We start from the raw sequence: 54,997 nt of genomic DNA, 5'->3' as shown, positions 1-54,997 counted from the left end.
CGCCGACCACCAGCACGGCGGGATCGCGATCGGCGTAGTCGCGCGAGCCGTTGCGCAAGTCCAGCCAGTTCGGTCCACGGAAGTCGCGCGAATAGGCCTGACCGCGCGGCCGCGAGGTGCCGAGCTGCTCCTCGAAGCCCTTGAGCTCGTCGAGCGCGGTGAGGAGCGTCCACGCTTTCAGGCGGTCGCCGTCGGTGGCGTCGGGCACAAGCCTGACGATGCCGCTGCCGCGCCCCAGTGCGGTTTCGAAATTGAAGATCACCTCGATAGTGTTGGTCCCGGCACGCGTCACCCAGCGCGGTGGCGCTCGGTTCGGCGCAATCTTGAAGCTGCCCGGCGCAGCCTTTGCCGCGAGCGTTGTCAGCTCCCGCTTGATCGAGTCGCCGCCGCCGATCGTTTGCAGGTTCCAGCTTAGTGCCAGCACATCGCGCCAATAGCTGTCGGCGAGGAAAAGACGATCCAGCGCAGCGCTATCGGCTGCGCCCAGCGTTAGCTCGACCTCATCGAGCCAGGCTTGCGCGGATGCGACAATGTCCTTGGTCCTGTCCAGCATGCGCGACCTCGTGCCGTCTCCGCGGCGTTTCCTCTACGGTCGAAAGCTATACTGTTTCGCACACGGCCAATAGCCGATTACCCGAGCAGTGAGAACATGTGGCCCTGCTTCAGCGGAATGCGTTCGTTGAGAGAGACCTGCGGCACCCTCGTGGTGTTCGAGGAGGGGCACGCGAAAAAGGCTCCACCTTGGTGGAGCCTCCCTCGCGCTCTTGGGATTCACAGCCGCTGGCGTGGCAGCGAGCGGAACATCCCTACCTCACCCGCGTGCCGGCGCCGTACAGCTCACGCTCACGGCCGACATCGTCGGGTGACAACGGCGGGCTTGCGGCATCGAAGCCGTTCCAGCCGGATTTTTGCCAGGCGGCGCTCCGTTCCTGCAGGTTCACGGCCTTCTCGTGCAGAAGGGCATCGAGACGTGTGCTGTCCTGGTCGGGTACCCGCGCCGATACCAGCGTTCCGCCGCGACGGACGCCCTCCGCGTAGCGCGACGCATCATCCTTGGAGACGCCGGCTTCGGTCAGCGCGCCAACGATGCCGCCCGTCGCGGCGCCGGCCGCGGCACCAACTGCGGTCGAAGCCAGCCATCCGGCGGCAACCACCGGTCCGAGTCCCGGAATGGCCAGCAGGCCGAGTCCGGCAAGCAGGCCGGCCGCGCTTCCGAGGCCTGCGCCGATGCCGGCACCCGTGCCGGCACCTTCGGCGCGATCGTCGACGCCGTCGCGATCACGGTCAACCTTGCCGGTGGAGGAGCCGTACCAGTTATCGGAATTGTTCGCGACGATGCTGATGTCGGAGTGCGGCACGCCCGCGGCCTCCAGACGCCTGACCGCACGTTCCGCATCCGAATAGGTGTCATAGAGTCGAGAAATAGTGGTCGTCATGTTTCATCCTCCTTACTTGGCGGGGTTCACGTTGCCTTGGAAATCGACGCTCACGTCCGCCTTGGTCCCGGCCTTGTCGGCCTTGCCGCGCCAGACGCCGTTGTCGTCCTTTTGCAGTCCGGAAACATTGGAATAACCCGCGCCCTCGATCTTCGACTTCGCCTGGCCCTCGGTGAAGCTGTTGCGGCCCGCGACCGGTGCGTTGGAGTTGTTGTGATCAGAGCTGTTGACGGCGTGGTTGCCCGGCCCGCTCTGCGCAGGCTGTGACTGTGCACTGACAGGCGCTGATCCGAGCAGCAGCAGAGCTGCGGCGAGCATGGTGAGACGAGACATTTTTTATTCTCCGGCTGTTGATTGTGCCGGTCGACAACAGGCGAGATTCGAATTGGTTGCTCTTCCATTTGCGACGGAAGCGCGCGTCTTCAATCTGCCGAATATTGGAGAGGCGCAGGAACGATTGCCACTCGTTCCCGTTTATGCGGTCCGGCACTCTCGGACGGCGTTGCCTGTCCTCACATCGTCCAATAGGGCTCCCGCAGCTTGCGCTTGAAAATCTTTCCCGTGGCCTCGCGCGGCAGCGCGTCACGGAATTCGACGTCCTTTGGCACCTTGAAATTGGCAAGCCGCCCGCGCAGGAACGATCGGACGGCGTCGGCCGAGAGCTCGGCATCCGATTCAGGCTCGACAAAGGCGCACAGCCGTTCGCCGAATTCCGCGTCGGGGATGCCGAACACGGCACAGTCGCGCACGCCGGGCATTCCGATCAGCACGTTCTCGATCTCGGCGGGATAGATGTTGACGCCGCCGGAGATCACCATGTCGCGCTTGCGATCGCACAGGAACAGATAGCCGTCCGCGTCGAGGTAACCGACGTCGCCGACGCTGACCAGGCCGTCACGGCCGGCTTCGGCCCTTGCCTGCGACCTGCCGTGATAGTCGAAATCGGGCACTGACGTCTGGCGCATGTAGATTTCGCCGACTTCGTTTGCACCGCACGGGCTGCCGTCATCGCGGAAGATCCTGACGATGCCGCCTTCGATGGGGCGGCCGACCGTGCCAGGCTTCTTCAGTGCTTCCTCGGCCGAGTGCCACACCGGGATCCCGGTCTCGGTGGAGCCGAAATATTCGTTGATGACCGGTCCCCACCAGTCGATCATGGCGCGCTTGACGTCCGGCGGGCAGGGGGCGGCGCCGTGCACGACGAAACGCAGCGACGACAGGTCGTAGCGCTGCCTGACCGCTTCGGGCAACCGCAGCAGCCGGACGAACATGGTCGGTACCATGTGAATGTGCGTGACGCGGTGGCGCTCGATCAGCGCCAGCAGCTCCTCGGCATCGAACCGCGCCTGGAGGATGATGGTGCAAGCGCTGCGGAACGCCAGCATGCCGTAGGAATGCGGCGCCGAGTGATACATCGGGCCGTTGATCAGCACGATTTGGTCTTCCCGCGGCTTGATGCCATAGGCGATCCCGCCCACGCGTTCGGAGGCGGCCGCCTGTTCGGGCTGCATCGGCATGCGCCGCACGCCCTTCGGCATGCCCGTGGTGCCGGATGTATAAATCATCGCTGCGGCCCGCCGCGGCGGCTCCTGCGCTTGCGGATGGTCGTCGCGCCAGCGGTCCCAATCGGTCAGTCCCACCGGGATCTCGGTCAGTTCCCCAGGGATCGAAAAGGTCGCTGCGAGTTCGGGCGGCGTCGCGACGACCAGGAGAAGGACATCCGCCGGTACGCCGTCACGGATCTGCGGCAGCAAATCCGCGTGGCAGACCAGGATCTTCGCCCCGCTGTCGGCCAGGATGTAACGGACCTCCTCGGCCTTCAAATGCCAGTTGATCGGCACCACCGGACTGCCCAGCGCGGCCGAGGCCGCAACCACCTCGAACAGAGCGAAATCGTTGCGCAGCATCATCGCGACCGGCGCGGCCTCGGCAAGCCCCAGGGCGCGGAAGCCGCTCATCGCCCGCCTGATCCGAGCCCGGATGTCGTCATAGCTGATCTGGCGTTCGCCGCTGATGATCATGGCGTCTCCTCATCCCGCTCGTCTAGCGATCATCCAGCACGTCGCCGAAGCCGACCCAGCTCTTGCCATTGAAGCGCCGGAGCTGAAGCTGCTGGAACGGCAGATAGTCGTCGGGGCCGGTCGTAACCGCCATTCCCGGCAGCAGCAGCGGCAGCTTCACATCCTTCAACGAGGCCGCCTGGCGCATGATGTTGTCGCGGCTGATATCATCCTTGCACCCCTTCAGCACCGTCATCAGCAGCGTGGCATAGTGATAGCCCGCGGCGTAGTTGGAGTTGGAGAGGTCCGCGGCCGGCATGTAGCGCTTCATGAAGGCGAAGTATTCCTTCACGCCGGGATCGTCGACCCATTGCGGGTCCATCGTGTCCTTCTGATTGCTCGACGAGATCAGGCCGACCGCGTTGTCGAGCCCTGCCGGTTCCAGGAAAGAGATCGACGACGCCGAGGTCGGCACGAAGAACAGCTCCGGCTTCCAGCCGATCTCGGCCACGCCCTTGACCATTTGCGAGGTGAACTTGCCGAGCACGACGCCGAACAGCACGTTGGCGCCCGAGGCCTTCAAGGTCGAGAGTTGCGAGCTGATCGTCGGCGCGCTGGTCTCGTAGCTCGCTTCCGCGATGATCATGCTTGCCGCCTTAGGCCCGAGCGCTCGCTTGAAGCCGGCGACATAGTCGCGGCCGAAATCGTCGTTCTGCGAGAGGATCGCGATCCTGGCGTCGGGCTTGGCCTGCAAAATGTATTTGGCATAGACCACGCCCTCGGATTCGTAGGCCGCCATGCCCGGCATGGTCCACGGGTTCTTCTGCGGATCGGCCCATTTGGTGGCGCCGGAGAGCACGAACAGCTGCGGCACTCTCTTGGCGTTGAGATAGCGCTGCACGGCGCTGTTGGTGGCGGTGCCGAGCGAGCCGAACATCATCAGCACCTCTTCTTGCTCCACCAGCTTGCGGGTCTGCTCGACGGTCTTCGGCGGCGAATAGGCGTCGTCCAGCGTGATGAACTTGACCTTGCGGCCGTTGATGCCGCCTTCGGCATTGACCTTCTCGAAGAACGCTTCCTGCGTCCGTCCGATCGCGCCGAAGCCGGAGGCCGGGCCGCTGTAGGGCAGGGTCTGCCCGATGCGGATCTCGTCGCTGCCTTCGGCATGGGCGCTGCCGCCGGCGAGCATCAGCAACGACATCCCGATCAGTGCGGCTGCCAGCTTCATGGTGTCCTCCCGTTTTATTGTCGGTCCGAGACGTCAGGCGCTGACGCGCATCAGGAAATCCTGTCGGGCCTGGTCGAATTCCCGTTTCATCCGGTCGACGAGCTCGGCGACCGGCGGCGCGTCGGCGATCTGGCCGATACCCTGGCCCGAGCCCCAGATGTCGCGCCACGCCTTGGACTTCATGTTGCCGCCGGAGCCGAAATTCATCTTCGTCTTGTCGGCCGCCGGCAGATTGTCCGGATCGAGCCCGGCCGCGGCGATCGAAGGCCCGAGATAGTTGCCGTGCACGCCGGTGAAGAGGTTGGTGTAGACGATGTCATGCGCGGTGTGCTGCGTCAGCGCCGACTTGTAGGCTTCGTCAGCGTTGGCTTCCTTCGTCGCGATGAAGCGCGTGCCCATATAGGCGAGGTCGGCGCCCAGCGTCAGCGCGGAGGCGATCGCGAAGCCGTCGCTGATTGCGCCCGACAGCAGGATCGCACCGTCGAACCATTGTTTGACCTCGCGTACCAGTGCGAAAGGCGAGAGCGTTCCTGCATGTCCTCCAGCGCCGGCGCAGACCAGGATCAGACCGTCGACGCCCTGCTCGGCGGCCTTGCGCGCGTGCTTGACGTTGATGACGTCGTGGAACACGAGGCCGCCGTACGAGTGTGCGGCCTCGACGAGCTCGGCGGGCGGTCGCAGCGAGGTGATGATGATGGGCGCCCTGTGCTTCACACAGGTCTCCATGTCCTTCATCAGCCGGTCGTTGGAGGCGTGGCAGATCTGGTTGACGGCGTAGGGTGCGACCTTCTTGCCGGGATTGCGCGACTTGTATTCGCCGAGTTCGTCCTCGATGCGGCTCAGCCATTCGTCGAGCTTTTCCACCGGACGGGCATTGAGTGCCGGAAACGAGCCGACCACGCCGGCCTTGCACTGGGCGATCACCAGCTCAGGGCCGGAGACGAGGAAGAGCGGCGAGCCGACCACGGGCAGCTCGAGCGAATCCTTCAAGAGAGCGGGCAGCGCCATGATGTCCTCCCGGAAACGCAGCCCGCGGGCAGGCGGATGACGAGGCGTTTCCTTCTTTGATTGTCGCGGGCGAGTTGCCGCCCATGTTTCATTTGACGTCATTATAGGGGTTGGAGTGGGGCCTCTTATCGTTCAATATTGAACGGACGACTATTCAGATTTGAACAGAGGCCGCTCATGGACTGGGACCTTTGCAAGACCTTCCTCGCGGTCGCCGATACCGGCAGCTTCACCGGCGCGGCGCGCCGGCTGCACAGCAGCCATCCCACCGTCAGCCGCAAGATTGCGGCGCTGGAAGCCCAGCTCGGCACCAGGCTGGTGGCGCGTGCCGCCGACGGCCTTGCGCTGACGGCGGATGGACGGACGCTGCGCGAGCACGCCGAGGTAATGGCGGCGGCCGCGCTGCGGGCGGAGACGGCAGTCTCGGCCGGAGGGCATAAGGCGCGCGGGACCGTCAAGCTATCGATCGGCGCAACGCTGGCCTCGCATTGGCTGATGCCGCGCCTGCCTGCGTTCCTGCGCGCGCACGATCACGTCCAGCTCGAGATCATCACCCATCCGTTTCCGGCGAGCGTGCGCCGGCGCGAGGCGGACGTGGTGTTGCGCCCCTTCGACAGCGGCGAGGAAAATCTGGTCGGCCGCAAGATCGGCCGTCTCGGCACGGGATTCTACGCCTCGCGCGGCTACGCCGGCGGGCGGTCCTTGCCGGAACGGCGCGGCGAGTGGAAGGGGCACAGCGTCATCGGTTTCGCCGATCAGACCTCCAATCTCCAGCTTGCGCGCTGGAGCGACGTCGTCACGCGTCAGGCCTGGGTGGTGATGCGCTGCTCGTCCCAGGGCGACATGCTGGCGGCGGTCCGCGCCGGACTCGGAATCTCCGCCCTGTCGTGCTTTGTCGCCGAAAGCTATCCCGATCTTGTGCGTGTCGCGCCGCAGAAGCTCGCCAGCGTGGCGGACCTGTGGCTGCTCGCCCATCCCGACCTCGTCGAACTGCCGGCGGTGCGGGCCGTCATCGACTTCGTCGCCGATTGCGCCCGGACCGATCGCGTCAGGCTGCGGGGCTAGAGCGTTTTCGAGCGAAGTGGACACCGGTTCGCGTCAAGAAAACGCGTCAAAACAAAACACTAGAGCCCCGTTCCGATTCCATCGGAACGGAACTAGCTCTAGGCTGATCCCGCGATGACGCCTTCGCGTTTTTTCACCGCGCGATAATAGCTCCACCACAGATGTGCCGCCGCTCCGCGCAGGGGGCGCCAGGGTTCGGCGAGCGGCGCCATCTGCTTCTCCGTTGGCCGCGCCTGCAAGCCGAGCCCGATGCGGATGCCTTCCTGCACGGCGAGGTCGCCGGCCGGCCAGGCGTCGCCATGGCCGAGGCAGAACAGCAGATAGACGTCCGCGGTCCAGGGTCCGATGCCGGGCAGTGCGATCAACGTGTGATGCGCGGCATCGGCGTCTTCTTCCGCGAGCACGTCGAGGTTCAGCCGTTCTGCGGTGATCTCGCGCGCGAGATGTTTCAGCGTCTTGATCTTGGCGGCGGACAGGCCGAGCCGCCCCAGCCGGTCGGTGCGGGCGCGGCGGACAGCCTCGTGGTCGAACGGATCGAACGCGGCGGACAACCGTCCCCAGATCGCCGCGGCGCTCGCAGTCGAGAGCTGTTGCCCGCAGACGATGTGGGCAAGCCCCGCAAAACCCGGCTCGCGCCGCCGCAACGCCGGCATGCCGGCAGTCGCCAGCACTGGCTTCAGGCGCGGATCGCGCTTGACCAGCGCGTGGACGGCCTCTTCGAGATCGGATTGGGTTTCGAGGTGGATGGTCATGGCAATCGTCAACTCTCTCCGGCGTCATGGCCGGGCTTTCACCCGGCCATCCACGTCTTTCCAACGTGCATCATTGTTAGCACGGCTGGTGATCATCGCATTCTCGGGGACCTTGACACGATCGGTGCGCCGCTCCGAAGAACGTGGATGGCCGGGACACAGGCGAGCGGAAGCGACGCCATCCGTCTAGACGGCTATGCCCGGCCATGATGAGTTCCGAAGCATGTCGCCACCCGTTTTCCGATTTGCCCCCAGCCCGAATGGCTACCTGCATCTCGGCCACGCTTATTCCGCGCTGCTCAATTCCGACCGCGCGCGCGAGACCGGTGGGCGGCTGTTGCTGCGGATCGAGGACATCGACGCGACGCGTTGCCGGCCGGAATATGAGACAGCGATCTACGAAGACCTCGCCTGGCTCGGCATCGCCTGGGAGACGCCGGTGCGGCGGCAGTCGGAGCATCTCGATGCGTATCGGACGGCGCTGGACAGGCTCTCGGCGCTCGGCCTGGTCTATCCAGCCTTCGAAAGCCGCGCCGAGATCGCAAGGCTGGTTACGGCGCGTGAAGCGGATGGGCCGTGGCCGCGCGATCCCGACGGCGTGCCGCTCTATCCCGGCGCCGCCAGATCGCTGTCCGCGGACGAGCGCGACCGCCTCATCGACACCGGTGCGCCTTATGCGCTTCGGCTCGACATGGCAGCCGCCTGCCGCCGCGCTGTGGGCCTGAGCTGGAACGAACTGGGCGAGGGGCCGGATGGTGAGCGTGGCGTCGTCCCGGCGCGGCCAGAAGCCTGGGGCGACGTCATTGTGGCCCGCAAGAAGACGCCGACGAGCTACCATCTGTCCGTTGTTGTCGACGATGCGCTCCAGGACATCAGCGAGATCGTGCGGGGCCAGGACCTGTTCCACGCCACTTCGGTCCACCGTCTGCTTCAGGTTCTGCTCCACCTGCCCGAACCCGTCTACCGCCACCATGGGCTACTTCGCGACGAGCGCGGCCGGAAGCTGTCGAAATCAACCAGCTCGACCGGCCTTCGTGAACTGCGCGCCGGCGGCGCCACGCCGGCCGGTATCCGCCGGTTGGTGGGATTAGGTTAAGTTTCTCTGGGGGTTAGCCAAACGGCGCCGTGACTCCGGGTGTTCCGCCGTGCCATGCTCGCCTGACAGCGCGGGGTTCGAAGGGGATACTTCGAAGGGGAGTTATGGCGGCGAAAACGCGCGCAGCGCGCACTACGCGGACGTCCAAGCGAGTGGCTCGGAAGCGCTCCGGGCCGACCGCCCGGTTGCGCAAGCGCAGCACCAAGCGGGTCGAGCCGGACGTCGTCCAGGCCGCGCTTGCCGCCTTTGCCCATGAGGTCCGCACCCCCCTGACCGGCATTCTCGCGATCAGCGACTTGCTCGCGACTTCGGATCTCGGCGAACGGGAAAGACGCTGGGCCGACACGATCAAGGCCGGTGCCGAGCATCTGGCGAACCTTGCCACCCTGTTCGTCGATGCCGCCAGAACCGGCAAGGGGACCGGCAAGGGCATCGGAGGTGGAAGCTCGCTGCGGCAGGATTTGTTCGACCTGCGGACCCTCGCCCGCAACGCCGGCGATTCGCTGGCCGGTCGCGCCGCGGCCAAGGGTCTCCAGGCCGAGGTCGATATCTCGGAGAAGCTGCCGGGGCTGGTGGTCGGTGATCCCGTCCGCCTGCGCGCCGCGCTCGAGAACCTGATCGACAATGCCGTGAAATTCACCGAGCACGGCGGCGTGGCGCTCACGGTCGCGCCTTGGCGTTCCGTCAAGAGCAAGGACAAGACCAAGAGCAAAGGCAAAGCAAAGGGCAAAGGCAGCGTCGGTGTCGCCTTCGCGGTGTCCGACAGCGGCATCGGCCTCACCATGGCCGAGATCAAACGGCTGTTCCGGCCGTTTACCCAAGCCAATGTCACCATTGCCTCGCGCTTCGGCGGCGCCGGACTGGGCCTGTCGTCGGTGAAGCAACTGGCGCGCGCGATGGGCGGCGACATCACGGTCGCGCCTCGGCCCGGCGGTGGCGCCACCTTCACATTGACGGTGTCGGTGTGTGCCACGGGATCGGGCAAGTCCCGCAAGTCGAAGGGCGAAGCCGAGATGGATGCGGTTCCGGCGCTGCGCTTGCTCAGCGTCGAGGACAATCCGTTCGGCCGCGTTGTGCTCAACACCATCCTGACCGAACTCGGTCATCATGCCGAGTTCATCGGGCGCGGCGAGGACGCGGTGAACCGGCTCGCGCAGGGCGCCTTCGACGCGGTGCTGATGGATATGGTGCTGCCGGGCATCAATGGCGTCGAGGCGATCAGGCGGATCCGCACCATGGCGACGCCGCTGGCTCAGATCCCCATCATCGGGGTGTCAGGTCGGGGCGAAGATGAAGTCGCCTCACGCGAGGCCGGCGCCGACGCCTTTCTGGTCAAGCCTGTGTCTCCGCGGGCGCTAGCGACTGCGCTGCTTGCAGCGACACGCCGTGAGGAAGCCGCGACTTGATGATCGCGGCGTTGAGCTCGCCGCCGTAAACGAAGATCGCGGCGATGAAATACAGGAACACCAGCGCGATGATCACCGAGGCGAGCCCCGCATACATCGTCACGTAATTATTGGCGAAGCGCGCCAGATATTGCCCGAACACGATGCCCGAGATCAGCGACGCCACGATGGTGAAGACGATGCCGGGCAGGATCTGGAGGAACCGGCGCCGTCCCGCCGGCAGCCAGGTATGCAGGATCATCAGCGCCACCACCAACGCGCCAACGGTGATGCCGTAGCGCAGCCAGGTGAGGATCCTCTCGTTGGATTCAACGAACAGCGGGATGTGCGCACGCGCGGCCTCGATGAGCAGCGGCCCGAGCACGATCAGGAATGCCATGGCGAGCGCGGTGAAGGCCGCAATCAGCGTGTAGGCGATCGATTCCAGCCGTAGCCAGTACCAGGGCCGCATCTCCACGACCGCATAGGCGCGGTTCAGTGCGACCCGCAGCGCCTCGACGCCGTTGGAGGCGAAGTAGACCGACAGCACCGCGCCGATGGTGAATAGGCCGGTGCGGGTCGTGGTCAGCACGTCGTGGACTTCCCCCGAGATCGAATCCGCGACCTGCTTGGGCCAGACCTGGAGCATGAGGCTCGCAGCCTGATCGGCGAGTTCCTTGGAGCCGAAGAAGCCGGCGAGCGATGTCAGGACGATCAGGAACGGGAATAGCGCCATCAGCGTCGACAGCGCGATGTGGCTCGCGATCGCCCAGCCGTCATCGGCGAGGAACGTGTAGAACGCGTCCATTACGACAAGGTAGATGGTGCGGATTGCCTTCACGCACCACCTGCACTGCTGTTGCTGCTTCCGCTTCCCGCGCGCGGGAAACGCATTCCGACCTCTCCCCGCAGGCGGGGATAGGTCAAGAGGATAGGCAATTGGCGCAAATCCAGATTCATCCAGCTAGCTTCTGATATTATTGGCTTAAAAGCCAGATCGGGAACGCCATGGCGGACCGGCGCGGAGGGTGTTATTTACCCTCGAATGGCATCTCTCCTGAGTACTTTCATCCTGCCGATTGCGGTCGGCGCCGTGGCGTTGGTGCTGCTGCTCGGTCTCATCAACATGATGCGCGGCGGCTCGCCCAACACCTCGCAGAAGCTGATGCGCTGGCGCGTGCTGCTTCAGTTCGTGGCGATCGTCATCGCGATGGCCGCCGTGTGGGCGATGGGGCGTTAACATGGTCGTGCTCAACCGCATCTATACGAAAACCGGTGACGACGGCACGACAGCGCTCGGCTCGGGCGAGCGCCGGCCGAAATACGATCTGCGCATCGAGGCCTATGGGACGGTCGACGAGACCAATGCTGCGATCGGCGTGGTCCGGCTTCACACCGGGGATGCGCCCGAGCTCGACGCGATGCTTGGCCGCATCCAGAACGATCTGTTCGACCTCGGCGCGGACCTCGCGGTGCCCGAACGTGAGGGCAAGGCGGAGCGGCTGCGGGTGGTGGCAAGCCAGGTCGAGCGGCTCGAGCGCGACATCGACGCGCTCAACGACAAGCTGGCACCCCTGACCTCCTTCGTGCTGCCGGGCGGCACGCCAGCCGCCGCCTACCTCCATGTCGCCCGTACGATTTGCCGCAGGGCGGAACGCGTGATGGTGGAACTGGCGGCCCGGCCGGACGAACCTGTTGGTGCCGCTGGCATCCAGTATATGAACCGCCTGTCGGACTTCCTGTTCGTGGCCAGTCGCGCGGCCAACGATGACGGCGCCGGCGACGTGCTCTGGGTTCCGGGCCAGAATCGCTGACCCATTGCCGCGCATTTCTGGGCGCCAAAATTAGACCCCTTCGCGCGTTGACCGGGCCGGATCAGGCCTTTAGGTTCCGCGCCAGTTGATAACCCCCCTCCCAGATTGAGTGAAAGAGGATCGATGAAGGTCTTGGTGCCGGTAAAGCGGGTGGTCGATTACAACGTCAAGGTCCGCGTCAAGAGCGATGGATCGGGTGTTGAACTCGCCAACGTCAAAATGTCGATGAACCCGTTCGACGAAATTGCGGTCGAAGAAGCGCTGCGCCTGAAGGAAGCCGGCAAGGCGACCGAAGTCGTGGTGGTCTCGATCGGACCGGCGCAGGCGTCGGAAACGATCCGCACCGGTCTCGCCATGGGTGCCGATCGCGGCATCCTGGTGAAGGCCGAGGGTGCGGTCGAGCCGCTCGCGGTCGCCAAGATCCTGAAGAAGATTGCGGACGAAGAGCAGCCGGGCCTCATCATTCTCGGCAAGCAGGCGATCGACGACGACAGCAATCAGACCGGCCAGATGCTGGCCGCGCTGCTCGGCTGGTCGCAGGCGACCTTCGCCTCGAAGCTCGAGGTCGAAGGCAGCGACTTCAAGGTCACCCGCGAAGTCGACGGCGGCTTGCAGACCGTGAAGCTGAAGGGACCGGCGATCGTCACCACCGATCTCCGTCTCAACGAGCCGCGCTACGCCTCGCTGCCGAACATCATGAAGGCCAAAAAGAAGCCGATTGCGGACAAGACTGCCGCCGATTATGGCATCGATCTCACCGCGCGCCTCGAGGTTCTCAAGACGACCGAGCCGGCGGGCCGCAAGGCGGGCGTCAAGGTCAAGGACGTCGCCGAGCTGGTGTCGAAACTCAAGAACGAAGCCGGGGTGCTCTGATGACGACGCTTCTGATTGCCGAACACGACAATGCGTCGCTCAAGGATGCGACCAACAAGGCCCTGACCGCGGCGGCCGCGCTCGGCGCGGACGTCGAGGTTCTGGTGGCCGGCGAGAACGCCAAGGCCGCGGCGGACGCCGCCGCAAAGCTTGCCGGTGTGAAGAAGGTGCTGCTCGCCGACGGCGCGCTTTACGCGCACGATCTGGCCGAGCCACTGGCCGCGCTGATCGTCTCGCTGGCGCCGTCCTATGACGCCATCGTCGCGCCCGCGACCTCGCGCTTCAAGAACGTGATGCCGCGCGTCGCGGCCCTGCTCGACGTCATGCAGGTCTCGGAGATCACCAAGGTGATCGCCCCCGACACCTATGAGCGCCCGATCTACGCCGGCAACGCCATCCAGACGGTGAAGTCGAAGGACGCCAAGAAGGTCATCACGGTGCGCACCTCCACCTTCGCCGCAGCGGGTGAAGGCGGCAGCGCGTCGGTCGAGAGCGTCGCGGCGGCGGCCGATCCGGGCCTGTCGTCCTTTGTCGGCGAGGAGGTCGCGAAGAGTGACCGTCCCGAGCTGACCTCGGCCAAGATCATCGTCTCCGGTGGCCGCGCCATGCAGAGCCGCGAGAACTTCGCAAAGTACATCGAGCCGCTCGCCGATAAACTTGGCGCCGGTGTCGGCGCTTCGCGTGCGGCGGTGGATGCGGGCTATGCGCCGAACGACTGGCAGGTCGGCCAGACCGGCAAGGTCGTGGCCCCCGAGCTCTATGTCGCGGTCGGCATTTCCGGCGCGATCCAGCATCTGGCCGGCATGAAGGACTCCAAAGTGATCGTCGCGATCAACAAGGACGAGGACGCGCCGATCTTCCAGGTCGCTGATTACGGCCTGGTCGCCGACCTCTACCAAGCGGTTCCGGAGCTGACGGCCGAACTCGGCAAGCTCGGCAAGTAAAACGCGCTAAACACCGGCCGGAGCTATAAACTCCGGCCGGTGTTGCTTTTTGAGGCGTTTTCTTTGGCGCGGGACACGCCTTCGAAGCGATCCAATCTAGGTTTCGAGGCCGGGTTCTGATTAAATCAGACCTCCCGGCTCAGGGGGATAGGCAGGCGCGGTAGATAGCGCGCCGTTCCGGTGGATGACATTATGGCGGCAGTAATCAAGAAGGTCGGCGTGATCGGCGCGGGGCAGATGGGCAATGGCATCGCGCATGTCGCTGCGTTGGCCGGCTTCGACGTGGTGCTCAACGATATTTCGACCGACCGCCTCAAGTCAGGCATGGCCACGATCAACGGCAATTTGACGCGCCAGGTCTCCAAGAAGGCCGTCAGCGAGGACGACAAAGCCAAGGCGATGGCGCGTATCGTAGCCGGCGAGAAGCTGGACGATCTCGCGGACTGCGATCTCGTGATCGAGACCGCCGTCGAGAAGGAAGAGGTCAAGCGCAAGATTTTTCACGATCTCTGCGCTGTGTTGAAGCCCGAGGCGATCGTCGCTTCCGATACTTCCTCGATCTCGATCACGCGGCTGGCCGCCGCCACTGACCGGCCCGAACGCTTCATCGGCATTCACTTTATGAATCCGGTGCCGTTGATGGAACTGGTGGAGCTGATCCGCGGCATCGCCACCGACGACCAGACCTTCGAGGCGTCAAAGGAATTCGTAGGCAAGCTCGGCAAACAGGTCGCGGTCTCCGAGGATTTCCCGGCCTTCATCGTCAACCGCATCCTGCTGCCGATGATCAACGAGGCGATTTACACGCTGTACGAAGGCGTGGGCAACGTCGAGGCGATCGACGCGGCGATGAAGCTCGGCGCGCACCATCCGATGGGCCCGCTGGAGCTCGCTGATTTCATCGGCCTCGATACCTGCCTGTCGATCATGCAGGTGCTGCATGAGGGCCTCGCCGACTCCAAGTACCGCCCGTGCCCGCTGCTGGTGAAATACGTCGAGGCGGGGTGGCTTGGTCGCAAGACCCAGCGCGGCTTCTACGACTATCGCGGCGCCAAGCCGGTTCCGACGCGATAAAGCTGTTTTGTGCCCCGGAGGCAGCGCGAAGCGCTGCAGAGCCGGGGCCCAAAGGCCGCGCGCACGCTGAAGCATGGGTCCCGGCTCTGCCGTGCGTCACTTCGTGCCGCGCCGCGTCCTGGACACGGACGAAGCCTACCCTGCGGCGCTTCGTGACAATTCATGTCGCGTTAACCGCTCGCCTCTAGGTTACGCGCGGTACGAGGGTTTGCGTAATGGACATGATGGCGATGGTCAGCAGCATGCTGGCCTCTCAGCAAGGCGCGCTGCAGTCGAATATCTCGGCGACGCTGATGAAGCAGAACGCGGATGCGGAGAAATCCACCGTCCTGACGCTGCTCGGCGCCGGACAGCCATCGCTCGCCAATGTCGGCGCCGGCGTCGGCGGCAATATCAACGTCACCGCCTAAACATCATCGCTTAGAACGACGCGGCGGCTTTGCCCGTCGCAGCCCGGATCAGCTTGAGCGCATCCTCGCTCGCCCATTCCGCCGGCCCCGCGATCGTCGCGATCTCGCAGCCTTGAGGATCGACCAGCACCGAGGTGGGCATGCCCAAGGCCCGGCCTATCGCCTTAAGATCCTGAAAAACCTTGGCTTTCTGATCGCTGAAATAGCCGAGCCTGATGAGATTGGCCTCTTTCAGAAACGTCTTGGGCTTCTCGGGGTCGCGGGTGTCGATATTGATCGCCACCACCTCGAAATTCGGGCCCGAAAGTTTGCCCTGGAGCTCGTCCAACGCCGGCATTTCCTTGCGGCAGGGCACGCACCAGGTGGCCCAGAGGTTCACCAGCAGCGTCTTGCCGCGGAAATCCGACAGCTTCTTCGGCCTGCCGTCGGCGTCCTCGAAGGCCAGGTCCGGCAGCTTTAGCGGTGCGGTCGCCATGGTCAGCGCCGCCACCTCGCCATGGGCAAGCGGCGCGATCTTCTGTGCGGTGTTCACCGCGGCCCGGCAGGCGGGATCGCCGGAGGGGGCCCGGCCCAGGCCCAGCCCGTACAGCGCGGCAAAGCCAGCCAGGCCCCCGACCACCACGGTGGCGATGACCACGGGGATACGGCGCGTGGCCGACCGTGCTGTCCTTTGGTCGAGCCTGTCGTTGGGGTCGAGCATATCGTTTGTCATCCGGTCGCAGATATGGCTATCAGAGGCCTCTTAATACGGCTGGCAGCCGTCAGCAAACGTGCGGCGGCCACAGGCAAGGCGTGAGCAGGGGATCATGAGCAACAAGATGTGGGGCGGCCGGTTCTCGGAACGTCCCGACGAGATCATGGAAGAGATCAACGTCTCCATCGACGTCGATCGTCACCTCTTTGCCCAGGACATTGCCGCGTCCAAGGCCCACGCCGCGATGCTGGCCGCGCAGGGCATCATCACGGACTCTGATGCGAAAAATATCGGCAAGGGTCTAGACACGATTTTGTCAGAGATCGGCAAGGGCGCCTTCGAATTCAAGCGCGCGCTCGAGGACATTCACATGAATGTCGAGAGCCGCCTGTCCGAGCTGATCGGCCCTGCCGCCGGCCGCTTGCACACCGCGCGCTCGCGTAACGACCAGGTCGCGACCGATTTCCGTCTCTATGTCCGCGATGTCCTCGATGAGACCGACGCCTCGCTCGCCGCGTTCCAGCAGGCGCTGGTCGAGCGCGCGCTGGAGCACGCCGGAACGGTCATGCCGGGCTTCACGCATCTGCAGACCGCGCAGCCGGTGACCTTCGGCCACCATCTGCTCGCCTATGTCGAGATGGCCGCGCGCGATCGCGGCCGTTTCCAGGACGCGCGCAAGCGGCTGAATGAGTCCCCGCTCGGAGCTGCAGCGCTCGCCGGTACCTCGTTCCCGATCGACCGTCACGCCACGGCGAAGGCGCTCGGTTTTGACCGTCCGATGGCGAACTCGCTCGATGCGGTCTCCGATCGCGACTTCGTGCTGGAGACGCTGTCGGCGGCCTCGATCTGCGCCGTGCACATGTCGCGCTTTGCCGAGGAGATCGTGATCTGGACCTCGCCGCTGGTCGGCATGATCCGCCTCAGCGACAAGTTCACCACGGGATCCTCGATCATGCCGCAGAAGCGCAATCCTGACGCCGCCGAGCTGGTGCGCGCCAAGACCGGCCGCGTCATCGGCGCGCTCAATGGGCTGCTGATCGTCATGAAGGGCCTGCCGCTCGCCTATCAAAAGGACATGCAAGAGGACAAGCAGGGCGCCATGGAAGGCTTCGCCGCGCTGTCGCTCGCGATCCGCGCCATGACCGGCATGGTCCGAGATCTCGTGCCTGATGAAGCGAAGATGAAGCTTGCTGCAGGCGAGGGCTACGCCACCGCGACCGATCTTGCCGACTGGCTGGTGCGGACGCTGAAGATGCCGTTCCGCGAGGCCCATCACGTCACCGGCCGCATCGTCGCGAAAGCCGCCGAGGGCGGCGTGGCGCTGCACGAGCTGCCGCTGAGGGAGATGCAGGCAATCGAAGCGAAGATCACGAAAGACGTGCTTGGCGTGCTCTCGGTCGAATCGTCGGTGAAGAGCCGGACCAGTTTCGGCGGTACCGCGCCGAAGAACGTGGCATCGCAGGCCAAGGCCTGGCTGAAGCGGCTGGAAAAAGAGCGAAAATTGGGCTGAGGGGCAAAATTTCGCTTATGTTTCATGGTCATCCGGGTCTCGCCAGAGCGCGCCAATCTCTGTATGGTGCGCCGCGCGTAGTGGGGATTTCGTCGTGACGTCAAAGTTTCGCCCGGCCGGCTCGGGGTGGGCCATCATTGTCTTGAGCCTGACGGCGCTCGCGCTTGCCGGCTGTGGCCGCAAGGGCCCGCTGGATCTGCCGCCGACCGCCTCCAGCGCGTCAACGGCCAACGTCGCGCCGCCGACCGATACCGAGACCGAAGCCCAGAAGACGCCGAGCGTGTTCAACCCCACCTATGGCGCGGACGCCGCACCGGCGGCGACCAAGGGCAGGAAGAAACCGTTTATCCTCGACCCGCTCCTGGACGAAAGACCCAGCCGATAGGCTGGGGCAACTGAGCCAACGCCATGAATCATTTTGACTATCGCAACGGCGTGCTGCACGCCGAGGCGGTGAACCTGTCCGAGCTGGCTGCAACCGTCGGCACGCCGTTCTATTGCTATTCGACCGCGACGCTCGAGCGGCACTATCGCGTTTTCACCGACGCCTTCGCGGGCGAGAAGGTGCTGGTCTGCTACGCCATGAAGGCAAATTCCAACCAGTCGGTGCTGCGCACGCTGGCCAGGCTCGGCGCCGGCGCGGACGTGGTGTCCGGCGGCGAATTGAAGCGCGCGCTGGCCGCCGGCATTCCAGCAAGCAAGATCCTGTTCTCCGGCGTCGGCAAGACGGAAGCCGAGCTGCGCGCTGCGCTGGCGGCCGACATCCTCTGCCTCAATGTCGAATCCGAGCCCGAGCTCGAGCTGCTGTCGCGCCTTGCGACCGAGACCGGGAAGACCGCGCGGATCTCGATCCGTGTCAATCCTGACGTCGATGCCGGCACGCATGCGAAGATTTCGACCGGCAAGTCCGAGAACAAGTTCGGCATCCCGATCGCGCATGCCCGCGAGGTCTATGCCCGCGCCGCGAAGCTGCCGGGCATCGAGGTCACAGGCACCGACGTGCATATCGGCAGCCAGATCACTGACCTCTCCAAGATGGAGATCGCGTTCCGCATCCTCTCCGAATTCGTGCAGACGCTGCGTGCCGACGGCCACAACATCTCGCATGTCGATTTCGGCGGCGGTCTCGGCATTCCCTATTACATGGACCGCGAGGCGCCGCCGGCGCCCGACGCCTATGCCGCGATGGTCAAGCGCGTCAGCCACAATCTCGGCTGCACGCTGATGTTCGAACCGGGCCGCATGATCGTCGGCAATGCCGGCATCCTGGTCGCCAAGGTGATCTATGTGAAGCACGGCGACGGCAAGAATTTCGTCATCATCGACGCCGCCATGAACGATCTGATCCGCCCGACGCTGTACGAGGCCCATCACGACATTCTGCCGGTGACGCAGCCTGCGACGGGGGCCGCGACCATCATGGCCGACGTCGTCGGCCCGGTCTGCGAGACCGGCGACTATCTCGCACTCGATCGCACGCTACCGACGCCAAAGCCCGGCGACCTCATCGCCATCATGACCGCCGGCGCCTACGGCGCCGTGCAGGCCGGCACCTACAATACGCGGCCGCTGGTGCCCGAAGTGCTGGTGAAGGGCGACCAGTACGCGGTCGTGCGTCCGCGCATCGAGGTCGAGCAATTGATCGCGATGGATACGCCGGCGCCGTGGCTGTGAGGCTGTGATTGTCCACGATGAGCGCAGCTAGCGCTGCGCCCATCGCTGCATTGACCCTACTTCTTGAACCGGTCCCTGATTGCGGCGAGGCCGGAATCATAGACGCCGCCGAGGGCATCGACCGCTTCCTTCTCCCGCCCCGGGTCGGGCGTGTAGATGCCGGTCCATGTCACCACCGATGCGCCTTCACCCGTTGCCGTGACCTTGATGGTCGACTTGTACTGGCTCACCGGCAGTGGGCTCGACAGGAACGCGTAGGAATAGCTGTAGTCTTTGTCGTTCCGCGCAGTCTGCGTCTCCACGAACGAGGCCTTGCCGTCCCTGGTGACGAGCGTCCGGGTTGGCGGCGACTTGCCGTCCGCAATGCACTGCCCCACCGGCGGCAGCCAATCCTTGATCGCGCAGAACGGCCCGATGACGGACCACACCTCGGCCGCAGCACTGCTGACCTCGATGCTCCTCGTCAGATTGGCGGCGGACGCCGGCATGACGCCGACGCCCAGGCCGAGGGTGCAAATCGCGGCGCTGCGAACCGAAACGAGCAATCTGGAAGCCGTTGAATCGTATTTCTTCATTGTGATCTCCTGTGTCCGGCGGGCCGCGATTGCGGCGGCCGGCTTGCCAATGCCGGTCGAATAGACGCTCACCACGGTCCGCGGCCAGTTCAGAGAATGAATCGCTGCTGATACAGAAACTGAACTAGGAAGCCGCGCGCCGCGGCCCTAAGGTTGCGCCTTCGCTTGTCACGGAGGCGCGCATGACCATCGGCAGCTACAGGCAGTTCTGTCCGGTCGCGATGGCGGCCGAGATATTGTGCACGCGCTGGACCGTCGTGCTGCTACGTGAACTCGTCGCCGGCTCGACCCGGTTCAACGAGTTGCGCCGCGGCGTTCCCCGCATGTCGCCTGCGCTGCTTTCCCAGCGCCTCAAGGAACTCGAAGCTGCAGGCATCATCATCCGCCAGCCGTCGGCTTCCGAGCGCGGCGTGATCGAGTATCAGCTGACCGCTTCCGGACGCGAACTCGGCCCCATCGTCGAGGCGTTCGGCATCTGGGGCCAGCGCCGCATCGAGTCGGATCTGTCGCTTCAGCATCTCGATGTCCAGCTGTTGATGTGGGACATGCGGCGGAATTTGAACACGACGCCGATGCCGACCCGCCGCAGCGTGCTGCAGTTCGCGTATCCGGAATTACCTTCGACGCAGCGATTGTGGTGGCTGATCGTCGATCCCGACGACAGTGTCGACCTCTGCTCGATTGATCCCGGTTTCGACGTTGACCTTTACGTGTCGGTTGATCTGCGCACCATGACGGCGATCTGGATGGGACTCGATTCCGTGCGGGCGGCCGCCGCAAGCCGGCGGATGCTACTCACCGGCGATCGGCAGCTTGCCGCGGCCATGCAAAGTTGGCTCGGCCTTAGCCCGTTCGCCAAGGAACGCAAGCTGGCGAGCTGATCCAGGGCGGCGCAATTCAGTATTTGTATCGCCCCGCTACAGTTCCCGTACTGGCAAGTCCGCGCCGTGTTCTGGCACCAAGTGATGCCCGCCCTTCAACGCGGAGCTGAACTCGAGCCAGGAGACACGACATGACAGCGTATCTGATCGCGGACATCAAAGTGACTGACGGAAAGTGGGTGCCGGACTACGCCGCGTCCGTCCACGAGCTGGTGCACAAGCATGGCGGCAAGTATCTTTCCCGCAGCGGCAATGTGAAAACTCTTGAAGGTGCCCCTCTCGACACATCGCTGATCGCGATCATGTCTTTTCCCACGGCGAAAGCGGCGGAGTCCTTCGTTACTGATCCCGCCTACGGCCGATTCGCGGCAGCGCGCAGGGGCGGCAGCGAGAGCCGCTTCCAGTTGATCGACGATACGGACTTGGCCGGCACGATCCCCTATCTCGCCAAGGCTTGAACTGCGTCTTCGTCAAAAACCCGGCCGCAGGCGCAGACGTGCCCGGCCAACACAGGAGATCGAATGAACGATTCACTCGCCGGCGCCGGCCTGCTTCGCATGCTTTTCGTAGCTTGCAGCGTGGCCTTCGTGCTCGGACTCTCCGGCGTCGCGTCGGCCCGGGTCACACGGTGCGACATTACGTGGGTCAGCTGCAACAATACCTATGCGAAATGCTCGAGCGAGAGACGGTGCATGCGCAGGTGCGACGAGAAGTATATCAAATGCAGCGGGGGCTCGGCCTCCCTGCAACTGGAGCAGCCGATCGACCTTCCGGAACTTGGCAGACGCCGCTCGTAGCAGATCGATCCAAGGAGGACAGCGCAGCGCCGGTCGTCGGCGCTGCGCTGTCGTGTTGGCGCTAGCCGGGTGGCCTGCCGCCCACCACAACGCCCGCCCTCTTCTCGATCGGCTTGATCGCCGCGGTGAAGTCGGACTCGGCGCCTTCCGTGCTGATGACCGTCTCCCACAACCGGCAGACCGCCTCCGCGACTTCCATCGACAGGCCGAGCTGCTTCATCTCCTCCAGCGCCAGCCGCACGTCCTTCACCATCAATCCCGTGGCGAAGCCGAAGTCGAAGCTGCGCGGCAGCACCGAGCGCGGAAACTTGTCGCGGCTCGCGGTGTTCATGCCGGAGCCGGCATTGATGACGTCGATCATCACGGCGGGATCGAGCCCCGCCTTGACGCCCATCACCACCGCTTCCGAGGTCGCCACGATCGCGGTGGCCGACAAGAAGTTGTTGGCGAGCTTCATGGTCTGCGCCGCGCCGGGCTTCTCGCCAATGAAGAACACTTTCCCGATGACGTCGAGCGCGGGCTTGAGCAGCTCGAACTCGGTCTTCGGCCCCGAGACCATTACCGCGAGAGTGCCTTTCTCGGCGCCGCCGACGCCGCCGGAAACTGGGCAATCGATCTGCACGATGTCATGCTTGGCGAGCAGGCCGTGAATCTTCACCGCCATCGCTGAGCCGACGGTGGAGAGATCGACGAAGCGTTTGACGCGGCTTCCCTCGATCACGCCGTTCGGCCCCGTCGCAACCGCGAGCGAAGCCTGCAGCGAAGGCAGGCTCGCCATGACGGTCTCGACCTGGTCGGCGACGTCCTTCGGCGACGTCGCCGCAGTGGCGCCGCGCGCCACCAGCTTGTCGACGACCTCCTGGCGCGTGTCGAATACGACGAGCCGGTGGCCGGCCTCGATCAGCCGCCGTGCCATCGGGAAACCCATATTTCCGAGGCCGATGAATCCGATGTCCATGGTGTTTCCTTGTGGTGATTATTCGTTGTTGTTGATCGGCCCGTATCCATCCTCGGTGTCTTCCTGGCGAAAGCCAGGACCCATTACCCCAGGGAGACGTTTTGGCGCGAAGTGGCAACTCCGAGTGCCCGTAACCACACCTGCCAGTGGCTATGGGTCCGGCTTTCGCCAGGACGACATGGGGACGTCGCGTCCCCGTCCTTCACGCAGGCACCCCTCACGCCTTGCCGTCGATCTCCGCGAACACCTCGCGCGCGATTCGAAAACTGTCAACCGCGGCCGGCATGCCGCCATAGATTGCGACCTGCATCAGGATCTCGCGGATCTCGTCGCGGCTGACGCCGTTGGTGAGTGCACCCTTCAGATGCGCGCGGAATTCGTGCTGACGATTGAGGATCGCGATCATCGCGATGTTGAGCATGCTGCGGGTCTTGCGCGGCAGCTCCTCGCGGCCCCACACCGTGCCCCAGCAATATTCGTTGAGCATCTCCTGGAACGGACGGTTGAAGTCGTCGACGGTCTTCAGGGCGTTGTTGACATAGGCCTCGCCCAACACTGCTTTGCGGACTTCCAGGCCCTTGTCGTGCATCTTCTTGTCCATGGTGTTTCCTTCGTTTTCCTTGGCTGTCGGCGCGGAAATTACGGGGTTGCGGCGGGCCAGTCACGTCCTCGTGTTATGCGGGAAAAGGGGTGTCTCCCGTACAGGAACGGATGCCTCAGTGCTGCCGTTGTGGTACGCTTCTCTACCGGGCAACCTGGAGAGTTGATTGAACGGCGTCACCCCCGACCCGTCAGACCCGATCCGCGATGGCGACGCTCTGTCGCGGCTGAAGCTGGCGCAAGCCCTGCAGCGGGCCACTTATGCCATCGCGTGGGAGCGTGCCTGGCCAAATTTGGCGCGGCTCCTCACCGTCGTCGGTCTGTTCCTGGTGGTGTCCTGGGCCGGCCTCTGGCTGGCGCTGCCGTCCATTGCCCGCGCCATCGGTCTCGTCGTTTTCGCCGGCGTCGCGATTGTCACCCTGTTCCCGTTGAGTCGCTTCCGCTGGCCGAGCCGCGAGGAGGCGCTGGCCCGACTCGACCGCGACTCCGGCATCCGTCACCGGCCGGCCACCACGCTGACGGACACGCTGAGCTCGCAGGACCCGGTTGCGCAGGCCTTGTGGCGGGCGCAGCGTGAGCGCACGCTGGCTTCGATCAAGCGCATCCGCGCCGGTCTGCCGAAGCCCCGGCTCGCTCTGCATGATCCCTGGGCGCTGCGCGCGCCGGTCATGGTGATGCTGGTTGCGACCTTCTTCGCTGCCGGCGACGAGCGTGCGATGCGGCTCGGGGCCGCCTTCCACTGGAACGGCGTGCTGGCCCCGACGAATGTTCGCGTCGATGCCTGGGTCACGCCGCCGCTCTACACCGGCAAGCCGCCGGTCATTCTGTCGGCCGCGAACAAGGAGGCCGCCGCGCTGCCGGCCAGCGGTCCGCTTGCCGTTCCCGCCGGCTCGACCCTGATCGTTCGCTCCTCCGGCGGCAGCCTTGATGTTGTCGTCTCCGGCGGCCTCAAGGAAGTAGCGCCCACCGAAGCCGCGCCCAAGGGCACCAACGAGAAGCATTTTGCCATCAGCGGCGACGGCACCGCGCATGTCCGCGCGCCCTCCGGCCAGCCGCAATGGGCGTTTGCGGCAACGCCGGACCGCGCGCCGACGATCGCGCTGGCCAAGGATCCCGAGCGCCAGGCCCGTGGCGGACTCCAGCTCACCTACAAGATCGAGGACGATTACGGCGTCACCGGCGCCGATGCGCAAATCGGCCTGCGTGCCGCCGATACCAAAGATGGTGTCAAGGATGGCAGCAAGGAGGCCGACACCAAGGCCGCCGCGCGGCCGCTATTCCAGCCGCCGCAATTCCCGCTCGTGCTGCCGAATGCGCGCACCCGCAACGGCGTCGGTCAGACGGTGAAGGACCTCAGCGAGGATCCCTATGCCGGTGCCGATGTCACGCTGACCCTCACCGCCAAGGACGAGGCCGGCAACGAGGCCAAGAGCGAGCCCTTCAACATGCGCCTGCCCGAGCGGCTGTTCACCAACTTGCTCGCGCGCGCGCTGGTCGAGCAGCGCCGCATCCTGGCGCTCGACGCCAACAAGAATTCGGATGTCTACGCCGCGCTCGACGCGCTGATGATCGCACCCGAATTGTTCACGCCGGATGCGGGCTGCTATCTCGGCCTGCGCAGTCTGGCGCTGCAGCTGGAAGCCGCCCGCACCGACGACGCGCTGCGCGATGTAGTGGGAAGCATGTGGGCGTTCGCGGTCACCATCGAGGACGACGGTGTCGCCGGCAGCGTCAACGCCGCGCTGCGCTCGGCTCAGGACGCGCTCAAGCGGGCGCTGGAACGCGGCGCCAGCGAGGACGAGATCAAAGCGCTGACGCAAAAGCTTCGCGAGGCGATGGCCGGCAAGGTGCGCGATCTCGCCCGGCGCGCCGAGCAGAATCCGCTTGGACCCCGGCAGCCTTTCCCGGCAGAGGTTCAGCTCATCCTCGACAAGGCGGTCGAGCTGCGACAGAAGACCCAGCATGCCAAGCCCGAGCAGCTCGAAGAGCTGGCGCAGCAGCAGGACGTCTTGCGCCAGCAGCTGCAGGCCTATCGGAAGTCGGCGAACAGCCGGGCGAAGGGGGGCGAGGACGGCGCCAATCAGTTTACGCGGGACCGGAAATGCGGAAGCTAGCGCGCGTGCCAGTCGTGAAGGCGATCTCGATCGCCTGTCTTGCCCTCCTCCTGGGAGGCTTCCCCGCTGCCGTCTCGGCCCAGCAGGACCAGGATCCCGATGCGCTGCTCGATAGCGCGGAAAAGGCGATGCAGGAGTCCGGCGACAGCCTCAGGCAAAAGGAGTCCGGACGGAGCCTGAACAATCAATCCGATGCGATTCAGAAGCTCGAGGACTACAAGCGCGCGACGGAAAAGAGCCAATCCTCCAATCGCGATCGTTCCGTCATCACGCAACGCGATCTCGACGAGCTGTTGAAGCAGATCGAGAAGGCCGCGAAGGAAGGCAATCGCGAGGCGGCCCAGCGCCTGCTCGAGCAGCTCGCGCAGATCATGGAAAACCTCCAGATGGCGCAGCCCGGGCAATCCGGCGACAGCGACATGGAGCAGGCGCTCAACGAGCTCAGCGACATGATCCGCAAGCAGCAGCAATTGCGCGACAAGACTTTCAAGCAGGGGCAGGATTCCCGGCGTGAGCGCTCGCGCGGCAAGCAGCAGGGCGACCAGTCGATGTCGGATCTCCAGCAGGATCAGCAGTCGCTGCGCGACCGCCTGAAGAAGCTGCAGGACGAGCTCGCCAAGCGCGGCCTCACGCAGAAGGGGCAAAAGGGCCAGAAGAGCCAGGGCCAGAAGGGGCAAAAGGGTCAGCAGGGCGAGCAGGGACAGCCGGGCCAGGATGGCGATCAGGACGGTGACCAGGGCGATGACGACGGCAGTCTGGACGCCGCCGACGGGGCCATGGGCGATGCCGGCTCGCAGCTCGGCGAAGGCAATTCGGATGGTGCCGTGGACTCGCAGGGGAAAGCTCTCGAGGCCTTGCGCAAGGGCGCGCAGAAGATGGCCGAGGCGATGCAGCAGGGCGATGGCGACGGGCAGGGCGATGGCCCCGGCAACCGGCCCGGCCGTCAGCAGAGCGGCGGCAATCAGACCGATCCGCTCGGTCGCCCACTTCACGGCCGCGATCTGAGCGACGACTACACGGTCAAGATCCCCGGCGAGATCGACGCCCAGCGCGTCCGCCGCATCCTCGAGGAGCTCCGCCGCCGCTTGGGGGACAGCTCGCGCCCGCAGATCGAGCTCGATTACATCGAGCGGCTGCTGAAGGATTTTTGAGTTCTCTGTCATTGCCCGGCTTGACCGGGCGATCCAGTACTCCGACACGGTTGTGATTCAATCGAGAGGCTGCGGCGTACTGGATGCCCCGGTCAAGCCGGGGCATGACAGCGGAATACGTGGCGCCCCGACGCCGCTATCCCTTCTTCGCCGCCAGCGCGTCCGCCACCGCCGTGCGGATGTCGGCGACCGAGAACGGCTTGGTCACGACGTCATGCACCAGCGCATTGAGGTTCGAGGCGCGCTCGCGCTGGTCGGCAAAGCCGGTCATCAGCAGAATGGTCAAATCGGGGAAATCGCGTGCGACGGAAAGCGCCAGCGCGATGCCGTCCATCACCGGCATCTGGATGTCGGTGAGCAGCAGGTCGAACCTGCCGTCCGCGCGCGTGAGGATCTCCAGCGCCTCGGCGCCGTCTTGCGCGGTGACGATCTCGTGGCCGTCCATGGCGATGGCGCGCGCCACCAGCTGGCGCATCGAATCCTCGTCGTCGGCGATCAGGATCTTGGACATGAGACCAACCTTGGGATCAATCTCACCACCAACTTTGCCTGCGAGACCTGCGAAATCGATTATACGCTGCCGCCGGCGATGTCGCGCCGGTTGAAGAAGCGAACGTCGATATTGCGGCCCTCCGGCGGCGGCGAGGCCAGGCGCGAGCGGAAGAAGGCGCGCTCGCCGGGCTGTAGCACGGTCTGTTCCAGAACGGCGTTCCAGGCGTAGATTTCCGCGCCTTGCGCGTCGCGCACTGCGAAGCGCAAGCGGGGAATGTCGAGCGGCTTCTTGCCCTGTCCCACGATCACGCCCTCGATCACCAGCACCTGCTTACCGTCTACTGTCTCGCTGGAGAGCTTGACGTCCTTGAAGGCGAGTGCGCGCAGGTTAACTTCGAGGCCAACCATCCTGTAGAAGGCTGCCGTCTGCGGCAGCAGCCGCACCATGTCGCCGCGCCAGATCACCAGCGCCAGGACCAGCGCGCCCATGGCGGCGCAGGCGGTCGGCAGGCCGAAATGGGATTTTCGCGGGGCCGCCGTGGCCTCCGGACGGCGCACTCGCGCGCCGCGGCGACGGCCGAACAGGCCACGGAACCAGGACTGGTGCTGTTCGCCGCCGACTTCCTCCTCAACGGATCGGGCGGCCGCGGACCATTCGTCCTCGGTGTCGGCGGCTTCCTGGTCCGGCCAGTCGCTGGCGATCGAGGGGCTGTCAACGACAGGCGCGTCAGCGGCTCCGTCGTCCTGGGCATAGGAGTTCCATTGCTCGGCGAGATCGGCCTGGTCGTCGGCCCGGCTGGCCGCGGCCATGGCCGGCACAGATGCCTCCTCGATGGCATCCTCGGCATGGGCGACCCACGTTTCCTTGCAACGGGAACAGCGCACGGTCCGGCCGTTCGCCCCAAGGCTCGCGGGCTTGATGGCGTAGGATGTCGTACAATGAGGGCAGACGATATGCATGGACGAGCCTTGATGCATGGACAAGTCTTGACCGTGACACGGTCGTGGAGAACCGAGACGGAAAGATGCTACCAATTATGCTACAGGACGACCGTTAACGAACCGGAAACCATAACGGCCGCAAAACCCGCGGATCGCGTGTGGCGGAGCACAGCCGTGCGGCCCGCGGCCTCTCTCGAACGGAGCTGAGCTTGGTTCGGTTCGAAAATGTCGGATTGCGTTACGGCCTGGGGCCCGAGGTCCTGCGCGACCTCAACTTCCAGATCCCGGCGCATTCCTTCCAGTTCCTCACCGGCCCGTCCGGCGCCGGCAAGACCTCGTTGCTGCGCCTGTTGTTCCTCTCGCATCGCCCGACGCGGGGGCTCGTCAACTTGTTCGGTCACGACATCTCGCAGCTCGGCAAGGACGAGATCGCAGACTTGCGCAAGCGCATCGGCATCGTGCTCCAGGATTTCCGCCTGCTCGATCACATGACGACCTATGAAAACGTGGCGCTGCCGTTCCGCGTGATGGGCCGCAGCGAATCGAGCTACCGCAAGGAGGTCATCGATCTCCTGAAATGGGTTGGGCTCGGCGAGCGCATGGACGCGCTGCCGCCGATCCTGTCCGGCGGCGAAAAGCAGCGCGCGGCAATCGCGCGCGCCGTGATCTCGCGGCCGCAGCTGCTGCTGGCCGACGAGCCAACCGGCAGCGTCGATCCGACGCTCGGCCGCCGCCTGCTGCGGCTGTTCATCGAGCTCAACAAGTCAGGCACCGCCGTCATCATCGCCACCCACGATATCGCCCTGATGGACCAGTACGAGGCGCGACGCTTCGTGCTGCACCAGGGACGGCTGCACGTCTATGAATAGGCCCGACGAGCGCGGCGTGCTGGTCGATCTCGGGCAGGAGGGGCCGCCGCTTCCGGCCCGGGCGCGCAATATGTCGCCGATCGTGCCGCGCGCCTCGATCCACGGCCGCGCGCTGGTCGCCGTTGTCGCCATCATGACCTTCCTGGCCTCGATGACGACCGGCACGGTGCTGCTGGTGAGCGCCTCCGCCGCCGAATGGCAGTCGGATGTCGCGAGCGAGATCACCATTCAGGTCCGGCCGCAGACGGGCCGCGATCTCGAACGCGACACCGCGGCGGTGACCGAGGCCATGCGCGCGCAAGCCGGCATCGTCGAGGTCAAGCCGTTCACGAAGGACGAGAGCGGCAAGCTACTCGAGCCCTGGCTCGGCACCGGGCTGTCGATGGACGATCTGCCGGTCCCGCGCATGATCATCGCGCGCGTGCAGCCCGGCACGGCGCTCGATCTCGGCGCCTTGCGCGCCCGCGTGACCCAGGTGGCGCCAAGCGCCAGCGTCGACGATCACCGCGCCTGGATCGAGCGCATGCGCTCGATGACCAACGCCACCGTGCTCGCCGGTCTCGGCATCCTCGCGCTCGTCATCGTCGCCACCATCATCTCGGTGTCGTTCGCAACCCGCGGCGCCATGGCGGCGAACCGTCCGATCGTCGAGGTGCTGCATTTCGTCGGCGCCGGCGACCGCTACATCGCCAACCGCTTCCTGCGTCATTTCCTCAGGCTGGGGCTGGAGGGCGGCGTGATCGGCGGCGGCGCCGCCATGCTGGTGTTCGGCTTCTCCGAGTCGATTGCAGGCTGGTTTTCGGGTACTCCCGTCGGCGACCAGTTCGCCGCGCTGCTCGGCACCTTCTCGCTGCGGCCATCCGGCTACATCGTGCTCGCGGTGCAGGCCGTGCTGATCGGCGCCATCACCGCGGTCGCCTCGCGCCAGACGCTGTTCGCGACGCTGAATGATGTCGATTGAGATGGTTTTCTTCCTTCTCCCCTTGTGGGAGAAGGTGGCGCGAAGCGCCGGATGAGGGGTTCTATCCACGTGCACGAACGTCGAGGCGAGTTCGCGGAGACATACCCCTCACCCGTCTCGCCGCTATCGCGGCGAGCCACCCTCTCCCACAAGGGGAGAGGGGAAGTCTGGTTCGCGGCCCCAGCGCTTCGCCACATAGTTTGAGGCCGACAAACCGGACTCCACTTCGCCTCAAAACGTCCTAAAATCACCTCTGGGAAGGGATCACCGACATCGCATGAGCGCGCCGACCGCCGATCGATCGCCGAAACTGCCGCGCGGGTGGCTGCGCGCGGCCGTGATGTCGACGATTGCGCTCGCCTTCGTCGGCGCGGCGGCGGGCTTTATTGCGTTTCTGTCGCAATTGCGCGGCGCCGAGATCGCGCCGGACCGCAAGGCGGACGGCATCGTGGTGCTCACCGGCGGCTCCTCGCGGGTGTCGGATGCGATGGAGCTGCTCGCTGCCGGCTACGGCAGGAGGCTCCTGATCTCCGGCGTACACCCGACCTCGACGGCGAGCGACATCTCCCGGACGCTGCCGGAGAACCAGTCTTTTATGCGTTGCTGCGTCGATCTCGACCGCACCGCGGTCTCGACCCGCGGCAATGCCGCGGAAGCGCGGCGCTGGGCCGCGGGACGCGGCTTCAAATCGCTGATCGTGGTCACCTCGAACTATCATATGCCGCGCGCGCTGGTGGAATTCTCGCATGCGATGCCGGAGGCGACACTGATCCCGTTCGTGGTGGTCGGCGACAAATGGCGCGACGAGCCGTGGTGGACCTCGGCGTCCACTTTGCGGCTGCTGCTGTCGGAATATATCAAGTATATCGCGGCGGAGGTCAGGGTGCGGCTGGAGGATTTCGGGATTGACCTTTCGCCCGAGATGTCGGAGCAGCCTTCCGGGCTGCAGGCGAAGCGGCCCGCCACCGCACAGGCCAATTGATCGGCAACTGATCGGCAATTGATCGGATCCTCGATGTTCTTGATTTTCCTGCGATCGCTCGTGTTCAACGTGCTGTTCTACACCGTGCTGGTGTGCCTCGCGATCGTGGCGCTGCCGACCTTCGCATTGCCGCCGCGCGCCATGCTCACGGTCGCGCAATGGTGGGCAAAGGCGACGCTGTTTCTGATGCGGGCTGTCTGCAACATCAAGGTGGAATTCCGCGGCCTCGAAAAGATCCCGAGGGGACCATTGGTCGTTGTGGCGAAGCACCAGTCGTTCTGGGAGACGTTCGTCTTGCCGGGCTTCTTCGACCGTCCGATTTTCATCCTCAAGCGTCAGCTCATGCAGATCCCGGTGTTCGGCCAGTTCCTGGTCAAGACCGGGATGATCGCGATCGACCGCAATGCCGGCGTCAAGGCGCTGCTGGACATGACGCGGCGGGCGCGGGAGGCGGTGCGCAGCGGCGGGCAGCTCGTGATCTTTCCCGAAGGCACGCGCCGCGCCCCGGGCGCGCCACCGGACTACAAGAGCGGCTTCGCGCAGATCTATTCGTCCTGCGGCGCGCCGTGCCTGCCGATCGCGCTCAATTCCGGCCTGTTCTGGCCGCGCCGCACCTTCATGCGCTATCCCGGCACGCTGGTGGTGGAATTCCTCGATCCGCTGCCGCCGGGCTTGCCCAAGGACGAGTATCTCTCCCGTGTGCAAACGGTGATCGAAGACGCGACCGGTCGCCTCGTCGAAGCGGGCCGCAAGGAGCAGGAGCAGCTGATCGGCTCGGCGCCGAGCTATGCGCCGTTGGAGAGCTAGCGGTTTTCCCGATCGTCCGCCGGAGCCGGCGCGTGCGGAGAATGCGCATCACCATGCAGCATCATGGCAAGCTGATGCAGCTGCGCATCGCGAAAGCCTTCGGCCTCGATCGCCTTCGCCGTCGCAGTCACGTAGTCGCGGTTGGCGCCGGACTGGCCGTGGCCCTGGAGCACGTGGCGATGCTGGTCGGTGAGCGACAGCCGACCGGCATATTGCACATGGCCGCGGTCGACGACATAGGCGAGCGCGGAGACGCGCTGCCGCGCATCGTTCTCCAGCCACACCGAGCGCATGACTTCGCGATAGACCGACGTCACCTGCTCGCGCGCGCGCAGATAGGCGACGACGTCGGCGCGGTTCTTTTCGGCGACGCGGAAGGCGATGCCGCGGCAGGCGCCGCCGCGGTCGAGGCCGAGCACCAGACCCGGCTTCTCCGGCGTGCCACGGTGGACGAAGGAATAGACACAGAGCGCGCGGTGCTCGCCGACCAGCCGCGCGGGGACGCGCTCCTCGAATTCGAAACCCGGCCGCCACATCAGCGAGCCGTAGCCGAACACCCAGAGGTCGCCTTTGGCTGTGGTGACGGAGGGGAGGGTGATTTCCGACATTTCGGGCACGGCTACCAGAACCGCGCTCCCAAGCGAAGCGAATTCTCCGCCTTTCGGAGCACGCCAACCTCGCTTACATTTGACAAAATCAGGGGTCAAAGGGTCGCCGCATGTCCGATATGACCGTTACCGCACGCCGGCGCTCCCGCTGGGGCCTTTTCATCGCCCCTGTCATCCTCCTGATCCTCGCGGTGGCGTGGAGCTGCTTCTGGTTCTATGCGGCGTCGCAGGCCGAAATCGCCGCCGATGCCTGGCGCGCGCAGGAGGCCAAATCCGGCCGCGTCTATGATTGCGCCAAGCGCTCGATCGCGGGCTTCCCCTTCCGCTTCGAGGTCCGGTGTTCGGGCGCCAGCGTCGCCCTGGTGTCGCAGAACGCCAGCAAGACGCCGTTCACGGCGAAGCTCGACAACATCCTGGTCGTCGCCCAAGTCTACGATCCCAAGCGCGTCATCGCCGAATTTACCGCACCCGCGACGCTCACTGACGGCGTCACGCAGAGCACCTTCGTGGTGAACTGGAGCAAGGGTCGCAGCAGTGTGGTCGGCCTGCCCGCCGTGCCGGAGCGCGCTTCCATCGTGTTCGAGGAGCCGACCGTCAATCGTGTCGACGGCAGCATGCAGGTGCCGCTCGCGCGCGCAAAACAGGTCGAGCTGCATGGACGCCTTGCGGATGGATCTCCGTCCGATCATCCCGTGATCGAGACCGTGCTCCAGATCGCGCAGGGCAGCGTCCAGGGCGTTCATCCGCTGCTCGCCGAGCCGTTCGAGGCCGACACGCGGGCGAAGATCACCGGACTGTCCGATCTCACGCCAAAGCCGTGGCCGCAGCGCTTCCGCGAGATCCAGGCCGCCGGCGGCCATATCGAGATCGTGCAGTCCCGCATCCAGCAGGGCGAGATGATCGCGGTTGCGGCCGGCACGCTCGGGCTCTCGGCAAACGGCCGCCTCGATGGCGAATTGCAGATGACCGTGACGGGCCTGGAGCGCGTGATCCCCGCGCTCGGCATCGAGAAGATGCTGCAGGAGGGGGTGCCGCAGGCGACCCTCGATCGCGTCGCGCCCGGCGTGAAGTCGCAGGACCTCAACAATCTGTTCGGTGCGCTCGACCGTGCCGTTCCCGGCCTCGGCAAGGTCATCAAGCAGAACGCCAATGCAGGCGTTGCCGCCGGCATCAATTCGATCGGCACCGAGAGCACGCTGGAAGGCAAGAAGGCTCGCAGCTTCCCGCTGAAGTTCGTCGACGGCGCCGTGCTGCTCGGCCCGGTCAAGGTCGGCCAGATCCCGCCGCTGTATTAGGTCGTGAATTCATAAACCTGCCGGGCGGACAGCTCGGTCCGTCTGATGCGTTCGAAACTGTGAACAGATCGCTTCTGCGAAGAGCTTCTTGTCGGCGCCGGTGACGCAACCTGCGAGGTCCTCTCCTGCGTCGGGCGAGGAGTGCGACAGTGCGTCTGGACAGGTAGCGTTCTGCCGCCCTATTGAAGACCAACTGACGGCTCTAAGGCCGCGCCCAAATTATCTGGGGTTCGGGGGAAACAATGCGCGCGTTGAATTGTCTCGTGGCAGCATCGCTGCTCGTTGCCTCGCTTCAGACCGCAACCGCAAAGGATAGCGAACATTGGGTGGTGTCCTGGACGGGCGCGGTTCAGGGCCCATACCCCGTCGGCAATCCGTCAGCCCAGCCCGAACAGAAATTCGCGTTTCCCGAGCCTGCGGCCGGTGCGCGGGACCAGACCTTTCGCCTGATCGTGCGGCCGGATATCTGGGGCCGTCAGGCCCGCATCCGGCTCAGCAACGCCTTCGGCACCAAACCCGTCACGTTTGACGGCGTTTACGTCGGCCTGCAGTCGGGCAGTGCCGCGTTGATCCGCGGCTCCAACATTCCGGTTACGTTCGCCGGCACGGCTTCCGTTACGGTGTCGCCGGGGAATTCGGTCTGGAGCGATGCGATCGCGCTGCCGTTTGCAAAGCGGCCCGATGACCTCGCCGGCCGCCGGCTTGCGGTCAGTTTTCATGTCGCCGGCCAGAGCGGCCCGATGACCTGGCACGCCAAAGCGCTGACCACCTCCTATGTCAGTGCGCCCGGCGCCGGCGCGAAGGGCGCCCTCGAAGACGAGGCTTCCTTCCCCTATGCGACTGCGTCATGGTTCTTCCTCGATGCGATCGAGATGACTGCGCCTGCCGATGCCTTCGCCATCATGGCGTTTGGGGATTCGATTACCGACGGGACCGCCTCAACCATGAATGGCGACGATCGCTGGCCCAACGTGCTGTCGCGTCGCCTGAAGGCGGTCTACGGCAACAAGGTTGCCGTAGTGAATGGCGGCATCGGTGGCAACCAAATCGCAGGCCCGGCCGAATATGGTCCCGACAAACCGTACGCGGGCGGCCCCGCTTCGGGCCAGCGGCTCGAGCGTGACGTGCTGTCGCTGTCCGGCATATCGAGCCTGATCTGGCTGGAAGGTATCAACGATTTCAGCAAGAACGGCAATTTTACCACCGACCAAGTCATCGCCGCGATGAAGGATGGCGTCGCGAGGCTACGTGCGAAATGGCCGCAAGCCCGGATCATCGGCGCCACCGTCGTTTCGGCATTGGGTAGCACCAGCGCGGCACATGGTTTTCCCGAGCAGGATGACAAGCGCAAGGCGCTCAACGCATTCATCCGTAGCTCGGGGACATTCGACGGTGTGATCGATTTTGATCGGGCGACGCTCGATCCGGCCTCGGGTGGCCTCAAGCCGGAGTTCGTTCCCGAAAGCACGACTGGTGGCGCCGGCGACAAGCTTCATCCCAACCGCACCGGATATCTGGGCGATGGGACAGGCCATCGACCTCGATCTGTTCAAGCCGGGAAAGATTAGTCGTAGCGCGAAGCAGTAGGATGGATTCAGAGTCTCCTCTCCCCATCCATCGCCCTCAGCTGTCGTAACTCCCTCCATGCGGGTTACGAGCTGAACTCACGGCCGCTTCGCCGGATCGTGATGACTGGCTGGGAATGCCGAGCCGCAAACTCCGCTCTCTCTCCATGTCGGCCGCACGATGATGCGGTCGCCCAGGTAGGAGAGATATCGTGATCAAGTCCAGGCTGTTCATTGCCGGTATCGCCATCTCGACCACGCTCGCGACGCCCGCGTTCGCGCAGTGGCAATGGCAGTCGCAGGAGCCGGCAGCATACGCCTCGATGCATCCGAACGGTGATCGCAACGTCTCGAATCCCACGACGCGGGAGACGATGGCCTTCGTCCCCTCGCCGAAATCACCGCGCCCAACGGTGATGCGCGCGACCAAGGGCAAATAGCCGCCATCCACCACTTGGCCGTCGCGAACTGGGCCCGGTCATGTCCCGGCCGGGCCTAATGCGCGTTGCCTTGAACGATGCCTTGAAAAGTTGCCTTGGACAATCGCGACAGTCGCGCGTGTGGATCGACAGCCAACGAAAATATTCCAAACAGGATCGTCAGGAAAACGTGATGCAGAAGATGCACGGCGCCGCGAATAACCGCAGCCGCATTCAAATCACTCCACACCAGGGAAGCATGCATGCGCCGGAGATGGCGCGCGGAATCCAATCCGCTTCCCAAATGGAGGAAGCTTCAAGTGCGGATCATCAATTGCGGACTGATGCTGGGTATTCTCGCTGCCTGTTCAGGGCAGGCGCATGCCGACGACAATGTCACAACCGAAATCCAGTCGCTGAAGGCGAGCCTGAAGGAGCTCCAGCAGCGCGTGGACTCCGAGGCGCGCAAGACGCGACAGGTTGAAGCGCAGGCGAAGGCCGTTCAGTTACCAGCAAGTTACAAGGCGCTCGCCGCCGATCCATGTGCGGCTGGCAAGGTCTGCTACAAGGGCGTGACGTTGACCTTCGGTGGCTGGGTCGATCTCACCGGCATCTAGCGCTCGCGCAATCTCGCTTCCGATACCGGCTCGGTCTACAACTTCATACCCTATCAGCAGAGCCGCAACTTCAACATCCCGGAAACGCGCTTCTCGGCACGCCAGAGCAGGTTCTCGGTGCTGGCCGAGGGCAATGCCGATGCCGATACGCACCTCGCGGGTTATGGCGAGATCGATTTCGAAGGTGCGGCTCAGACGGCGAGCTCGGTTGCGACCAACTCCTTCAATCCGCGCATGCGGCAGCTCAGCCTGGAACTGGACCGCAGCGATCTCGGTCTTCACTTCCTCGCCGGGCAATCCTGGTCGCTGAACGCGCCGACCAAGTCCGGCATCGATCCTCGCGGCGTCGATGCGCCCGGCGTGATCGACTTCGAATCCGTTCCGGGATTTCTTGCGGCACGGCAGCCCGGGCTGCGCGTCTGGCAGGACATCGGACCGGAGTTCAAGCTGGCTGCGTCGGTCGAGAATGCCCAGACAGCGTTCTTCGGCGGCAATGTCCGGGCCGTCGGCACACCCGCCATCTGACCGCAGGGCGTGCTGAACCCGAACCTTCAGGTCAATCTGACCGGTCCCGGCGGCAGCTTCTTCAACAACCTCAACAATGTCAGCCTGAATCAGGTGCCCGACGTCACGGTCAAGGCCGCCTGGGACCCAAGGCTCGGGCCTTATAAGTTGCATGTCGAGGGGTGGGCGCTCTACCGCCAGTTGTCCGACCGCTTCAACAACGCCAACCACACCTACGACACAGGAAGCTTTGGTGGACACATCTTCGCCGAGCTGATTCCGAAAACCCTCGATCTTCAGCTCTATGGCTCGCACGGCGTGCTGGGCCGCTTCACGGCAACACCGTTCCCCGACGCGGCGGTGGCGCAGGACGGCACCATCCTCCCGCTGACGATCACGGCGGCCGCCGTCGGCCTGATCTGGCACGCGACTCCCAGCCTCGATGTCTACTCCTATGCAGGCCTCGAAAAGGCCAAGGCGAATTTCGCCAATGTTGGAACGGTGCCGTTCGGCTACGGCAATCCGCTCTACAACAACACCGGCTGCTTCACCGAAAACTCGGCGGGCGCGACCTGCAACGGCAACACCAGGGAGGTTCGGCAGATCACGGCCGGGATCTACGACACCATCTACCAAGGCAATTTCGGGACGCTCAAAGCCGGCCTGCAATATTCCTACACGCAACGGTTCGCGTTCGCCGGCGTCGGCGGCGCGCCGAAGACCGACGACAACGTCGTCATGACGCAGATCCGGTACTACCCATTCTAGTCACGGAGCCACGCAGGCTCGTAGCCCGGATGGAGAGAAGCGCGATCCGGGAATCCTGCCTCAAGCGACGGAAGTCCCGGATTACGCTTGCGCTCCATCCGGGCCACTTCGGTGCTACGGCTTGTTGCCGAGCTGCGCATGCGGCCGGCCGAAATCGGGCGCGGCCGAATCCTGGCCGATTTCGACAATGCCGCGGCGGATGGCGCGGGTGCGGGTGAAGTGGTCGAACAGCGCCTCGCCATCGCCGCGGCGGATTGCGCGGGTGAGCTTTGCCAGATCCTCAGTGAAGGTGCCGAGCATCTCCAGCACGGCTTCCTTGTTGGCGAGGAAGACGTCGCGCCACATCGTCGGATCGGAGGCGGCGATGCGCGTGAAGTCGCGAAAGCCGCCGGCGGAGAACTTGATGACCTCTGACTCCGTCACCTGCGCCAGCTCGTCGGCGGTGCCGACGATGGTGTAGGCGATCAGATGCGGCAGATGGCTGGTGATCGCGAGCACGAGATCATGATGATCCGGCGTCATGATCTCGACCTTGGCACCCATCGCCGCCCAGAACGCGCGCAGGCGATCGGTGGCAGCCGCATCAACGCCTTCCGGCGGGGTGAGGATGCACCAGCGGTTGATGAAGAGCTCGGCGAAGCCGGAATCGGGACCCGAATGCTCGGTGCCTGCGACGGGATGCGCCGGCACGAAATGGACGCCTTCCGGCAGGTGCGGCGCCATATCCCTGACGATGGCGCCCTTGACCGAGCCGACGTCGGAGATGATCGCGCCGGGTTTGAGATGCGCGGAGATCTCCTGCGCCACCGGGCCGCAGGCGCCGACGGGAATGCAGAGGATGACGAGATCGGCGTCCTTCACGGCTTCCGCATTGGTCGCGACGACCTGATCGACGATGCCGAGCTCCATCACGCGTGCGCGCGTCTTCTCCGAGCGCGCGGTGGTGACGATCTCGGAAGCCAGACCCTGGAGCTTCGCGGCGCGTGCGATCGAGCCCCCGATCAGGCCGAAGCCGATCAGCGCGACGCGCTGGAAGTGCGGGGTCGCGCTCATCGTCCGGCCATGAAGTCGCGCAGGCCCTCGACGACGAGGCGGTTGGCCTCCTCGGTGCCGATGGTCATGCGCAGCGAATGCGGCAGGCCGTAGTTCTTCAAGCCGCGCAGCACCAGCCCGCGCTTGGTGAGGAAGGCGTCGGCTGCGTCCGAGGTCTTGCCCTCGGTCGGGAAGTGGATCAGCACGAAATTGGCGACGCTCGGCGTCACCTTCAGCCCGAGCTTGCCGATCTCCTCGGCGAGCCAGTTGCGCCAGGTCTCGGTGAACTGCTTCGACATGGCCTGGTGCGCTGTGTCCTCGATCGCGGCAACGGCGGCGTACATGGCCGGCGTCGACACGTTGAAGGGACCCCGGATGCGGTTGACCGCGTCGATGATGTGCTCGGGGCCGAACATCCAGCCGATGCGCAGCGCCGCAAGACCATGGATCTTGGAGAAGGTGTGGGTCACCACCGTGTTTTCGGTGGTCGCGACCAGCTCGATCCCCATCTCGTAATCGTTGCGCGAGACGTAGTCGCAATAGGCTGCGTCCAGCACCAGCAGCACGTGCGAGGGCAGGCCGGCGCGCAGGCGCTTGACCTCGTCGAACGGCACATAGGTGCCGGTCGGATTGTTGGGGTTGGCGAGCCAGACCAGCTTTGTCTTCGGCGTCACCGCCTTGAGGATGGCGTCGACATCGCAGGTGAGGTTCTTCTCGGCCGCGATGACATTCTTCGCGCCGACGGCCATGGTCGCGATCGGATAGACCAGAAAGCCGTGCGTGGTCGAGATCGCCTCGTCACCGTGGCTGAGATAGGTGTGGGCGAGCAGGTTGAGGATCTCGTCCGAGCCGGCGCCGCAGATGATGCGGTTGGGATCGAGCCCGAAGGTGCGCCCGATTGCTTCGCGCAGCACGCGCGAGGTTCCTTCCGGATAGTCTTCCAGATGATCCGCCACCTGCTTGAACGCCTCGATCGCCTTCGGCGAGGGCCCGAACGGCGTCTCGTTGGCCGAGAGCTTGAACACCTTGCGGCCGGGCTCTGCCACCGGGGTCTTGCCGGGCGTATAGGGCGCAATATCGAGAATGCCGGGATTCGGCACGGGGCGGGACATCTTCAACTCCGGACTGGCTTAAGCGGTTCGCGACTTACGATTTCGACCCGGTCGGGGGCACCGTATAGCGCGTTGCGTGGCTGCCGACGAGGGCCGTGGAGCGCACCGAGGCCCCCGCTTCGATCAGGGCAGCCTTGATCTTGTCGATGCTGCTTGTCGCGGTGACCGAGACCAGCAGCGCGGCGCCGTCGAAGGCGGTGTCGGGCACCGCCACGATCTCGGCGAGCGGCGACAGGGCGCGCGCGACCTCCGCATTCCACCCAGAGACGCGTACGCTGAAGGTCTCGACCTCCGTCACCAGCGCGCTGTCGGCGACGCGCGAGACCGCGAACACGGGCAACGCCGCCGGATGGTCGGCGCGCTCGACGAAGGGCAGCCGCGCGATGATCTTTGGCGCGCCAGCTTCTTCCAGCGACAGCCACCACGGCGTGCGGCTCGAGGTCGCCGAGACCAGCGCCAGATCGCCCTTGGACTTCGCGACGGCCTCGACCGCCGCCTGCGCGCTGAAATGCGCGACGTAAGGCACGGTGAAGCCGAAATGGAATCGCGCGGAATCGCGCATGGCCGGCTCGCTCGCCGAGATGTCGGCGTGGACCGAGAACGGGGCCTGGACATAGGTGAAGGTCGCGATGATGACGCGCCAGATGCTCTCGACCGTGTCGAGCGGCAGGATGCCGCGATGACGCTGCACGAGGTCGCGCATCATGGAGGCCTCGCGTGCCGGGCGGAACGCCGAGCCGACCTCCTGGGTCTGCTTCACCTGGATCAGGCGGTCGATGATGTCGCCGCGTTGCATCAGCAGGCGATGCATGCCTTCGTCGATCGCGTCGATCTCCTTACGCAATTCCTGGAGTGATGGTGGCGCGGGCGGACGTTGGGACATGTCTGACAGGTGCTGCTGAGAGGCGTTCCAATGCGGATCAGTCGAGCCGTCACCGCTGTGATGGATATCCTGATTAGGCAGTCGGGGCTGCGAAAGCAAAGAGAAATGCAAAGAGAAATCGGGCCCTTTCCGCCCGTGGCGCGACAGGCGAATTTGGCTGATCCGGGCCGTGACTTGACGAAAACCGTCCAAGACGGTAGTTTTTACCCGTTCCGTGGTCATTTGAGCCGGCCGGCTTGCAGCCACGTTAAAAAACTCGCTAAACAGGCCGGGGACGCTTTCGATCCCGGCCGAACCTATCGTTCAGGCCGGGTTTTTCATGGCCTGATGTCAATGCGGTCACTTCTACGATCGCAAACGAGGTCGATGGTCAGATGGTTGGCGTCCAGTCCATTCCGAGTCCCGCGATCACCGCCGACGAGCGGTCGCACGAGGTGGATCATCCGAGTTCGCACGTCGCGCAGTTCGGCTCGGAGCAGCCGCTGCGGCTCGACTGCGGGGTCGATCTCAGCCCGTTCCAGATCGCCTACCAGACCTACGGCGAGCTGAATGCCGATCGCTCCAACGCGATCCTGATCTGCCATGCGCTGACCGGCGACCAGCACGTCGCCAACGTGCACCCTGTCACCGGCAAGCCCGGCTGGTGGGAGACCTTGGTCGGCCCCGGCCGGCCGCTCGATCCCAACGAATATTTTATCATCTGCTCCAACGTGATCGGCGGCTGCATGGGCTCGACCGGCCCGGCCTCGATCAATCCCGCGACCGGCAAGGTTTGGGGGCTCGATTTCCCCGTCATCACCATCCCCGACATGGTGCGCGCGCAGGCGATGCTGATCGACCGGCTCGGCATCGACACGCTGTTCGCGGTCGTCGGCGGCTCGATGGGCGGCATGCAAGTGCTGCAATGGACTGCGGCGTATCCGAGTCGCGTGTTCTCCGCGCTGGCGATTGCCTGCTCGACACGACACTCGGCGCAGAACATCGCGTTCCACGAGCTTGGCCGCCAGGCGGTGATGGCCGACCCCGACTGGCACCATGGCGGCTATGCCGATCGAGGCATCCATCCGCATCGTGGCCTCGCTGTCGCCCGGATGGCGGCGCACATCACCTATCTCTCCGACGCCGCGCTGCATCGAAAATTCGGGCGGCGCATGCAGGACCGCGAGCTGCCGACTTTCTCTTTCGACGCCGACTTCCAGGTTGAGTCCTATCTGCGCTACCAGGGCTCGTCCTTCGTCGAGCGCTTCGACGCCAACTCCTATCTCTATCTGACTCGCGCGATGGACTATTTCGACATCGCCGGCGACCATGGTGGCGTGCTGGCGAAGGCGTTCGCGGGAATCCAGACCCGCTTCTGCGTGGTTTCTTTCACCAGTGACTGGCTGTTCCCGACCTCGGAATCGCGCGCGCTGGTGCACGCGCTGAATGCATCGAGTGCGCGGGTGTCGTTCGCCGAGATCGAGACCGATCGCGGTCACGACGCGTTCCTGCTCGACGTGCCCGAGTTCTTCGACATCGCCCGTGCCTTCCTGCAATCGGCGGGCAAGGCGCGCGGGCTTACCGCCAGGAATGCTTAACAAGGACGACTAGGCATGTCTGTACAGGAAACGTTGCCGCTCGGCGGCGTTGTGGCCGGGCAACCCGGTGATTTTCGCGCCGACCATGTGCTGGTGGCCGAGATGGTCAAGCCGGGCTCGAAGGTGCTCGACGTCGGCTGCGGCGAGGGCGACCTGCTCCAACTGCTGGAAACCCGCGGCGTCGACGGCCGCGGCATCGAGCTGTCGCGCGAGGGCGTCAACCGCTGCGTCGCCAAGGGTCTTGCGGTGGTGCAGGGCGATGCCGACACCGACCTCGTGAATTATCCGGATGACGCCTTCGACTACGTGATCCTGTCGCAGACGTTGCAGGCGACGCGGCAGCCGAAAGTGGTGCTGGAGAATTTGCTGCGCATCGGCCGCCGCGCCATCGTGTCGTTCCCGAATTTCGGCTTCTGGAAGATGCGGCTCCAGCTCCTGATCGGCGGCCACATGCCGCGCACGGAGAACCTGCCGGCAAGCTGGTATGACACCGCCAACATCCATTTCTGCACCATCAAGGATTTCGTCGAGCTCTGCGACGCGATCGACGTCAAGATGGAACGTGCCGAGGCGCTCGACCTCTACGGCCGTCCGCTGCGGCTGCGGATGCCCTGGTGGGTGTGGAATCTGTTCGGCGAGCAGGGCGTGTTTCTGCTGACGCGGGGCGGCAGGAAGTAGGCCGGCCCGTTACCCCATCTACGCGACCCAGTACCTGGTGACGCCTTCGCGCTAATGCGCCGCCAGTGACCTCGGGTCGCGCACCGGCCATCTTCCCGCTTCCGCCAGCGTGACGAACCGTTCCACCGTTTCGTTGAACAGCGCTGGCTCTTCGAGATTGAGGACGTGGCCGGACTTTGGAAACATGGCGAGCCCTGCCGCCGGCAGATGCTTCTTCAGGAACAGGCTTGCGCCCACGCACGGATCGTCCTCGTCGCCGCAGATGATGAGTGCCGGCGTCGTGGCCGCTCTGATCGCGTCCGTCATCGTAAAGATCGAGGGACGGCCGGCCTGGAAGCCGCGCATCGTCCGCGCTGATCCCTTGGCGTCGTGTCGCGCCAAGGCGGCATAGAAATCGGCGTGACCGCGCGGGTCCTTCACCAGGAAGGGAATCCGGCTCGGCGCCTCGCGCGTGACTTTTGCGACTTCGGCTGAGCCGAGCATCTCGAATTGCTCCGCGTTGGCGCGGCACTGCTGGCGCCAGGCGTCGAGGTTCTCGATCTCCGAGCCCGAGCCGACGCCGGCGAGCGTCATCGACAGCGCACGTTGGGGCGCGTTGAGCCCGATCTGGAGCGACGAATAGGCGCCCATCGAGAGGCCGACGAAGTGCGCGCGATCGATCTTCAGATGATCGAGCACCGCGAGCGCATCGGTGTAGAAATACGTGTAGCCGTAGACCTCGCCATCAGGCACGTCCGATGGCGTGTAGCCGCGTGCGGAATAGGTGATGCAGCGATGGCCGCGCGAGAAGTAGCGCATCTGCGGCTCCCAATTGGTGTAGTCGGCCGCGAATTCGTGCAGAAAAATAATCGGCGTGCCCGTGCCCGCTTCTTCGAAATAGAGTCGACAATTGTCCTTCGTGAGGGCGTGAGGCATCCGGTTTTCTCCTGAGGTGGCTGCGGCTTTGGAATGCCGTCCTGCGGTCAGCGCATACGATGGTAGCACTTATTAATCATCGTCCAAATTCTTAGGGGCCGCGTCTTGTTCTCGCCACATCAGGATACTGATACAGCCCGCGGATGTCGGCCACCGCACGGGCCGACGGGGAAGTGGGGTGTCAACGAAGGATGAAGAATGTTCGAGTTGTTTGCGTCTCGCCTGTCGCGCTGTGTCGTCGCGCTGGCTGTTTTCTTCGCGGCGTTCGCCGCCTTCACTTCTCCGGCGTCAGCACGACCTCATCGTCATAGCGCAGAGCGGCACGCTTACGCGCATCACGCCAGCAGACATCATCATTACCGGCATGCACGCGGCTCGCGCTTCGAGCGCGGCGCGGCGCAATTGCAGGCGAACGGCTTCGGCAACACCTTCGCCAGCTATGATCCGAACGCCAATAGCGGCGGCATCGCCATAAGCGGCAGCGCTGGAATGGCTATGAGCGGCAGTGGTGGAATGGCCATGAGCGGCAGTCGTGGAATGGCCATGAGCGACAACGCTGGAATGGTTACCAGCGGTGAGATGACCACGCGCGCCAGCCGTCGAATTATGAGGCGTGGAGGTGGGATAGCCACTAACGCGAATGACGGCGGCATGGCCAATAGCGCGACGAGCGGCGGCGGCTTCGGCGGTGGGTCGGGCCTCGTGTCCGAGGCACGCCGCTATGTCGGCGGCAATCCGACCGGTCGCGGCAGCCTGTGGTGCGCGCGCTTCATGAACATGGTGCTCGAAAAGACCGGTCATCGTGGCACCGGCTCCGACATGGCGAATTCGTTCGCGCATTACGGCACGCGCGTGTCCGGTCCGCAGGTCGGCGCCATCGCAGTGATGTCGCGTGGTGGCCGGGGCGGTCATGTCGGCATCATCACCGGTGTCGACGCGCAGGGCAATCCGATCATGATCTCCGGCAACAACGGCAACCGCGTTCGCGAAGCACCGGTCTCGCGCGGCCGGATCTATGCGTATGTGATGCCGAACTGACGGCCGTCATTGCGAGGAGCGAAGCGACGAAGCAATCCAGACTGTCTCCGCGGGCGCATTCCTGGATTGCTTCGCTTCGCTCGCAATGGCGGAGCGGGGCCAGCGCGCAGCGTCACACCAGCTTCGGCTGTTCCAATGCAACCGCGTCGCCCACGCCGATGTCGCCTTCAGCGATCACCTCGGCATAGATGCCGCAGTCCATGTGGCCGAGATTGCTCGAGAGCGTGGCGGGGATTTCGAGATCGCGCTTGGCGGTATCAGGGTCGACATTGGTGGCCGGGCAGCGCTTGATGCGCTTGACCACTTGCAGCCGGGCCTGTCCGATCGCGAGCGTCTGGCCGACGAGGTCGAGCTCGGACCAGGCCGGCCAGCCCTTCACGTAGAGATTGGCGCGGAAGCGTAGCGGGTGGACGGCGGCGCCGCCGAGCATGGTCTCGAGCGCGCGGACGCTGTCGAGATTGATGATGGACACGACCTTGCGGGCGACGTCTGAAAAGCTGTGGTCGCGGCCGGACAGGATCTTGGGCGGGCCCTTCAGCTCCGGCTGAAAATTTTCCCTGAAATAGTCCTCGATGGCGGCGCGCCCGGCGGCGGTCTCGAGATCGCCGCTGGCGACGATCTGGCCGTCCTTGCGGATGGTCAGGCAATTGGTCGCGTCCTCGAACCGGCTGTCGAGCGAAGCTAGCCGCTCATTCCGCGCCAGCATCAGGAACTGGATCTTCGGCTTCCACTGCGGTGCTTCCGGATCGAAGCCGCTCGGGCCGTTCTCGATGGCGTAGCGGCGGTCGGCGGGCAGGGTCTGGCCGGCTCGCAGGGAGACGCGGGGCAGGGCCTCCGGCGTCAGGCCCTTGATCGGGTAGCGGTAGAGCCCGGTGATCTCGGCGGTCTGGCTGATTGTCATTGCGCTGGGTGTCATGCCGCTACTTAGGGGATTCGGCCCACCGGCGCCAAGCGGGCGGATCCGCGCACGAAATTGTGAACTCGCCTCTTCCGGTCCGAGGCCTCGCTTCCCACATCTGGGTCAGGCCGGCGCCAGCGCCGGCTGATAACGACCGTTGCCGGTTGAGAAACGTCAATGCGGTAATCGGAAACCCAATGAAGATGCCGTTTGGAGTGCCTTTGAGGGCTCCAGGGGCAGGCCGAGGGAAAGACCACGAAATGAACATCGAAAAATATACCGAACGCTCCAGAGGCTTCGTCCAGTCCGCGCAGTCGCTTGCGGTGCGCGAAGGGCACCAGCAGTTTTCGACCCTGCACGTCCTGAAGGTGCTGCTGGACGACAATGAAGGCCTCGCTGCCGGCCTGATCGACCGCGCCGGCGGCAATTCCCGCGCAATCCTGAAGGCGACCGAGGACGCCCTGAACAAGGTGCCGAAGGTCTCTGGCGGCGGAGCCGGCCAGATCTATCTGGCGCCCGAACTCGCGCGCACCTTCGACGCCGCCGAAAAGGCTGGCGAGAAGGCCGGCGACAGCTTTGTCACCGTCGAGCGGCTGCTGCTCGGCCTGGCGCTGGAGAAGACCAGCGAGGCGGGCGCGATCCTGGCCAAGGGCGGCGTCACCCCGCAAAACCTCAACGCGGCGATCGAAGCGCTGCGCAAGGGCCGAACGGCGGACTCCGCCACGGCCGAGAACGCGTATGACGCGCTGAAGAAATATGCCCGCGACCTCACTCAGGCGGCGCGCGACGGCAAGCTCGACCCGGTCATCGGCCGCGACGAGGAGATCCGCCGCACGATCCAGGTGCTGTCGCGCCGGACCAAGAACAATCCCGTCCTGATCGGCGAACCCGGCGTCGGCAAGACCGCCATCGCCGAGGGCTTGGCGCTGCGCATCGTCAACGGTGACGTGCCGGAGAGCCTGAAGGACAAGAAGCTGCTGTCGCTCGACCTCGGCTCGCTGATTGCAGGTGCAAAATATCGCGGCGAGTTCGAGGAGCGGCTGAAGGCCGTGCTGCAGGAGGTGACCGGGAGCGATGGTAATTTCGTCCTGTTCATCGACGAGATGCACACGCTGATCGGCGCTGGTAAGGGCGATGGCGCGATGGACGCGTCCAATTTGCTCAAGCCTGCGCTCGCCCGCGGCGAGCTGCACTGCATCGGCGCCACCACGCTCGACGAGTACCAGAAGCACGTCGAAAAGGACGCGGCGCTGGCGCGGCGATTCCAGCCGATCTTCGTCAGCGAGCCCTCGGTCGAGGATACGATCTCCATTCTGCGCGGGCTGAAGGACAAATACGAGCAGCACCACGGCGTGCGGATCACCGATTCCGCGCTGGTCGCCGCCACGACCCTGTCCAACCGCTACATCACCGACCGCTTCCTGCCGGACAAGGCCATCGACCTCATGGACGAGGCGGCCGCGCGGCTCAAGATGCAGGTCGATTCCAAGCCGGAAGAGCTGGATTCGATGGATCGGGAAATCATCCGGCTGAAGATCGAACAGGAAGCGTTGAAGAAAGAAAGCGATGCCGGGTCGAAGAGCCGCCTGCAGACGCTGGAGAAGGAGCTGGCCGATCTCGAGGAGAAGTCCGCGGCGCTCACCGCACGCTGGAGCGCGGAGAAGAACAAGCTCTCCGACGCTCAGAAACTGAAGGCCGAGCTCGACGGCTTGCGGGTTGAACTTGCCAACGCACAACGGCGCGGTGAATTCCAGAAGGCCGGCGAGCTGGCCTATGGCCGGATCCCCGAATTGGAAAAGCAGCTTGCGGAGATCGAGGCCAAGGAGAACTCCGGCGAGATGATGGAGGAGGCGGTCACCGCCAACCACATCGCGCAGGTGGTCTCGCGCTGGACCGGCGTGCCCGTCGACAAGATGCTAGAAGGCGAGAAAGACAAGCTCCTGCGGATGGAGGACTCGCTCGGCAAGCGCGTCGTCGGCCAGGCCGAGGCCGTGCGTGCGGTCGCGACCGCCGTTCGCCGTTCGCGCGCGGGGCTGCAGGACCCGAACCGGCCGACCGGCTCGTTCATGTTCCTCGGGCCCACCGGCGTCGGCAAGACCGAGCTGACGAAAGCGCTCGCCGAGTATCTGTTCAACGACGAGACCGCGATGGTCCGCCTCGACATGTCCGAGTACATGGAGAAGCACTCGGTGTCGCGGCTGATCGGCGCGCCTCCGGGCTATGTCGGTTATGACGAGGGCGGTGCGCTCACCGAAGCGGTGCGGCGCCGGCCCTACCAGGTCGTGCTGTTCGACGAGATCGAGAAGGCGCATCCCGACGTGTTCAACGTGCTGTTGCAGGTGCTCGACGACGGCCGCCTCACCGACGGCCAGGGCCGCACCGTCGACTTCCGCAACACGCTGATCATCATGACCTCGAACCTCGGTTCGGAGTTTCTGGTGAACCAGCCGGAGGGCGAGGATACCTCGGCCGTGCGCGAGCAGGTGATGGGCATGGTGCGGGCGCACTTCAGGCCAGAGTTCTTGAACCGCGTCGATGAGATCATCCTGTTCCATCGCTTGCAGAGGAGCGAGATGGGCCGGATCGTCGAGATCCAGTTCGCACGGCTGCAAAAGCTTTTGATCGATCGCAAGATCGTGCTGACGCTCGACGCTGCGGGCCGCGACTGGCTCGCCGCCAAGGGCTGGGATCCCGCCTACGGCGCACGGCCGCTGAAGCGCGTGATCCAGCGTCACGTCCAGGATCCGCTCGCCGAGATGATCCTGGCCGGCGACGTCAAGGACGGCGACAACGTTGCGATCTCCTCCGAAGGCAACGTGCTGACCTTCAACGGCAAGGCGCCGCAGACCGCGGAGATCGCCCAGTTCGAGGCGCCGGTGTCCAAGCGGAAGCTGAACTGATCGTCGGCATTCGAAGCCTGAAGCAACAAGCCGCCCCGGAGATGTCAACCTCTCCGGGGCGGTTTGTTTTGCGGGTTGTTGGCGAACTTACTGCGGCGACCTATTTCTTCGTGAGCTTGTAGATCGCGTTCTCGATGTCAGAAGAGAAATAGATCGTGCCGGATTCCCCGATGCCGACGCCTGTCGGAATGTGCGTCGGCAGTCCTCCGGGTGCACCCACGAGGCCGATTGGAAGATTGGCCGCGATCTCGGTAACCGTGCCGGTCTCCGGCACGATTTCGATCAACCGTTTGGCGCCGACCTCCGCTACGATCAGCTTGCCGTCTCTGGCGCGGGCGATGCCTTCGGGCATTTTCAGGTCCTTGGCGACGACTGTCTTTTCGCCGTTGCTCTCGATCATCGAGATCACGCCGGAAAAGGCTTCGGTGAGATAGACCTCGCCACGCGATCCAGCGACGAGCCCGACCGGGCCCTCGAGGCCGCCGATCAGTGTGGTGCGATCCTTGCCGTGCTCGCCGCTGACGCGGACCAGCGATTTGGTGCCGAACTCGGCCACCAGGATGCTGCCGTCCGCGAGCACGAGCGCGTCGTGCGGCGCCTTGAAGCCGTGCAGCATGTCGCGGGTGGCCCCGGTCTCGCCGTCGATCACCTGCACCGTGCCGGTGAACCAGCTCGATAGGACCACATCGTTGCCCTTCGCCGTTGCGCTCATCGGATATTCGAGCGTGACGCCGGCGGCGTGCATGCGCGCCTTCTCGGTGACCTCGCCGGTCGCGCCGTCCACCGTGCGATAGGCGAACACGTCGGCGACGTGGATCGTATCCTTGCCGTTCTCTGACGTGACGCCGATGCCGCCGGGCAAGGCGAGCTTGCCGATGATCACCTGCCGCGCCTGGCCGGTCGCCGGATCGACCTCCTGGATGCCGTTGTCGGCCATGTTGGAGACGTAGATTCGGTCCTTGTCGTCGATCGCGAGATTGTCCAGCGACGGCTTCAATTGTGCGACCATGGTCTTGGCGCCCGACTTGGGATCGACCCGAACGAGCTGGCCGAGCGCGGTGTCGACTACCCAGAGATCGCCCTTGGAATCGAAGTTCACCGCGGCCGGGACCTTGAAGCCGTCCGCGACGACGGTCAGCTCGGCCTTGTCGACGTCGACCTTTGCGACCTGTCCCTTGAACCAGAGCGGACCGTAGAGCTTGTCGTCGGGACCGAACTCGAAGCCGTTGAGGCCGCCCATCTTCTCCATGATCTGGCGCGGCGGTTTGACGCCCTCGACGTCGATCTCATAGAGCGTGTCGCCGAGGAAGACGGTGGTGGCGTACAGCCTGCCGTCCTTGCGGAAGGCGAGCGAGTTGATGCCGGGAAGGCCTGAAGCGAGTTTCTTGATCGGGCCGTCGCCCTTGCGCGAATAAAGATCGCCGGCCAGGAATCCGGTCCAGGCCATGGTGCCGTCGGGGGCGAATGCGATGTCGTCGGCCATTCCGATCGGGGCGGGGATTGCAACCTTCGCGCTACCGCCGGGGATGTCGACCTCGTAGAGCGCCGCGCCCGCGACGCTGCCGGCAAACAGATGGCCGGCCTTGTCGATCGCAAGCCCGTGCACGCCGTGGAACGCCGAGCCCGGAACGAGCTTGGTGACCTCCCAGTTTTCGGCCGAAACACTGGTAGCGGAGACGACCGCAGCGACGAAGGCTGCGCAGGCGAGCCTGTTCTTCATGGCGAGACCTCCCGTTTTTTGGAAAGTATTCGCTCCTCATGCCGCTTTGGCAAACGAAACTTGACGTTGTGATGCGGCCAAGCCGGGCCCCGCGCGACGTCGTCAAATCCGGATCGTGCTTGAATATGTCTGGCCGATCTCGGCCCGGTTCGCCGGCTTTACCTGTTGGTGACCTGCAACGGACCGCCGGTGGCGTCCGACATCCGGGCGATGGCACCGGCGCGGCCGCTCATCATGCCGTCGAGCCGGTCGCGCTCCTTCTCGAAGCCGGCCAGCATCGGGCCTTCCAACGAGCGGCCGCGCGGCAGTTTCACACGCAGCGGATCGACGAAGCGGCCGTTGACCAGGATTTCGTAGTGGACGTGCGGGCCGGTCGACGCGCCGGTCGAACCGACGAAGCCGATCACCTGGCCCTGCCGCACCTTCTTGCCGGGCTCCATGCCCTTGGCGAAGGCCGACATATGGCCATAAGCGGTCTCGTAGCCGTTGTTGTGCTTGATGCGGATGTATTTGCCGTAGCCGCCCTCGGGGCCGGCCTTCTCGATCACGCCATTGCCGGAGGCGAAGATCGGCGTGCCGTAGGAGGTGGCCCAGTCGACGCCGGTATGCATCTTCACATAGCCGAGGATGGGGTGACGGCGGCCGCCGAAGCCGGAGCGCATGATGGCGTTGTTGACGGGCTTGCGCACCAGGAACTTCTTCGCGCTCTTGCCGGTCTCGTCATAGTAATCGACGACGCCGTCATCGGGGCTCTGGTAGCGGTAGTATTTCTTGGTCTCGCCGCCGAGCGTCAGCGAAGCGAACAGCACGTCGTTCTTTTCGCTCGCGGTCACGCCTTCGTCTTCGCCGGCGTAGAACACGTCGAATGAATCGCCCGGCGCCACCTTGCGCTGGAAATCGACGTCGTAGGAATAGATCTTGATCATGTCGTCGATGACGGGCATCGGCACTTTGTTGCGCATCGCGGTCTCGTAGATGCTCTGGTAGAGCCGCACGCCCGTGCCGTCATCCTCGTCATCGTCGTCGCTGTTGGCGTTCGCCGCCGCGTCGGCGACGGTGTTCATGCTGGAGACGTCGACCGCGACGTATTTGCCGAGATCGGACAGCGCCGCGATCGCCTCGACCATGGTCTCGTTGGCGATGACGACGCGGTAGGGCTGCAGGCGGGCGCCGGGGCTTGCGGGCGCCATCAGGATCCGCAGCTTCTCGCCTTCCTTCAGGCCGCCGTCGCGGCCGCGCGGCCCAAGCGTCGCGGTGATCGCCTTGATCTCCTCGGCCGTGGCGCCGAGATCGCGCAGCACGCCGGCGACGCTGTCGCCCTTCTTGACCACGTGGACGCGTTCGCCGTTGGGATTGCCGCCGGTGATCTGCTCTTTGGTCTTCGGCAGCAGCGTGACGTTTTCCGGCACCACGCGCGTCTCGAAGCCGGCATAGGGATCGGACGGCGACACTTCGGTGGCGTAGGCGCTTCTGATATCGGACGGGCCGGTCGCGCCGGAGACGTCGGCCGCAGCATTGGAGAGCGCGGCGTAGCGCACCCCGCCATTGCCGCGCCAGTTGGCGGCATCGCGGACCCGCATCAGGATGTCGTCGAGCGCCACCACTGCGGAAATCTTGGCTTTCGGCAGCACCTGGGAGAGGTCCTTGGTGACGAACGAGACCTCGGCGTCGGGTTCGACGGCTTCCGGATTGTTGGGATCCTCGGATGCCGCCTTCGGATCGGATCCGACATCTGTGAGAAGGCGCTGGGCGTTGAATGGCGGGATCTTCGCCGACAGATCGCTCGTCGTCATCGACAGATTGCCGGCAATCCGGATGAAGGGACGCACCCGCATCACGTCGCGGTTGCCGACGCGGGCGACGGTCGAGACGCGCACGATGTTGCGCGAGGCCGTGGATTCGCTCGGCGGCGGCAGGCGGTCGCTCTTGTGCAGCGTGGCGGTGCGGTCGGCTGCGCCGAATGCGCCGCGCAGCGCGCCTTCGACGCGCTCCGGCACCTTGGCGAAGGTCATCTCGCCGTCGAGCGAAGCGAAAACGGCGCCGCCGATCAGGGCTGCGCCGCAAAGTCCGGTTAGAATCGTCCCGCTGAACCATTGCACCGAGACGCGGCGGCGATCGATGACGGCGGCTTCCGAACCATCGACGGACAGCGGCGGCTCGTGGCCGAGATCGATGATCCCGGTCTCACGCCCGTAAGCGCCGCGTGACGTCCTATGGTTCAACCCAAGTCCCCCAATCAACGATCCGAGAGCCCGATTTCGAGCAGCCCCGTTTCGAGCAACCCTGTTTCGAGCCCCTCCTTGAGCCGCCCTCTTCGGGGCGTCTCTGGAAAAGGCAAGCCGCATAGGCGTCCGCGGTCAGAAGGCCCAGATGTCGGACCGGCCGAATTTACGAACAGCTAAGCGGAAAAAGATCTCTCGATGTGTCTCGAATGTCTGAAGAAGGCCGCTTCATCGTATGATCGCCTTCCTCTGACCCCACACAAACCGCCGGCAGCCCCCACTGGCATCCCTGCGATTCAAGCTTTGTCTGTACCAGAACGCCGGGGGATTGTGGCTCAAGTACGGCGCCTAATATGGAAAGTTTCCCGAACGGCCGGGCGTCAGGGGCCTTCCAGGGACGAGCGATCCAAGTCGCGTCCAAGTCGCCTCATGCCGCCTCCGGAGCCCTCTCGAGCCCAAACTTTTTTTGAGTTTTTTCTCCGCGCTGGCGCGATCCAGCCGCTCAGCGACTTTCTAACCTGCTGTAATCGCGTGGATTTTTCGAACAATCCACCGTGCGACGATTTTCTGACAATGGTCGTTGACAACCCCGATGGGTGGGGCCTATAACCCGACCACTGAGCGCGGCGCCGCCGGGTCACTGACCAAGGCGAGCGAACGCGCCACTGATGCTCCTCACCTTGTTGAGTGACACAACAGTCGACGTAAGTCGATTGGAGTTCATCCATCGTCGGTAAGGGTGTCGGAACCCTTCCTCTCTGGAAGGTTGGGACCTCTTGGTCCCGGGCTGTTTGACAAGTGAAGATGAAGAAAGAGAAACGTGGACGGCGGAGTCCTTGCGCCTCTCGGATACTGAAGAGCTTTGGCTTTTGAGTTCTGAGAGGGGACGAAAGACTTCGGCGGTACACGTTTTAAGGTTACACCATCGTTGCCAGCGATGTGAATCGCGGGCAGCTCATCGACTTCGGTCGATGAAAAATGGTGGGACCTCGTCAAAACGTTGTGATCAGCCGGTTCAAAGTTCAAGTCCAACTTGAGAGTTTGATCCTGGCTCAGAGCGAACGCTGGCGGCAGGCTTAACACATGCAAGTCGAGCGGGCGTAGCAATACGTCAGCGGCAGACGGGTGAGTAACGCGTGGGAACATACCTTTTGGTTCGGAACAACACAGGGAAACTTGTGCTAATACCGGATAAGCCCTTACGGGGAAAGATTTATCGCCGAAAGATTGGCCCGCGTCTGATTAGCTAGTTGGTGAGGTAATGGCTCACCAAGGCGACGATCAGTAGCTGGTCTGAGAGGATGATCAGCCACATTGGGACTGAGACACGGCCCAAACTCCTACGGGAGGCAGCAGTGGGGAATATTGGACAATGGGCGCAAGCCTGATCCAGCCATGCCGCGTGAGTGATGAAGGCCCTAGGGTTGTAAAGCTCTTTTGTGCGGGAAGATAATGACGGTACCGCAAGAATAAGCCCCGGCTAACTTCGTGCCAGCAGCCGCGGTAATACGAAGGGGGCTAGCGTTGCTCGGAATCACTGGGCGTAAAGGGTGCGTAGGCGGGTCTTTAAGTCAGGGGTGAAATCCTGGAGCTCAACTCCAGAACTGCCTTTGATACTGAGGATCTTGAGTTCGGGAGAGGTGAGTGGAACTGCGAGTGTAGAGGTGAAATTCGTAGATATTCGCAAGAACACCAGTGGCGAAGGCGGCTCACTGGCCCGATACTGACGCTGAGGCACGAAAGCGTGGGGAGCAAACAGGATTAGATACCCTGGTAGTCCACGCCGTAAACGATGAATGCCAGCCGTTAGTGGGTTTACTCACTAGTGGCGCAGCTAACGCTTTAAGCATTCCGCCTGGGGAGTACGGTCGCAAGATTAAAACTCAAAGGAATTGACGGGGGCCCGCACAAGCGGTGGAGCATGTGGTTTAATTCGACGCAACGCGCAGAACCTTACCAGCCCTTGACATGTCCAGGACCGGTCGCAGAGATATGACCTTCTCTTCGGAGCCTGGAACACAGGTGCTGCATGGCTGTCGTCAGCTCGTGTCGTGAGATGTTGGGTTAAGTCCCGCAACGAGCGCAACCCCCGTCCTTAGTTGCTACCATTTAGTTGAGCACTCTAAGGAGACTGCCGGTGATAAGCCGCGAGGAAGGTGGGGATGACGTCAAGTCCTCATGGCCCTTACGGGCTGGGCTACACACGTGCTACAATGGCGGTGACAATGGGACGCTAAGGGGCAACCCTTCGCAAATCTCAAAAAGCCGTCTCAGTTCGGATTGGGCTCTGCAACTCGAGCCCATGAAGTTGGAATCGCTAGTAATCGTGGATCAGCACGCCACGGTGAATACGTTCCCGGGCCTTGTACACACCGCCCGTCACACCATGGGAGTTGGTTTTACCTGAAGACGGTGCGCTAACCCGCAAGGGAGGCAGCCGGCCACGGTAGGGTCAGCGACTGGGGTGAAGTCGTAACAAGGTAGCCGTAGGGGAACCTGCGGCTGGATCACCTCCTTTCTAAGGATGGTTCTTCAGAAGCTTGCTTCTATCGAACCGTTTTAGAAACATCAGTGGCCAACGGTCGTCAGGATCGTTGAGCTGCATTGGCGGGATTTCGCCGTCTTCGTTTCTCTTTCTTCGCGGACGAACACGCGCTGGGGCTGCAACCTTGCAAGATCCCTGGTCCTTGACTGGATATGCGTTAGGGGCTTGTAGCTCAGTTGGTTAGAGCGCGCGCTTGATAAGCGTGAGGTCGGAAGTTCAAGTCTTCCCAGGCCCACCACACTCATCGAGTGAGCATTCGTCTTCTGGTTACGGGGCCATAGCTCAGCTGGGAGAGCGCGTGCTTTGCAAGCATGAGGTCGTCGGTTCGATCCCGTCTGGCTCCACCAGATGGTTTGATCACCGACTACTCATACCGTCGTCCGCGAAACATCACTTCGCACTTACTAGTCCGGATGGACAGTGAGCTGCGTGATTTCTGACATCGTAAAGAGGAGATCGATCCGAGTTGGATCGGGCAACAAGTAATTGTTGCGCGATACTTCATTATCTCCGGATCATTTCGGCGCTCGTGCGTCTTCCATTGTAGCTCACAAGGCTGCTTTGAAAGACAAGCGAGTTGTAAATGATCCTTTTAGCGAAGCTTGACCG

53 protein-coding genes, 2 tRNA genes, 1 rRNA gene and 1 riboswitch (1 of these 57 only partly in view) are annotated in these 54,997 nt (G+C 64.3%); of the genes, 33 read left to right on the top strand and 23 right to left on the bottom strand.

Going from position 1 to position 54,997, the window contains the following annotated elements; all coding sequences use genetic code 11:
* The 6 genes from AC0L3B_RS07040 to AC0L3B_RS07015 all read right to left on the bottom strand — a co-directional run.
* Nucleotides 1-553, bottom strand: the beginning of a protein-coding gene (locus AC0L3B_RS07040) for a flavin-containing monooxygenase (protein WP_473380213.1). Its footprint begins 1,235 nt before the window's first position; 553 of the gene's 1,788 nt are visible here — the first part of the coding sequence; the start codon lies at nucleotides 551-553; its stop codon lies off the left edge, out of view.
* A 253-nt stretch (nucleotides 554-806) separates the two neighbouring features.
* Nucleotides 807-1,436 carry a general stress protein gene (locus AC0L3B_RS07035; RefSeq protein WP_018453227.1) on the bottom strand — a complete coding sequence of 210 codons (630 nt, stop codon included), beginning with the start codon at nucleotides 1,434-1,436 and terminating at the stop codon, nucleotides 807-809.
* A gap of 12 nt (nucleotides 1,437-1,448) precedes the next feature.
* A complete protein-coding gene (locus AC0L3B_RS07030) occupies nucleotides 1,449-1,769 on the bottom strand; it encodes a hypothetical protein (protein WP_473380212.1) in 321 nt (106 codons plus the stop codon).
* Nucleotides 1,770-1,948: 179 nt separating this feature from the next.
* Nucleotides 1,949-3,457 carry an acyl-CoA synthetase gene (locus tag AC0L3B_RS07025; protein WP_085350753.1) on the bottom strand — a complete coding sequence of 503 codons (1,509 nt, stop codon included), beginning with the start codon at nucleotides 3,455-3,457 and terminating at the stop codon, nucleotides 1,949-1,951.
* A 22-nt stretch (nucleotides 3,458-3,479) separates the two neighbouring features.
* A complete protein-coding gene (locus AC0L3B_RS07020; RefSeq protein ID WP_473380211.1) occupies nucleotides 3,480-4,664 on the bottom strand; it encodes an ABC transporter substrate-binding protein in 1,185 nt (394 codons plus the stop codon).
* 33 nt (nucleotides 4,665-4,697) lie between these two features.
* Nucleotides 4,698-5,672, bottom strand: coding sequence for an NAD(P)H-dependent flavin oxidoreductase (locus AC0L3B_RS07015; protein ID WP_018453231.1), 975 nt, complete (start codon nucleotides 5,670-5,672; stop codon nucleotides 4,698-4,700).
* A gap of 177 nt (nucleotides 5,673-5,849) precedes the next feature.
* Between AC0L3B_RS07015 and AC0L3B_RS07010 the strand changes: the two genes are divergently transcribed.
* Nucleotides 5,850-6,737, top strand: a complete 888-nt coding sequence (locus AC0L3B_RS07010; protein ID WP_085350751.1) for a LysR family transcriptional regulator — start codon at nucleotides 5,850-5,852, stop codon at nucleotides 6,735-6,737.
* 98 nt (nucleotides 6,738-6,835) lie between these two features.
* Here the strand turns inward: AC0L3B_RS07010 and AC0L3B_RS07005 are convergent, their stop codons facing one another.
* On the bottom strand, nucleotides 6,836-7,489 hold the full coding sequence (locus AC0L3B_RS07005) for a DNA-3-methyladenine glycosylase family protein (RefSeq protein ID WP_085350750.1): 654 nt from the start codon (nucleotides 7,487-7,489) through the stop codon (nucleotides 6,836-6,838).
* A gap of 223 nt (nucleotides 7,490-7,712) precedes the next feature.
* On the opposite strand from AC0L3B_RS07005, the gene gluQRS reads away from it, so the two are divergent.
* Together gluQRS and AC0L3B_RS06995 are read left to right on the top strand one after the other, a co-directional pair.
* Nucleotides 7,713-8,585, top strand: coding sequence for a tRNA glutamyl-Q(34) synthetase GluQRS (gluQRS, locus tag AC0L3B_RS07000; RefSeq protein ID WP_085350826.1), 873 nt, complete (start codon nucleotides 7,713-7,715; stop codon nucleotides 8,583-8,585).
* A 104-nt stretch (nucleotides 8,586-8,689) separates the two neighbouring features.
* Nucleotides 8,690-9,991 (top strand): ATP-binding protein, encoded by a 1,302-nt coding sequence (locus AC0L3B_RS06995; RefSeq protein ID WP_085361088.1) that lies wholly within the window; start codon nucleotides 8,690-8,692, stop codon nucleotides 9,989-9,991.
* On the opposite strand, the gene AC0L3B_RS06990 is transcribed toward AC0L3B_RS06995, so the two are convergent.
* A complete protein-coding gene (locus AC0L3B_RS06990) occupies nucleotides 9,918-10,811 on the bottom strand; it encodes a YihY/virulence factor BrkB family protein (RefSeq protein ID WP_026232492.1) in 894 nt (297 codons plus the stop codon). The genes AC0L3B_RS06995 and AC0L3B_RS06990 overlap by 74 nt on opposite strands.
* Nucleotides 10,812-11,015: 204 nt before the next feature.
* Between AC0L3B_RS06990 and AC0L3B_RS06985 the strand changes: the two genes are divergently transcribed.
* The 6 genes from AC0L3B_RS06985 (at nucleotide 11,016) to AC0L3B_RS06960 (ending at nucleotide 15,085) form a co-directional block, all read left to right on the top strand.
* Nucleotides 11,016-11,210: a twin transmembrane helix small protein gene (locus tag AC0L3B_RS06985; protein WP_018453237.1), complete on the top strand. Its 195-nt coding sequence runs from the start codon at nucleotides 11,016-11,018 to the stop codon at nucleotides 11,208-11,210.
* Nucleotide 11,211: 1 nt separating this feature from the next.
* The gene (locus tag AC0L3B_RS06980; protein ID WP_085350747.1) at nucleotides 11,212-11,784 is read left to right on the top strand and encodes a cob(I)yrinic acid a,c-diamide adenosyltransferase; all 573 of its coding nucleotides are present in this window, start codon (nucleotides 11,212-11,214) and stop codon (nucleotides 11,782-11,784) included.
* Nucleotides 11,785-11,907: 123 nt separating this feature from the next.
* Entirely contained in the window at nucleotides 11,908-12,657 is a 750-nt protein-coding gene (locus AC0L3B_RS06975; protein WP_085350746.1) for an electron transfer flavoprotein subunit beta/FixA family protein, read from the top strand.
* Entirely contained in the window at nucleotides 12,657-13,601 is a 945-nt protein-coding gene (locus AC0L3B_RS06970) for an electron transfer flavoprotein subunit alpha/FixB family protein (protein WP_085350745.1), read from the top strand. Before AC0L3B_RS06975 ends, AC0L3B_RS06970 begins: the two co-directional genes overlap by 1 nt.
* A 192-nt stretch (nucleotides 13,602-13,793) precedes the next feature.
* Nucleotides 13,794-14,675 (top strand): 3-hydroxybutyryl-CoA dehydrogenase, encoded by an 882-nt coding sequence (locus AC0L3B_RS06965; RefSeq protein WP_007597339.1) that lies wholly within the window; start codon nucleotides 13,794-13,796, stop codon nucleotides 14,673-14,675.
* A 215-nt stretch (nucleotides 14,676-14,890) separates the two neighbouring features.
* A complete protein-coding gene (locus AC0L3B_RS06960) occupies nucleotides 14,891-15,085 on the top strand; it encodes a putative motility protein (RefSeq protein ID WP_007597338.1) in 195 nt (64 codons plus the stop codon).
* A gap of 10 nt (nucleotides 15,086-15,095) precedes the next feature.
* On the opposite strand, the gene tlpA is transcribed toward AC0L3B_RS06960, so the two are convergent.
* Nucleotides 15,096-15,785 carry a thiol:disulfide interchange protein TlpA gene (tlpA, locus tag AC0L3B_RS06955; protein ID WP_026232493.1) on the bottom strand — a complete coding sequence of 230 codons (690 nt, stop codon included), beginning with the start codon at nucleotides 15,783-15,785 and terminating at the stop codon, nucleotides 15,096-15,098.
* 106 nt (nucleotides 15,786-15,891) lie between these two features.
* Here tlpA and argH point away from each other — a divergent pair, with 106 nt between their 5' ends.
* The 3 genes from argH to lysA all read left to right on the top strand — a co-directional run bounded on the left by argH (nucleotide 15,892) and on the right by lysA (nucleotide 18,963).
* The gene (argH, locus tag AC0L3B_RS06950) at nucleotides 15,892-17,289 is read left to right on the top strand and encodes an argininosuccinate lyase (RefSeq protein ID WP_018453243.1); all 1,398 of its coding nucleotides are present in this window, start codon (nucleotides 15,892-15,894) and stop codon (nucleotides 17,287-17,289) included.
* A gap of 94 nt (nucleotides 17,290-17,383) precedes the next feature.
* The gene (lptM, locus tag AC0L3B_RS06945) at nucleotides 17,384-17,674 is read left to right on the top strand and encodes an LPS translocon maturation chaperone LptM (RefSeq protein WP_007615309.1); all 291 of its coding nucleotides are present in this window, start codon (nucleotides 17,384-17,386) and stop codon (nucleotides 17,672-17,674) included.
* A 23-nt stretch (nucleotides 17,675-17,697) separates the two neighbouring features.
* The gene (lysA, locus tag AC0L3B_RS06940; RefSeq protein ID WP_018453245.1) at nucleotides 17,698-18,963 is read left to right on the top strand and encodes a diaminopimelate decarboxylase; all 1,266 of its coding nucleotides are present in this window, start codon (nucleotides 17,698-17,700) and stop codon (nucleotides 18,961-18,963) included.
* Nucleotides 18,964-19,019: 56 nt separating this feature from the next.
* Here lysA and AC0L3B_RS06935 read toward each other — a convergent pair whose 3' ends face one another.
* Complete coding sequence (locus AC0L3B_RS06935; RefSeq protein ID WP_473380210.1) at nucleotides 19,020-19,538, bottom strand: SRPBCC family protein; 519 nt, start codon at nucleotides 19,536-19,538, stop codon at nucleotides 19,020-19,022.
* Nucleotides 19,539-19,720: 182 nt separating this feature from the next.
* Here AC0L3B_RS06935 and AC0L3B_RS06930 point away from each other — a divergent pair, with 182 nt between their 5' ends.
* Complete coding sequence (locus tag AC0L3B_RS06930; protein ID WP_018453247.1) at nucleotides 19,721-20,419, top strand: winged helix-turn-helix transcriptional regulator; 699 nt, start codon at nucleotides 19,721-19,723, stop codon at nucleotides 20,417-20,419.
* Nucleotides 20,420-20,550: 131 nt separating this feature from the next.
* The gene (locus tag AC0L3B_RS06925; protein ID WP_018453248.1) at nucleotides 20,551-20,877 is read left to right on the top strand and encodes a DUF1330 domain-containing protein; all 327 of its coding nucleotides are present in this window, start codon (nucleotides 20,551-20,553) and stop codon (nucleotides 20,875-20,877) included.
* A 400-nt stretch (nucleotides 20,878-21,277) separates the two neighbouring features.
* On the opposite strand, the gene AC0L3B_RS06920 is transcribed toward AC0L3B_RS06925, so the two are convergent.
* Entirely contained in the window at nucleotides 21,278-22,174 is an 897-nt protein-coding gene (locus AC0L3B_RS06920) for an NAD(P)-dependent oxidoreductase (RefSeq protein ID WP_018453250.1), read from the bottom strand.
* Between the two features lie 217 nt (nucleotides 22,175-22,391).
* Nucleotides 22,392-22,775: a carboxymuconolactone decarboxylase family protein gene (locus AC0L3B_RS06915; RefSeq protein WP_007597318.1), complete on the bottom strand. Its 384-nt coding sequence runs from the start codon at nucleotides 22,773-22,775 to the stop codon at nucleotides 22,392-22,394.
* A 166-nt stretch (nucleotides 22,776-22,941) separates the two neighbouring features.
* Between AC0L3B_RS06915 and AC0L3B_RS06910 the strand changes: the two genes are divergently transcribed.
* On the top strand, nucleotides 22,942-24,888 hold the full coding sequence (locus AC0L3B_RS06910; RefSeq protein WP_473380209.1) for a TIGR02302 family protein: 1,947 nt from the start codon (nucleotides 22,942-22,944) through the stop codon (nucleotides 24,886-24,888).
* Entirely contained in the window at nucleotides 24,876-26,039 is a 1,164-nt protein-coding gene (locus tag AC0L3B_RS06905) for a DUF4175 family protein (protein WP_085350740.1), read from the top strand. Before AC0L3B_RS06910 ends, AC0L3B_RS06905 begins: the two co-directional genes overlap by 13 nt.
* Before the next feature lie 136 nt (nucleotides 26,040-26,175).
* Here the strand turns inward: AC0L3B_RS06905 and AC0L3B_RS06900 are convergent, their stop codons facing one another.
* Nucleotides 26,176-26,550, bottom strand: coding sequence for a response regulator (locus tag AC0L3B_RS06900; protein WP_018453253.1), 375 nt, complete (start codon nucleotides 26,548-26,550; stop codon nucleotides 26,176-26,178).
* Nucleotides 26,551-26,609: 59 nt separating this feature from the next.
* On the bottom strand, nucleotides 26,610-27,491 hold the full coding sequence (locus AC0L3B_RS06895; RefSeq protein ID WP_166517694.1) for an MJ0042-type zinc finger domain-containing protein: 882 nt from the start codon (nucleotides 27,489-27,491) through the stop codon (nucleotides 26,610-26,612).
* Between the two features lie 191 nt (nucleotides 27,492-27,682).
* On the opposite strand from AC0L3B_RS06895, the gene ftsE reads away from it, so the two are divergent.
* From ftsE to AC0L3B_RS06875, 4 genes are all read left to right on the top strand, one after another.
* Nucleotides 27,683-28,342 carry a cell division ATP-binding protein FtsE gene (gene ftsE, locus AC0L3B_RS06890; RefSeq protein WP_008135325.1) on the top strand — a complete coding sequence of 220 codons (660 nt, stop codon included), beginning with the start codon at nucleotides 27,683-27,685 and terminating at the stop codon, nucleotides 28,340-28,342.
* Nucleotides 28,335-29,303: a cell division protein FtsX gene (locus tag AC0L3B_RS06885; protein WP_007597308.1), complete on the top strand. Its 969-nt coding sequence runs from the start codon at nucleotides 28,335-28,337 to the stop codon at nucleotides 29,301-29,303. Before ftsE ends, AC0L3B_RS06885 begins: the two co-directional genes overlap by 8 nt.
* 277 nt (nucleotides 29,304-29,580) lie before the next feature.
* Nucleotides 29,581-30,285 carry a YdcF family protein gene (locus tag AC0L3B_RS06880; protein ID WP_473380208.1) on the top strand — a complete coding sequence of 235 codons (705 nt, stop codon included), beginning with the start codon at nucleotides 29,581-29,583 and terminating at the stop codon, nucleotides 30,283-30,285.
* Between the two features lie 33 nt (nucleotides 30,286-30,318).
* Nucleotides 30,319-31,092, top strand: a complete 774-nt coding sequence (locus AC0L3B_RS06875) for a lysophospholipid acyltransferase family protein (RefSeq protein WP_085361285.1) — start codon at nucleotides 30,319-30,321, stop codon at nucleotides 31,090-31,092.
* Here the strand turns inward: AC0L3B_RS06875 and AC0L3B_RS06870 are convergent.
* Complete coding sequence (locus tag AC0L3B_RS06870) at nucleotides 31,089-31,700, bottom strand: gamma-glutamylcyclotransferase (protein WP_473380207.1); 612 nt, start codon at nucleotides 31,698-31,700, stop codon at nucleotides 31,089-31,091. The genes AC0L3B_RS06875 and AC0L3B_RS06870 overlap by 4 nt on opposite strands.
* A 110-nt stretch (nucleotides 31,701-31,810) precedes the next feature.
* Between AC0L3B_RS06870 and AC0L3B_RS06865 the strand changes: the two genes are divergently transcribed.
* From AC0L3B_RS06865 to AC0L3B_RS06855, 3 genes are all read left to right on the top strand, one after another.
* Nucleotides 31,811-32,995, top strand: coding sequence for a DUF2125 domain-containing protein (locus tag AC0L3B_RS06865; protein WP_473380206.1), 1,185 nt, complete (start codon nucleotides 31,811-31,813; stop codon nucleotides 32,993-32,995).
* 242 nt (nucleotides 32,996-33,237) lie between these two features.
* Nucleotides 33,238-34,563, top strand: coding sequence for a GDSL-type esterase/lipase family protein (locus tag AC0L3B_RS06860; RefSeq protein WP_473380205.1), 1,326 nt, complete (start codon nucleotides 33,238-33,240; stop codon nucleotides 34,561-34,563).
* 209 nt (nucleotides 34,564-34,772) lie between these two features.
* Entirely contained in the window at nucleotides 34,773-35,000 is a 228-nt protein-coding gene (locus AC0L3B_RS06855; protein ID WP_085350732.1) for a hypothetical protein, read from the top strand.
* Nucleotides 35,001-35,055: 55 nt separating this feature from the next.
* Here AC0L3B_RS06855 and AC0L3B_RS06850 read toward each other — a convergent pair whose 3' ends face one another.
* Nucleotides 35,056-35,271 carry a hypothetical protein gene (locus AC0L3B_RS06850; protein WP_473380204.1) on the bottom strand — a complete coding sequence of 72 codons (216 nt, stop codon included), beginning with the start codon at nucleotides 35,269-35,271 and terminating at the stop codon, nucleotides 35,056-35,058.
* A gap of 28 nt (nucleotides 35,272-35,299) precedes the next feature.
* On the opposite strand from AC0L3B_RS06850, the gene AC0L3B_RS06845 reads away from it, so the two are divergent.
* The 3 genes from AC0L3B_RS06845 (at nucleotide 35,300) to AC0L3B_RS06835 (ending at nucleotide 36,868) form a co-directional block, all read left to right on the top strand.
* Nucleotides 35,300-35,596, top strand: coding sequence for a hypothetical protein (locus tag AC0L3B_RS06845; RefSeq protein WP_473380203.1), 297 nt, complete (start codon nucleotides 35,300-35,302; stop codon nucleotides 35,594-35,596).
* Between the two features lie 117 nt (nucleotides 35,597-35,713).
* A complete protein-coding gene (locus AC0L3B_RS06840; protein ID WP_473380202.1) occupies nucleotides 35,714-36,121 on the top strand; it encodes a hypothetical protein in 408 nt (135 codons plus the stop codon).
* Between the two features lie 9 nt (nucleotides 36,122-36,130).
* Nucleotides 36,131-36,868, top strand: coding sequence for a hypothetical protein (locus tag AC0L3B_RS06835; protein WP_473380201.1), 738 nt, complete (start codon nucleotides 36,131-36,133; stop codon nucleotides 36,866-36,868).
* 114 nt (nucleotides 36,869-36,982) lie between these two features.
* Here the strand turns inward: AC0L3B_RS06835 and AC0L3B_RS06830 are convergent, their stop codons facing one another.
* Genes AC0L3B_RS06830 through AC0L3B_RS06820 form a run of 3 tightly spaced genes read right to left on the bottom strand, consistent with a single transcriptional unit; the run spans nucleotide 36,983 to nucleotide 39,895 of the window.
* On the bottom strand, nucleotides 36,983-37,921 hold the full coding sequence (locus AC0L3B_RS06830) for a prephenate/arogenate dehydrogenase family protein (RefSeq protein ID WP_018453262.1): 939 nt from the start codon (nucleotides 37,919-37,921) through the stop codon (nucleotides 36,983-36,985).
* Nucleotides 37,918-39,012: a histidinol-phosphate transaminase gene (gene hisC / locus AC0L3B_RS06825; RefSeq protein ID WP_085350823.1), complete on the bottom strand. Its 1,095-nt coding sequence runs from the start codon at nucleotides 39,010-39,012 to the stop codon at nucleotides 37,918-37,920. The genes AC0L3B_RS06830 and hisC overlap by 4 nt, the downstream gene beginning before the upstream one ends.
* A gap of 34 nt (nucleotides 39,013-39,046) precedes the next feature.
* Nucleotides 39,047-39,895, bottom strand: coding sequence for a chorismate mutase (locus AC0L3B_RS06820; protein ID WP_026232498.1), 849 nt, complete (start codon nucleotides 39,893-39,895; stop codon nucleotides 39,047-39,049).
* Nucleotides 39,896-40,099: 204 nt separating this feature from the next.
* A riboswitch (SAM riboswitch) is annotated at nucleotides 40,100-40,179 on the top strand.
* Between the two features lie 90 nt (nucleotides 40,180-40,269).
* Between AC0L3B_RS06820 and metX the strand changes: the two genes are divergently transcribed.
* Together metX and metW are read left to right on the top strand one after the other, a co-directional pair.
* The gene (gene metX / locus AC0L3B_RS06815) at nucleotides 40,270-41,472 is read left to right on the top strand and encodes a homoserine O-acetyltransferase MetX (RefSeq protein WP_473380200.1); all 1,203 of its coding nucleotides are present in this window, start codon (nucleotides 40,270-40,272) and stop codon (nucleotides 41,470-41,472) included.
* 15 nt (nucleotides 41,473-41,487) lie between these two features.
* Nucleotides 41,488-42,150, top strand: a complete 663-nt coding sequence (gene metW / locus AC0L3B_RS06810) for a methionine biosynthesis protein MetW (RefSeq protein WP_085361203.1) — start codon at nucleotides 41,488-41,490, stop codon at nucleotides 42,148-42,150.
* A 51-nt stretch (nucleotides 42,151-42,201) separates the two neighbouring features.
* Here metW and AC0L3B_RS06805 read toward each other — a convergent pair whose 3' ends face one another.
* Nucleotides 42,202-43,065: an alpha/beta fold hydrolase gene (locus AC0L3B_RS06805; protein ID WP_473380199.1), complete on the bottom strand. Its 864-nt coding sequence runs from the start codon at nucleotides 43,063-43,065 to the stop codon at nucleotides 42,202-42,204.
* A gap of 198 nt (nucleotides 43,066-43,263) precedes the next feature.
* Here AC0L3B_RS06805 and AC0L3B_RS06800 point away from each other — a divergent pair, with 198 nt between their 5' ends.
* A complete protein-coding gene (locus tag AC0L3B_RS06800) occupies nucleotides 43,264-44,103 on the top strand; it encodes a TIGR02594 family protein (protein ID WP_473380198.1) in 840 nt (279 codons plus the stop codon).
* A gap of 112 nt (nucleotides 44,104-44,215) precedes the next feature.
* On the opposite strand, the gene AC0L3B_RS06795 is transcribed toward AC0L3B_RS06800, so the two are convergent.
* On the bottom strand, nucleotides 44,216-45,004 hold the full coding sequence (locus AC0L3B_RS06795; RefSeq protein WP_018453269.1) for an MOSC domain-containing protein: 789 nt from the start codon (nucleotides 45,002-45,004) through the stop codon (nucleotides 44,216-44,218).
* A 257-nt stretch (nucleotides 45,005-45,261) separates the two neighbouring features.
* Between AC0L3B_RS06795 and clpB the strand changes: the two genes are divergently transcribed.
* Entirely contained in the window at nucleotides 45,262-47,901 is a 2,640-nt protein-coding gene (clpB, locus tag AC0L3B_RS06790) for an ATP-dependent chaperone ClpB (protein WP_018453270.1), read from the top strand.
* A 100-nt stretch (nucleotides 47,902-48,001) separates the two neighbouring features.
* On the opposite strand, the gene AC0L3B_RS06785 is transcribed toward clpB, so the two are convergent.
* Both AC0L3B_RS06785 and AC0L3B_RS06780 read right to left on the bottom strand, forming a co-directional pair.
* Nucleotides 48,002-49,621 carry a hypothetical protein gene (locus tag AC0L3B_RS06785; RefSeq protein ID WP_473380197.1) on the bottom strand — a complete coding sequence of 540 codons (1,620 nt, stop codon included), beginning with the start codon at nucleotides 49,619-49,621 and terminating at the stop codon, nucleotides 48,002-48,004.
* Between the two features lie 158 nt (nucleotides 49,622-49,779).
* A complete protein-coding gene (locus AC0L3B_RS06780; RefSeq protein WP_018453272.1) occupies nucleotides 49,780-51,843 on the bottom strand; it encodes a M23 family metallopeptidase in 2,064 nt (687 codons plus the stop codon).
* Nucleotides 51,844-52,872: 1,029 nt separating this feature from the next.
* Between AC0L3B_RS06780 and AC0L3B_RS06775 the strand changes: the two genes are divergently transcribed.
* The 3 genes from AC0L3B_RS06775 to AC0L3B_RS06765 all read left to right on the top strand — a co-directional run bounded on the left by AC0L3B_RS06775 (nucleotide 52,873) and on the right by AC0L3B_RS06765 (nucleotide 54,735).
* Nucleotides 52,873-54,361, top strand: a 16S ribosomal RNA gene (locus AC0L3B_RS06775).
* A gap of 188 nt (nucleotides 54,362-54,549) precedes the next feature.
* Nucleotides 54,550-54,626: transfer RNA gene (locus AC0L3B_RS06770), tRNA-Ile, on the top strand.
* 33 nt (nucleotides 54,627-54,659) lie between these two features.
* Nucleotides 54,660-54,735: transfer RNA gene (locus AC0L3B_RS06765), tRNA-Ala, on the top strand.
* Nucleotides 54,736-54,997: the final 262 nt, after the last annotated feature.

Source organism: Bradyrhizobium sp. Kon56 (genome assembly GCF_055807635.1).
Note: the sequence above shows the minus strand (reverse complement) of the source record. Positions and strands in the feature narration are given on the sequence as shown.

What these genes read in the sequence shown, in the direction of transcription:
- AC0L3B_RS07035 (WP_018453227.1), bottom strand. Translation starts at nt 1,436, where the DNA reads ATGACGACCACTATTTCTCGACTCTATGACACCTATTCGGATGCGGAA.
- AC0L3B_RS07030 (WP_473380212.1), bottom strand. Translation starts at nt 1,769, where the DNA reads ATGTCTCGTCTCACCATGCTCGCCGCAGCTCTGCTGCTGCTCGGATCA.
- AC0L3B_RS07025 (WP_085350753.1), bottom strand. Translation starts at nt 3,457, where the DNA reads ATGATCATCAGCGGCGAACGCCAGATCAGCTATGACGACATCCGGGCT.
- AC0L3B_RS07020 (WP_473380211.1), bottom strand. Translation starts at nt 4,664, where the DNA reads ATGAAGCTGGCAGCCGCACTGATCGGGATGTCGTTGCTGATGCTCGCC.
- AC0L3B_RS07015 (WP_018453231.1), bottom strand. Translation starts at nt 5,672, where the DNA reads ATGGCGCTGCCCGCTCTCTTGAAGGATTCGCTCGAGCTGCCCGTGGTC.
- AC0L3B_RS07010 (WP_085350751.1), top strand. Translation starts at nt 5,850, where the DNA reads ATGGACTGGGACCTTTGCAAGACCTTCCTCGCGGTCGCCGATACCGGC.
- AC0L3B_RS07005 (WP_085350750.1), bottom strand. Translation starts at nt 7,489, where the DNA reads ATGACCATCCACCTCGAAACCCAATCCGATCTCGAAGAGGCCGTCCAC.
- gluQRS (WP_085350826.1), top strand. Translation starts at nt 7,713, where the DNA reads ATGTCGCCACCCGTTTTCCGATTTGCCCCCAGCCCGAATGGCTACCTG.
- AC0L3B_RS06995 (WP_085361088.1), top strand. Translation starts at nt 8,690, where the DNA reads ATGGCGGCGAAAACGCGCGCAGCGCGCACTACGCGGACGTCCAAGCGA.
- AC0L3B_RS06985 (WP_018453237.1), top strand. Translation starts at nt 11,016, where the DNA reads ATGGCATCTCTCCTGAGTACTTTCATCCTGCCGATTGCGGTCGGCGCC.
- AC0L3B_RS06980 (WP_085350747.1), top strand. Translation starts at nt 11,212, where the DNA reads ATGGTCGTGCTCAACCGCATCTATACGAAAACCGGTGACGACGGCACG.
- AC0L3B_RS06975 (WP_085350746.1), top strand. Translation starts at nt 11,908, where the DNA reads ATGAAGGTCTTGGTGCCGGTAAAGCGGGTGGTCGATTACAACGTCAAG.
- AC0L3B_RS06970 (WP_085350745.1), top strand. Translation starts at nt 12,657, where the DNA reads ATGACGACGCTTCTGATTGCCGAACACGACAATGCGTCGCTCAAGGAT.
- AC0L3B_RS06965 (WP_007597339.1), top strand. Translation starts at nt 13,794, where the DNA reads ATGGCGGCAGTAATCAAGAAGGTCGGCGTGATCGGCGCGGGGCAGATG.
- AC0L3B_RS06960 (WP_007597338.1), top strand. Translation starts at nt 14,891, where the DNA reads ATGGACATGATGGCGATGGTCAGCAGCATGCTGGCCTCTCAGCAAGGC.
- tlpA (WP_026232493.1), bottom strand. Translation starts at nt 15,785, where the DNA reads ATGCTCGACCCCAACGACAGGCTCGACCAAAGGACAGCACGGTCGGCC.
- argH (WP_018453243.1), top strand. Translation starts at nt 15,892, where the DNA reads ATGAGCAACAAGATGTGGGGCGGCCGGTTCTCGGAACGTCCCGACGAG.
- lysA (WP_018453245.1), top strand. Translation starts at nt 17,698, where the DNA reads ATGAATCATTTTGACTATCGCAACGGCGTGCTGCACGCCGAGGCGGTG.
- AC0L3B_RS06935 (WP_473380210.1), bottom strand. Translation starts at nt 19,538, where the DNA reads ATGAAGAAATACGATTCAACGGCTTCCAGATTGCTCGTTTCGGTTCGC.
- AC0L3B_RS06930 (WP_018453247.1), top strand. Translation starts at nt 19,721, where the DNA reads ATGACCATCGGCAGCTACAGGCAGTTCTGTCCGGTCGCGATGGCGGCC.
- AC0L3B_RS06925 (WP_018453248.1), top strand. Translation starts at nt 20,551, where the DNA reads ATGACAGCGTATCTGATCGCGGACATCAAAGTGACTGACGGAAAGTGG.
- AC0L3B_RS06920 (WP_018453250.1), bottom strand. Translation starts at nt 22,174, where the DNA reads ATGGACATCGGATTCATCGGCCTCGGAAATATGGGTTTCCCGATGGCA.
- AC0L3B_RS06915 (WP_007597318.1), bottom strand. Translation starts at nt 22,775, where the DNA reads ATGGACAAGAAGATGCACGACAAGGGCCTGGAAGTCCGCAAAGCAGTG.
- AC0L3B_RS06905 (WP_085350740.1), top strand. Translation starts at nt 24,876, where the DNA reads ATGCGGAAGCTAGCGCGCGTGCCAGTCGTGAAGGCGATCTCGATCGCC.
- AC0L3B_RS06900 (WP_018453253.1), bottom strand. Translation starts at nt 26,550, where the DNA reads ATGTCCAAGATCCTGATCGCCGACGACGAGGATTCGATGCGCCAGCTG.
- AC0L3B_RS06895 (WP_166517694.1), bottom strand. Translation starts at nt 27,491, where the DNA reads ATGCATATCGTCTGCCCTCATTGTACGACATCCTACGCCATCAAGCCC.
- AC0L3B_RS06885 (WP_007597308.1), top strand. Translation starts at nt 28,335, where the DNA reads ATGAATAGGCCCGACGAGCGCGGCGTGCTGGTCGATCTCGGGCAGGAG.
- AC0L3B_RS06880 (WP_473380208.1), top strand. Translation starts at nt 29,581, where the DNA reads ATGAGCGCGCCGACCGCCGATCGATCGCCGAAACTGCCGCGCGGGTGG.
- AC0L3B_RS06875 (WP_085361285.1), top strand. Translation starts at nt 30,319, where the DNA reads ATGTTCTTGATTTTCCTGCGATCGCTCGTGTTCAACGTGCTGTTCTAC.
- AC0L3B_RS06870 (WP_473380207.1), bottom strand. Translation starts at nt 31,700, where the DNA reads ATGTCGGAAATCACCCTCCCCTCCGTCACCACAGCCAAAGGCGACCTC.
- AC0L3B_RS06865 (WP_473380206.1), top strand. Translation starts at nt 31,811, where the DNA reads ATGTCCGATATGACCGTTACCGCACGCCGGCGCTCCCGCTGGGGCCTT.
- AC0L3B_RS06860 (WP_473380205.1), top strand. Translation starts at nt 33,238, where the DNA reads ATGCGCGCGTTGAATTGTCTCGTGGCAGCATCGCTGCTCGTTGCCTCG.
- AC0L3B_RS06830 (WP_018453262.1), bottom strand. Translation starts at nt 37,921, where the DNA reads ATGAGCGCGACCCCGCACTTCCAGCGCGTCGCGCTGATCGGCTTCGGC.
- hisC (WP_085350823.1), bottom strand. Translation starts at nt 39,012, where the DNA reads ATGTCCCGCCCCGTGCCGAATCCCGGCATTCTCGATATTGCGCCCTAT.
- AC0L3B_RS06820 (WP_026232498.1), bottom strand. Translation starts at nt 39,895, where the DNA reads ATGTCCCAACGTCCGCCCGCGCCACCATCACTCCAGGAATTGCGTAAG.
- metX (WP_473380200.1), top strand. Translation starts at nt 40,270, where the DNA reads ATGGTTGGCGTCCAGTCCATTCCGAGTCCCGCGATCACCGCCGACGAG.
- metW (WP_085361203.1), top strand. Translation starts at nt 41,488, where the DNA reads ATGTCTGTACAGGAAACGTTGCCGCTCGGCGGCGTTGTGGCCGGGCAA.
- AC0L3B_RS06805 (WP_473380199.1), bottom strand. Translation starts at nt 43,065, where the DNA reads ATGCCTCACGCCCTCACGAAGGACAATTGTCGACTCTATTTCGAAGAA.
- AC0L3B_RS06800 (WP_473380198.1), top strand. Translation starts at nt 43,264, where the DNA reads ATGTTCGAGTTGTTTGCGTCTCGCCTGTCGCGCTGTGTCGTCGCGCTG.
- AC0L3B_RS06795 (WP_018453269.1), bottom strand. Translation starts at nt 45,004, where the DNA reads ATGACAATCAGCCAGACCGCCGAGATCACCGGGCTCTACCGCTACCCG.
- clpB (WP_018453270.1), top strand. Translation starts at nt 45,262, where the DNA reads ATGAACATCGAAAAATATACCGAACGCTCCAGAGGCTTCGTCCAGTCC.
- AC0L3B_RS06785 (WP_473380197.1), bottom strand. Translation starts at nt 49,621, where the DNA reads ATGAAGAACAGGCTCGCCTGCGCAGCCTTCGTCGCTGCGGTCGTCTCC.